Source organism: Amycolatopsis sp. CFH S0740, assembly GCF_004522315.1.
Lineage (GTDB): Bacteria > Actinomycetota > Actinomycetes > Mycobacteriales > Pseudonocardiaceae > Amycolatopsis > Amycolatopsis nivea.
Map to the genome: position 1 here is coordinate 1 of NZ_SDLS01000017.1, position 56,569 is coordinate 56,569.

The following is a 56,569-nucleotide window of genomic DNA, read 5'->3' on the forward strand; positions in this document are numbered from 1 at the left end:
CCCCTGATCTCGGATGTCCGTCAAAACGGGTCAGGCCCACCCGGTTACCGTGGCCAATCGGATCGAGAAGCAGGAAGCCGACCGCAGGCGTCTTCAACGCGAACTCGCCGGCGAACCGGGCTGGGTGACCGAGACCGACGAGCACGGCCAACCGCGGCACCGCTGGGGAATCCAGCACCCCGGAGAGGAGCGCGCGGTCTACCTGCGGCGCGAAATCGCCACCCTCACCGAGCAAATCGACTACTGGAAGGGCGTCTACGCCCAGCTCCAGGCTGAGGGCAAGGCGTCCACGCTGGGGCCGGACACCGTGAGCACGGGCGACTGGGTGCTGTACAACAACATGTGGATGCGCGTACGGCGAGTCAACAAGAAGTCGGTCACCGTGCCGAACCCAGTCTTCCCGCCACCCCGGCGCGGAGAGAAAGAAGCCACCTGGACCGTCGCCTGGCACAAGCTGCGCGGCTACCGCACCACTGAGCAGATGCCGCCGGAAGTCGTCGACGCGTATGAGGCACCGGGCACCGACCCAGTCATTGATAGCTGATGCAGGCGCTCCGCAACCCGCCTGTTACGCGTGTGCCAGCGAACGACAGCGTGACGCACTCAATCACGCAACCCGCTTCGCTGCCCCGGGTCTCCGGCGACAGTGTCACGCTTATGACCGGGTCAGGTGCGCATCTCGCCACCATCTACCCGGCCGAGCGACACCCGGCCAACGAGGCACCGCACCCATCGGTTGCCGCTCGACCGTTTGACCCAGCTCGCCACCTGCAGCGTCAGCAGATAGTTCGGCGTCAACGGTGGCCGGCGCTCGTGGACCTCCTCGTCGCACCTGGGTGTGTGCCCGTGAATCGAAGTCGGCGACGTCCGCACTACTGCCACCGTCGCGCAAACCCGCAGGCCAGCAGTACGCCCCACACCCCTACTGCAGCCTGCACGCCCGCACGGATTGCGATCTATACGCCTGGGTCTACTCGGCGGATTCACCGCGAGTCAACCCCGGAACTCCCACGGCAGGTCTTCATGCCTCGAGGCTTACCGCATTGTTGCCCCGATGACGAGTTCATTGCGGGCAAGGCGCAGAAAATCGCTCCGAAACCCGCTGATTCTATCCATCGCATCCTCGGCGCTGAGAGTCCCCGCGGGCTCACCAGTCCTGGGATCGTCGACGTCGACGCCGTACATCATCGCGGGAAGCAACCACATGTCAGACATTCCTTTAGAGAAGAACCGGTGCATGTCGGGTGAACAGATCAGTTGAACTTCGGCAGCCTTTGCGCGAATTTTGTGGACATTGTTCAGATATTCCGAAGTGATTCCTTTGAGGGCCTCTTTACCACTTGCTTCGCGAATTCTGTCGAGCAGCGAATGAGCCCGGTTCAGGGATTGAAGCAGTTCACCAAAGATCAAGATCTTCGTGTCGCGGTCGAGTTTGACCGACTCGCGTTTGCTCTCCCGCGCCCACCGTACGTCTTCGCGTTCCTGTTCGCGGCGCCAGCGCCGATCCTCGCGCCAGGCGTTGACGAGTTGACCTGCGACCACCCCGACGAGCCCGATCATCCCAACAACGATCGGCACCCACACCGATACCTGTCCGCTTTGCATGTCTCGCAACGTATCGCGCCGGCCCGGCGGCGGCGTTTCCCTATCGCGACCAAGCCGCGAAGAGGCATCTGATGCCAGCGTACGACCGGCCCTGTATGCGCCGGGGTCAACCGGGCTGAGCCCCCTCGGCCGGACGAGGGGGCGGGTCAGGCCGGCGAGCGCATGTGCCGCCGAGGTCACCGTCTGTGGGTGCCGACGCCCCGTTGGACCAGTTCAGCCTCGGGCTGTGACCACGACACCCTAGTCGTGGCACTCCCTCTGGTCGCGGATTGTCTCGGTAAGGTGTCTAGGGCGACATAGTGTCGAACAGATGGACAGCCAAGCCCGGAGACCGGTCAACCTGGCCACGCGAGAGAGGGCCGCAGATGGACAAGGACGAGCACATCGCGCAGTTGCGCGCTCGCCGACAACGCGTGGAGGCGATCGAGACCACGCTGGAGAGCATCCGGGACGTGGAAAGCTCGCTGCAGGAGATGAAAGAGATCCTGACCAAGCAGCTGAAAGCCGAACGCACCGAGCGGCTCGCCGACATCCGGGAAGCAGACAAGGCCGGTGTGCCGAAGACCAGAATCTCTAAGGAGGTCGGCCTCAGCCGGGCGAACCTCTACAACCATCTCAAAGGCACCCCGGCCGACGAGTAATCCGCCGGGCTATCCCGGCCCGCAGACAGAAATCGAGAGACAACGCCACTGTGCGCACCTATCCGCATAGCTGGCCTCCTCGCTGCCGGTAGAACTCCACAGGGTCGACGGCCTGCCCATTGGCCTCGATCTGCAAGTGCAGGTGCGCTCCAGTGGACGCTCCCCGGTTTCCGACCGCGGCGATGGGCTCGCCGGCCCGAACGGATTGTCCTTCGCGGACCAGATTGTGGTCGTTGTGACCGTAGATCGTCACGATCCCGTCTCCGTGCTGGATGCGCACCCACAGTCCGTAGCCGGACGCCGGGCCTGAGCTGATCACCGTGCCGGAGTTGGCTGCCAGGATCGGCGTGCCTATGGGCGCGGCGATGTCGAGTCCTTTGTGGAGCTCATTGCCGCGGTACCCGAATCTGGAGGTGCAGGTGCCGCTCGTGGGGGTCGTCCCGACGATCTGGCGCGCTGCTGGCTCGAATTTCGCGTAGCGGTCGGGAAAGCCCGATCGCTGCACGGTCTGGGCAGCAACGGTGACCGGCATGTTCTGCCAGTTCGGAAGCGCCAGCAGATGCCGGTAGAACTGCTCGCTGCTATAGGCGGGGTCCATGATCTGTGCGACCGTTCCCCAGCCTTGCGAGGGCCGCTGCTGGAACAGGCCGACACTGTCGCGATCGCCATCGTTCAGGTTCTTCAGCCGTGACTCGGTGAGCGCCGCGGCGACCGCGACGACCCAGCCCTGCTCGGGCACGTTCATCCGTTTGCCGACCGCGACGATCGTCGCCGCGTTGCCCATCTCCTGTGGTCCGTACCCCGCTGCCGAGGTCGCACTGGCCCCAACAGGGGCACAGTTCGAGCCGCTGGCGGAACTGCTGGAACTGCCGAAGACGGCTTGAACCACCGCGATGGCGCCGCCGCCGATGAAGAGCATGATCACGACGACGAACCCGGCACCGGCGGCGGCCATCTTGCCCATGACGCATCACCTCCACGGACACGCGGGATCGGGCGGGGGCATCGGGGAGGGCGGGGCCATCTCCGGACGTGCGGCGCCAGGCACCGCGGCAGTCGGACGCTGCCCACCACCGGGAGCCGAGGCACGCAGGTCCGGCCAGAGGGTGGGCAGGTCAGCCAGCGCCACTCGACCGGCGGTGCCGGGCTCGTCGAGCCGTAGCCAGCGCGGCGCGGCCATATCGAGCGGGTCAGCGGTGGCCTCGCCGCTGCTGGTCGCCACGGGGACGCGTGCAGGCCGGTCGAGACCGCGCAGCGCCTCGGCCATCGCCCTGCGTGCGTTGACCTCGCGCCTGGCACTGGGCAGCCACACCAGCACGGGTGTGGTGATGCCCGTGACCTCGGCCAGCCGTTCGTAGCGGGCGAGTTTGCTCGCCAGGCGTGACAGTTGCTCGGTGCCGAAGTCGAACTCGATGAACCACTCGACGTCCCGGCCGGCCTCGCGCCAGCGTCCGTAGCCGTCCGGGGTGACGATGTCGCCCCAGTGCCGGCCGCACCGGGCGGCCGACCACCACGCCGCGAGCACGCCAGCGGCACCGGGCTGGCGGGCTCGGCGGATCAGGGTGGTGAACAGCCCGTTGCTGCCCACGGTGTGCGCCAGCTGCAGTGAGAACGCACGTCCGATCTCGCGCTCACGGCTGTAGCCCAGTTCTTTGGGGTCAATGCCGTCCTCGCGGGCGAGGGCGACGGCTCCGGCAGTGTCGAGGACGTAGTGCATCGGGTGCGAGCCGCGGTCGCGGTGCGGCTGGAACCGGTGCAGCACACCCCACTGGTAGAGGTTGCGCAGGCGCAGGTTCGCCCCGCGGCGCCCGGTGAAGGCGATGTCGATGATCTGAGTGCTGGTGAGCACGTGGTGCTCGAACAGCATCCGGCACAGCCACCGGTCGCGGTCGGTGAGATGCCGGGCCAGCCACGCGTGGTGCTCGGCCGAGTTGAGCACGCGCGCAACAGGTCGTTTCGGCCGATGCGTGCGCAATTGCCTTTGCGGCGTGGGATTGCTCGCCATGGTTACAGGCACCTCCAGGTCTGCGGGACGCGGGAACGCCGTGCGCACCAACGGAAAAGGCTGAGCGGGGTCAGGCCGCGCGGCGTGGATCGAATGTCACCGGCTGGTCGTTCTCGGCCGGTTCGGGTGTGTGTCGAGGTTCGGTGTTCACGAGCGCGAGTCGACGGATCTGCTTGGCTCGCCCGGGAATCGCGGGCGGCAGCTTCTCGGTGACCGCAGTGAACGGAGGAGCTTCCTCGCTGTCGAGGACCAGTCGCGCGGCGATGTGGAAGCGGCCGAGGTTGGCGAGGTCGTGCTCGGAGAGCCGGGGCGCGGTGTGCCGGGCCAGGTGCCGGGCGTCTTCGGGCGACGCCGAGAAAATGATCTTCGAGCGGGCGTTGGTGCTGATGCCTTCCTCGAGTTCGCGCGGCAGCTGCCGCAGGTACTGGTGCGCGAGCGTCATCGACATCCGGTAGCCGCGGGCTTCGGCGAGCATGTCCTCCATCGGGTACGCCAAGTTGAGGAAGTTGTGGCACTCGTCGATGTAGAGCGCGGCGTCGTGGCGGTCGCGCTGCGGTATCCGGGCGCGTCGGGTGGCGGCCTGCCAGGTGCGGGCCACCACGATCGAGCCGACCAGCCGGGCGGTGTCCATCCCGAGCGCGTCCTTGCCCAAGCGCACCAGGCAGATTCCGCCGTCGAGCACGGCGTCCATGTCCACGGTGGACTCACCCCCGGCGAGGGATGCCCGCACGAACGGGCGCAGCAGCAGGCCGCGGAGCTTGTTCATCAGGGGCGCGACGACTTGTGCCCGGCTGGCGGCGGACAAATCGTCGTACCAGTGCCAGAAGCCGGTCAGGACGTCGTCGGAGATCTGTTCGAGCGCACGCTGCCGGAAGGCGGGCCCCGTCAGCAGTTTCGGCAGGTCGGTCAGCGTGGGTGTGCCGGGCAGCTCGCGCAATGTCAGCAGCCCCGAGCGCAGGATGTCCTCGGTGCGCGGCCCCCAGCTGGAGGCGTAAACGTGGGAGAAGATCGAGACCAGGTTGTCCACCGTGCGGGCGGTGTCGTCGCCTTCGAGTGGGTTGAGCACGGGCGGCTGGTAGCGGCTGTCGGCGTCGAAGAGCACGACGTTCTTTCCGAGCCGTGATGGCAGCCGCATGAGGGTGTCGGCGACCAGGTCTCCCTTGGGATCGATGACGACCAGTCCGCGGCCGGCGTCGGCGTCGGCGAGGATCATCCGCGCCATCAACTCGGACTTGCCCGAACCGGTCGCACCCAGGATGTGCAGATGATGGCGCGAGTCGGCGACGCGCAGCCCCACCGGCCGGGGGTGGCCGGAGTCGGTGATCCCGATCGGTTTCACCCCGGCTCCCTCGGTGGCGATACCCGGTGGCGGCGGAACCGCCTTCGCCCCGGCGCGCTGCAAACCGGGCACGGCCTCGTCGGTCGGGACGTGCGCGAGCGCGGCCAGCTCGGCGATCGAGAGCAGATCGCCGGAGGTGAGGCGTCGTTCGGACACGGACTTGACCGGATGCGTGAGCCGGACGCGACGGTAGTAGTTGTGTTCGCTGTAGGCCGCGAACGCGCTGGCGATGGCATGGCCGCGTCCGCGCAAGTGTTCACGCACCGGAACCCGCTCAGCGCTGGTCGCGTGCTCGTCGACCAGGGTGGCCACGGCATAACGGATGCGGGTCTCGTACTGGGAGCTGCGCTGTTTGGTCACGATGACCCGGTCCTGCGCCGAGGTTTCCAGGGAGGTTTGGTGATCGACGACCTGCTTCTTGGCGGTCGTGCTGGGCTTGCGTGATCCGGTGTGCGGGGTGATGAGGTCTAGCAGGCGTCCGGCCAGCTTGACCGAGCTGCCTGCGCGGGCCTGGCGGGCGGCTCGGCGAGCTTTGCGAACACGAGCGCCGGTGACCGGGCGCGCGAGGATCTGTACTACGGCACGTTCTTGGATGGCCATGCCGACCGGGGCGCCCAGCAAGGCGCGGACGGGATCAGCGGGGAAGTCCGACCGGATAGGAAGTGCTTCGCTCCGGGCCAGGCGCAGTTCACCGCCTACGGCCTCGACTGCTTTGCCCGGCGGATTGGACAAGGGGATCGGCGGCTTGGCGGGTGCGGTGCGGGTGTGCGCGCCGGGCCAGGCAGCCTCGATGGCGCGCTCGGCCATGCCGGGCGGCACGACGCCCGGCAGCCACAGCCGCAAGGCAACCCCGGTGTGGGAAAACACGTACTCCCACACGATGTGCGGCTGGCCGTGCATCCGCCGTTTCCAGCCGGATCGCAACAACCCGACCAGGTTGGAGTACAAGGCCGCTGCGCCGTCCGGATCGACCGTGGGCGGAGCCAGCACTGTGACCACCCGGGCGTCGGCGGCCATCCGGTCGTGGCACCGGCGCGCCCACCACCGGCGCCCGGCCACGACGCCAGTCACCGCGAGCGCAATGGCCGGCCCGGCGAGTGGCCCCCAGGACAGTGCGAATTCCCGCAGCGCGGCGAAGACAGCGCGCACTGCGGCACCGGGATCGCGGAGGTAGTCCTGCAACGGCGATGCGAGCAGCCTCGCCGAAGCGGCAAAAGACTGGGTAGAAGGCATCAGAAATCCCCTCTCGCAAGGAAGAGTCGTAAGGACGTGGATTCAGGCCGCGTGTCGCTCGGCATCGTTCACGCTCGCTCGGGCTTCCGGCGTCGGTGCAGGAGCGGACGGGTCGTTGGGTGCGAGCCGCAGATGACGCTGCCGTCTGTGTGCCCGTTCGGCGTCGATCTCGGCCTGCCACTCCGACAGCCGTCGTCCGCCCATGCGCTTGAGGAACTGCGGGATGCGGTTCGCGGGCACCCCGACCAATCGCGGGCCGAGCACGGCGAGCAGATCCGAGGCTTCCTGCGATGACCACTCGGGGGCCTCGGTGATGGCGTCCTCATCGGGAAACACATCGGCGACCCGGTCACGGTCGGGATCGATAAACGAATCTTCACGACCGCCGTAGCTGTAGACCCACAGGAAGTTCTCGGGCGGGCCCGGTTCGATCAGTCGCTTGAACCGCCGAACTTCCTTGGTATACGCATAGAACGTCACCTGCGGGCAGGCTCGCATCACGCGACACCACGCCAAAGTGTAGGCATCGCTGAAAAAATCCCCTGCGTCGTGCACCCTGATAAATTTCCCGGCGAGGCGCGGTGCCGACAGTTCACTGATCATGGCTGCTTCCCAACCGGGCAAGTCTTCGAGGACGTACGCGAGATTGGCGGTATGCTTGGCTTTGACCGCAGGGAAGAGATAGGTTCCATTGCGCGCGTAGCAGATCCGAGCGCATGCGCTTGCCGCCGGGCAGGTCACCTGCGTGCGTCCGTCGGGCAGCCGGGCGGCTAACGCGGGCAGAGTCCAGTTCCAGACACCGATTGCGCGCATCTCCCGGTTTTGCGTCAGCAACCGACCCGGTCGGGTCACGCTGGCGGAAGAAGACATACGACACCTCGCAAAAGAAGTCAGGCGAGCAAATAAATTGGGCAGAACGGTTGTGGTTCAGGAGGCCCGCATGTGGCGGGGCAGGCTATGCGGCGATGTCGAGGTCGACGTGACCGTCAGCGTCCGCATCAAGAGCCAGCTCAGTGTCATGGACGCCGAGGTCCACAAACGCGCCGTCGTCCGTGCTAGATTCGTGCTCCGCGTACCGCGCCAATTCGGCCGGATCTGTAGTGATGAGCGCGTTTTCCTGCGGAGACGCCAGCGACTGGAACGCGACTCTCTGTGTCCCGGTCGAGAGCAGACCTTGCCCCTTGTCCGCGGAAATCAGGAACTGCCTCTCGCCCTCGGACAGGTTGAAGGTTGCCACGATCTCCTCGATCGCTTGCGGCGCTTGACGGAGAAGAATCTGCGTAGCCGCGTTCGCGATGATCGCCTTGCCCAGGTTCGTCCCGAGGACGTCCCCGACATCTTGGGTCGCGATCGTCAAGCCCGCCCAGTGTTTCCGGGCTGCTTTGGCCATCCGGTGCAGAAACCGCGCCCCGGCAGGGTCTTGCATGAGCAGCCATGCCTCGTCGACCGTGATCAGCCTTGGCCGACGGATGGCCGGGTTGGACACCCGCCGCCACACCGTGTCCAGCGTGAGCAGCGTCCCGATCGGCCGGAGTTCGTCGGGCAGGTCCCGCAGGCTGAACACGGTCAGGTGTCCCTCGGGCCTTGTGGTGGTGGGCCCGGAGAACATTGGGGAGAACGCGCCCTCGACGAACGGGTGCAGCCGGGTGCCCAAGTCCGCCGCGACCGGGTCTGCGGTGCCGGTGAGGGCTGCGGCGAGGTCGGCCAGCAGCGGCGCCTGCCGGCCCCAGGTCCGCGGGTCGCTGGTGATCCCGGCCTGCTGATAGGTGGCCATGATCGCCCGGTCGAGCACGGCGCGTTGCTGTGCAGACAGGTCGGTGCCGAGCAGCACCCCGGTGACGGTGTGCAGGAACAACGCCCGCCGGGTCAGGGCGTCTTTAGGCGCGGTGCGACGCCCGTCCGGGCGGACGGCGATCGGCAGGTCGAACGGGTTGATGCGGACGTCAGCGTCGCCGAGGTGGATGTAGGTGCCGCCGATGGCCTCGCACAGCCGCCGGTACTCGTCCTCCGGGTCGATGATCGCGACCTCGACCCCGCGGTAGAGGCTGCGCAAGGTTTCCAGCTTCACCAGGTACGACTTGCCCGCGCCGGAGCGCCCGAGCACCACCGCGTTGTAGTTGTCTGCGGAAAAGCGATCCCAATGCACCAAACCCTGCGAGCCGACGTTGAACCCGTATAGCACACCGGCCGGTGCGGCGACACTGGTCGGGTCAGCGGGAGGCAGATCGGGGCTGGTGAAGGGAAACGCGGCGGCCAGCGCACTGGTGTCGAAAGTTCTGCGCATGCCGATCAAGTCCAGCGCCAGCGGCAGGGTGGACACCCAGCCTTGCATCGACCGGTAGGTGGTCGGCTGGGCGTTCATCAGCAGCGACGCCGCGAGCGCCCGCACTGCGGCGACCTGCTCGGCGAGATCGTCTTCGCTGGTGGCGTGCACGGTCAGATACAGCCCGAGCCGGTACAACTTCCCTTCGCCGCGGGCGACGCGCGCCGAGAGGTCGTAGGCGTCTTCGGTCGCGGCCTCGACCATCGGGTCCAGCAACCGTCCCTTCTCGCTGGTGTGCCGTCGCCCGGACTCCAATTTGGACAGCTGGCGCTTGAGCCGGTTGGCGGCGGTGACCGGGTCGATCGGCTCGATGTGCAGCGACACGTCCACGCGGCCGGGGTAGGACAGCAGGGGTTGCAGCCACCCCGCGTGCACCTCGCGCGGATAGCCGGTGATCGCGAAAGAGGAGACCCATTCGCCGCCGATCTCCAGATGCCGGGGCGCGACCGACAGCGAATCCGGTGTGAACGCACTGGCCCTTCCCAACGGTGCATTCGTATCCCGCGCGCCGCGGCCTCGATCACGGCCGAACTTCCTGCTCATAGGTCCCCGCCCTCCCACTCATCCAAGGCCGACGGCTCCGGCGGCGCGTTGTCACGCCCGGCCCGGGTGGCCGTGCTTCGGTGATGGACTGGCGGTTCGTCGTCGGGATCCGGGGCAGCGGTGGTGATCACCTCGTCTGCACCGGCCAGACCCGCCGAGGGCGGGATCAGGCTGTCGGGATTGCACGCGGTGGCCAGCACGGCAGTGGCCTGCCCAGCGTCCAGGGGCGTGATCGTGATCCCGGCCGGGGAGAGCAGTTCGGTGGCTTCGCCCAGCCTCCGCACGAGCCGGGCCTCCGCCGAGCGCCGCGCGGTCTCGGTGATCTCGCCGTCCCGTCCGCGGGCGCGTCGCGCCCGCAGCAGGGTGAGCGGGGACGCGCCGCCGAGCCCGTCGGTCGGCCCCGTTGCGCGGACCGGCTCGCGCAGCACCAGCAGCACCTGGCGGCGCAACAAATCGGTGGAGCGGCGCAACTGGTCCAAGTAGGTCGCGTGCTCCCGTGCGGCGGCTTCGAGCATCGGATGCGGCAGGCCGGGGGCGGCCTCGCGCAGGTCGCTGATCTGGCGGCTCAGGTCGAGACGTTCGGCCCGGATGAGCACCTGCACCGGCGCGGAGATCGAATGCAGATACCGGCCGAAGCTGGCGACCAGCGCCTCCTGCTCACCGGGCGTGCGGAGCGCGAAGTTGACGGTGCTGGCCACCGCGACCATCGCGACCCCGTCGGGGCCGAGGTCGACGACACCGGCCTCGGTGACCCCTTCCGCGGGCAGCCGCAGCGCCGCCGGAGACACCTCCGATGTGCCCGCCGCGCCGGTGGCGTCGGACGCGGTGATGCTGCTGGTCAGCCACTCCGGTGCGGGCCGGACACCTTCGGGGGCGGCGACCCGGCGGCGGGGTTGCAGCCGCTGGCGAAGTGCGGCGAGCACGAGCCGGTCCAGGCTCATGCCGTCGCGTCGCCCCAGCGCCAGGACCGCGGCGGTGACCCCGATAGGAATCGCGACGATCAGGAACGCCGGCAGCGGGACCACACCGCGGGCTAGCGTCCAGCCGCCGTAGAGCACGATCCCGGTCACCGCGAGGATCGCCAGCTGACGAACGGTGAGATTGGCTAGGACGCGGTCTTCGCGGTCGACGTCGGCAGGGATGCGCACGGGCTGAGTCATGACTTCTCACCTCCGCGAGGCGGGGATGTCGGCGCGGATTTCGGTGGGGTGGGCGCCCGGAACGTCACCGGCGGGACGGACGGCGTGCGCGGGCGGGCGTCTCCGAGGCGAGGCTCCGGGTGCGCGGTCCGGAACGCCGGTGCGGCGGGTGGCGCCGTCGCGGGCGTGACTGGCCGGGACACGTGGGACGGGTCCGGCGTCGGCGGTTGGAACCGCAAGTGCGGCGGAACTGCGGCCGCCGCGACCGGCCGGGCCGGGGGCGTGTTGCCGCTTGCGCGGCGCGGTGCACCGGGTGCTTGGAACCTGGGCGCCGCCGGAGCCTGCCTGCGGCGCCGTCCGGCCGGCGGTGGGACTGGAGTGTCGGGTTTGGATGCTGAACTGAATTCGGGCATGACGGGTCCTTGATTGGCCGGGGTGACGGCTGGGTCGTGGGTGGTCTCCTGGGGGCCGGGCTGCAGAAACTCCGGTCGCTGCGAGGGCGGGCGAGGGTGCTGGGCAGCACGGGTGCGCTCTTTGTCGTAGGCCGCCTGCATCCGCTGGTTGACCGCCTCCGGTGTCGGCGCGATCCGCGGCTGAGCGGGCCACGGCGGATCGGCAGCGGCACCGCCGCGCTTACTGCCTTTTCCGCCACCGGCGACCGCTCCGGCCTTGCCGAACCCTCCGGACTTCCCGGCGACCATCCCGAACGTTTTCGCCGCGATGTACGCCTTCGCGAGCCCGCCGAGGAAGGAACGGCCGCTGCCGAGCTTGGTGGCCGAGAGGAACCAGAACGGAATCTTGAACAAGATGTAGAACAAGGTGATCGCGGCGATGAGCATGCCGAGCGCGGACAGTGTCGAGCCGAACAGACGCACCCCGCCGGACAGGAAGGTCCGCACGGCGTTGATCAGCACGAGTGACTGGGCAACCTGGATCGCCAGCGTCGCGCCGAGCGCCTTCCACCACCACCGGGCGATGCCATCTGTATGGGGCAGGCAGTGGCACATCAGAAAAAGCGGCCCGGTGACAATGAGAATCAGCGTGATGACCACGCGGAAGACGTAGACGATCAGCAGGGCGATCCCGACGACCACGAGCACCAGCGCCAGCAGGATCATGAAGAACCCGCCGGAGACCGCACCCTCGACGGCGTCCTTGAGCGTGGACCCCACCGACGGCGGATTCACTCCGTCGCCGAGCACTGCGGCGGACAGCGCGTTGGTCAGCCGGATGAGCTTCTCGGCGAAGAACAGCGACAGCGCGGAGGCGAGGAACCCGATCGGGATCCGCGGGCCGATCTCCTTGATCGAATACCGTGCCTGCACCGTCTCGTGGGACATCACCACGATCCCGGCGACGAGGAGCAGCATCCCGTAGCAGGCCAGCACGATCTGCCACGAGTTGTCCCACAGCTCGCCGATGCCGGGAAGCTGGTCCAGCGTCGGCGTGGTCAGCGCGGTGTGGCCGAGCAAGTCCAGGATCGGCGACAGGGCGGCATTGACCAGATCCTTGAAGACACCGTTGATCGCCTTGGCGATACAGCCGGTGATGTTGGTCAGCCCGCACTCCGGATCGTCGTTTCCCGTACTGGGACCGCCCGGTTGCTGGCCAGTGCTCGGCGGCGGGGTGGGCTGCGGAATGCAGTCCTCGCCTGTGCACGGCGGGTTCGGTTGCGCGCTCGTGCTTGGTGCGGTGGTCGGGCCGCCGGGGGTGCATCCGATCTGGCCGGGAAAGCAACTTGTCGGCGGCGGCAGCTCGGTGATCGGCGGCAGCGGCGTCGCTGGGACCGACGGGCGCGGAGAGCCTGTCGGAAAGTGACACGACGGGTCCGGCGAGTTCGGGGCACACGAGTTGCTGGGGTTGGGTGGTAGCGGCAACGGAGGCGGTTGCTGCGCCAGCGCCGCCTGCTGCGCACCGGGCTGCGGGGGCGCGCCGGGCGAGGCCCATGCACCGACGGCCAGCACACTGCCGAGCACCACCGTCAGGCCGAGCGCCAGCAGCCAGACCAGCCGCCGCCGGGAACCACGGCCGACGCGCTGCGGTGCGAGCAGGACCCTCTCCCGGCGCGCCGGGTCCGCCGGGCGTGCGCCGGTGCCGGGCTCGCCGCGATCGGGTTCGGACGGGCCGGGGTGTCGGGGCGCGGCCATGGCGTCAGGCCCCGACAATCCCGCGCAGGATTTCCACCACGAGCGGTGCCAGCGCCGCCAGCCCGTAGCCCCACCCGGCGCTCTTGAACGACTGCTTGGCCTTCTCCACTTCGCCGGGGTCGCCCGCGGCCATCAGGTACCGGACGCCGCCGATGGTGAGGAACACCGTCGCCAGCCCGGCGAGGATGCCGACCAGCCAATTGCGGATGTTGTCGAAGACCTGGCCGACGCTGCTCGCGATCGCGAGAACCTGTGTGGAGGCCTGCGCCGCATCCGCGCTGAGCACACTGAGCAGGACCGTGCCGAGTAGCGCTAAGACCACGGAGTGGGTCACCGTGCTGCGCACCGGTCGCGACTGAGAGGTCCGATGACATGGACGTGCACCATCCGTGTGTGCAGTCGGCCGCGCGCGCCTGATGGTGCCCGTGCGGAGTCGGTTCTGTTCGGATGCGCTCGACGCGGGCGAGCGCGCCGGCGCGGTGGCGCGTCGGATCTGGGGATGGGGTGTCACGCGCATCGGCGCACCTCCGAAATCGGCTCGTGCTCGGCGGTACGCGGAGAGCTGGGTGGGATCTCCCCGCGCCCCAAGAGGCCGGATTTCGGGTCCTTTTTCGACACCGCTCGTGACGATTTCTTGGAATCGACTGGCCGGCCGTTGCGCAGACGACCGCTCACGGCACGTGACGAGTGCGGCTTCTCCTCGGCGGGAGCGGCCGGTGAGCCGGTGAGCAGAGCGGAGACAGCTACGTCCGCGACGGGGTCGTCGGAGTCGGTGTCGGCGAGCTGATCGCGCAGCCACGCGACGAGTCGGTCTTCAGCTCGATCGCGGGCCTTGAACGCGGTCTTGAGCGCGGCTCCGTGGGTTTGCGCCCAGCCGGTCACCGAGGTTTCGCCGAGCCGGGTCGACGAGATCAGTTCCGCTTCGGCGGGGGTGAGAATCTGCTCACCGACCGCCCGCGCGAGCACCAAGTCGGGGTGTCCGTACGGCGGGCGCGGCACCGCGGACCGATAGCCCGAGCCCGCAGGCATCGGAGCGTCGAGCGACTCCTCCAATGCTGCTTGCCCGGCGCGGCGCGCGGCGAAGTGCAGCCGGACCGCGATGGCCGGGTCAGCCAGATCGACCGTCGAGAGCGCGTGGACAAACCCGGCGAGCACGGCCGCGTGCGCGTCCGCGCGATCGCCGCGATACCGCGCCGCCAGCCATCGCGCGCTCGAGGCCAGCGACGGCAGGGCCATCCCGACGCACGCCACCGTCCAGGCACCCCCGTGCGCGCGGGAGCGCAGCACCAGGTGCGCCCACACATCGTCGCGCGTGCGGGGCGGGCACTGCTTGCTCATCACCCGGTCCCGCAGTTCGTCCAGCGGCACCGGACGCCGTGGCAATCCGGCGAACCGGGCCCCGTGCACAGCCATCGGCTTCGGCCCGGTGACCAGCCACCCGAAAGCGTCGCGCGCGGTGTCTAGCGGCAGCCAGTCGTGCCCTTCGTGATCGGGGCGGATAGGCGCGGACACGGTCTCGTCGTTCGTCATTGGCGTGCTCCTGACTGGAGTTCGTGGAATCGGCTCCGTCAGGACGCCAGGGCGGCGACAAGAAAAAGACAAGAAAAGAACAAAGATGATCTTCTTAGTAGGTGAAATTGGCTACTAAAAGCGAAGCTTCGAAGGATTCGGAAACCTCACGCAGGGCAACCTGTCCTGGCGGTGTCCGTGATCGTCTTAGTAGCTTGTGAGCTGGTCGTTTAAGTGATCCTTAGTGGGCAGTCGGCGGCCGGCTCAGGCGGGTCCGCGGCAGCTCCGGGGGCTTGCTTTGTTCTGGTCGGAAATTCTTCTTGACCCGAACCCGGGTGATTCGAAAGCGGGTCAACCCCGGCCGTCCTGGCTTGAATCCTTCCGGGAAGCTGGGAAAGTGTCGACCTATTCGGACTCGTTTCTCTCTGCGTACGGTGCAGGACTTCGGAGGTTATGAAAAAACTTGGGCGAGCGGTGTCGAAAAACGGCCCCAAAACCCGCCTCTTGGGGCGACTTGGCAGACCACGCCGATCACACCGCGAGGAAGGCCACCGATGACTTCACCACCGCACCCCGAGCCCGGACGCCGTCACCACCGCTTGCCGCATCGCGACACTGCCGGCCTCCGCCGCAGTCGGCATCGCGCGCCACAGACCAAGCTTGCAACCGCAGTTGCCCGCAGGCCACGTCCGGCGACCTTCTGGCCGTTCGCCGAGGCGGAAATGCTGCCCGGTACTGCACTGCTTCCCGGCTGGCTCGGACGCACGGTCGTCACCCTCGTGACGACCTACACCCGCCCCGGCGACCGCGTCCTTCTGCTTACTCCACCGCCGTCCCCGCGCGCTCTTCGGCGCGCGGTTGACGGCACCCGCAGCGCCACCCCGTACGCAGGTCTCGCCGAGGCGGTCTGGACCGTTTCCCGGCTCGGCCGCGGTGCCGACGCCGCGACTGCGGCACCCGCACCCGGCTACCCGGCCGAGCACCCCGACTCGGCCCCCTGCGCCGGATCCGAGTCGGGGTCGCGACTCCGACTCGGTCGGTTCGGGCTGCACCCGGTGGCCGAACCGCACCCCGACTCCGCACGCCCTCGGCGTCGCGACGGGGACCGACCGCATGGCGGGTTCGACCTGATCATCACCGCGCTCGATCCGCACGCCACCGACTGGCTCGCGCACACCGACTGGGACGCCCTGCTCACTCCGGGCGGCCTTATCGCCGTAGTCACACACAGCGATGTCCGTGATGGGCGACTACGCGACCCGCACGCGACTGCGCTGAGCACGCTGGGTAGTCGCGGGTTGCGATGTCTCGATCACATCGCCGTGCTCGCTACGCCCGTGTCGACCTTGCCGAACCGCCCCGTAGCCGCTGGCCGCGCAGGCATCGCGGCCTCGACGCTGGACTTCTCGCCGCGCGCGGTCGACGCCGCAGCGCCGCCGCTGCGCTCGGTGCATCACGACCTCGTTCTGCTCGGTCGATTGTCGCCGGACGCGACGGACGAGGGTGCTTTCGACGGGAAGGAGACCTCGGATGTCTAAGCGCACTGGGAGGCAGCACCCCCGCCCGGCGGGGGAGCGGTCCGAAGGCCCGGTTGTGGCGTCGGTGTGGCCGACCGGGACCGACAGTCTGACGGCCCAGCTGAACGAGGGCGGCTACCACGACGCCACCGGTGCCGACCACGCTCTGATGGCCCCGGCGATCGCCCGCCACGCCATCGCGGCGCTGACTCGGCCCGGCGATGTCGTGCTCGATCCCGACTGCGGGGCGGGCACTACGATCGTCGAAGCGCTACGGGGCGGGCGGCACGCGATCGGGTTGACCGGGCAGCGGCGCTGGTGGCGTCTGGCGCGCACCAACGTGACTGCCACAAAGGCGCGCGGGGTGTTCGCCGACGGCATGGTCCTCATCCTCGACCGACGCCCCGGCACCGCGGTCGCCGCGGCCACCGCCGGACTGACCGGGCGGATCGACCTCCTCCTGACGACCCTGCGGCCCAGTCCGGCTGGCGACATGGATGGTGCGCTGGAGCGATTGCACAGACTGCTGACGCAGTACCGGCCGCTGCTGCGTCCCGGCGGGCACGCGGTCATCACCAGTGCCCCGCGGCGCCACCCAGTGCGGCACGACCTGCTCGACGTTCCCAGCCGGATCACGGCGGTCGCCACCGCTGCCGGGCTGGCACCAGTCGCGCGGTGTGTGGCGCTGACCGCCACCGTGCGGCGAGGCCGCACCTACACCCGCGCGTCGCTGGCTCAGCGCCGCGCCGCCGCCCGTGCCGAACGCGCTCTCGGGCATCCGGTCGCGCTGCCCGCACATCACACCGCGCTGGTGCTCCGGGCCGATCCCGACGCGGCCTATCCGGCTCTGAACCAACCCCTCCCCGCGCTGCCCGCGCCGTCGCACCGCGCCTGGCACGGAACAAGGCCCGATTTGGTCGTCGCCTGAAGTGTGGACCGCTTCACGCAAGATGCGCGTCGGTGCCCGTCTGCGGCGCGGCGACGCGATCCGACCTACTGCGGCTCGCAACCTCTGCTCAACGTGCCGAAGGAGCAAACCTTATGGACACGGTCTACTACCGCGACGACGCGGTCACGCTCTACACTGGCGACGCCGCGACCACGTTGACCGGCCTGGCAGCCAATTCGGTGGACTGCGTGGTCACCAGCCCGCCGTACTGGGGGCTGCGCGACTACGGGACCGGAACTTGGGTCGGCGGCGATCCCGGGTGCGCGCACCTGGCCGCGGCCGGACGTGGCGGCAACGTTCCCCAGTCCAAACACCCTGGGCTTGCCTATCCCGCGTCCGCGGCGCATCGCGGTGGCGTGCCGCAGCGCTGCCGCCGGTGCGGCGCCCAGCGCGAGGACGACCAGCACGGCCTTGAACCGACCCCGCAGGACTACGTGGACCGGCTGCGGGAGGTCTTCGCGCAGCTGCATCGTGTCTTGGCCGACACCGGCACGGTGTGGCTGAACTTGGGCGACTCGTACTCTGCCGAACCGCCCGGCCGCACCGGGGACGCGATGCGGGCGAGCACCTTGTCCGGCCGTAGCGCAGCAGCGCCACTGCGGGAATCGGTGCGCCAGGCCGGGGTGGCGCGCACGCGGTCGTTGCCGCGGAAGAACCTGGTCGGGATGCCGTGGCGGGTCGCGTTCGCGTTGCAGGCCGACGGCTGGATTCTGCGCAACGCGATCGTGTGGCACAAACCCAACGCGATGCCCGAGTCCGTGCGCGACCGGCTCTCCAATCGCTACGAGATGCTGTTCCTGCTGACCAAACAGCAGAAGTACTTCTTCGACCTCGATCCGATCCGCGAGCCATTTGCCTGTCCCGAGGCGGTCGGGGAGGGCATCGTCTTCGGCGGTGCGAACAAGGGCCGCCACGGCGGGATCGGTGCGACCGCGCGTCGCCGCGGGCACAGCGTGTACGGCAAATACCGCGACACTGAACCGTTCGCAGGGAAAGCCCCGGGGGACGCGATGCGCCCGACCGGGGCTCGGCACACCGCCGCGCACGCTCGGGGTAAGAATCCTGGTGACGTTTGGTCGATCACCACCCGCCCGTTGCGGGAAGCGCACTTCGCCGCGTTCCCGGTCGACATCCCGCTGCGCTGTATCGCCGCGGGATGCCCGGACGGCGGTGTGGTGCTCGACCCGTTCAGCGGTGCGGCCACGACGGGACTGGCCGCGCGTCGGCTCGGCCGGTCCTATCTCGGCATCGACCTCAACCCGGCGTTCCACGACATCGGCTTGCGCCGTCTCGGCCTCCCCGCACAGGACACCGGGAGGGCCGCATGACTACTTGCGCAGCACACGCCCGTGCGGACGCCGCCATCACGCTGGTGACCGCCGACGCGGAAGCCGCGCTCCGCAATCTGCCAGAGGATTCGGTGGACTGTCTGGTCACCAGCCCGCCTTACTGGCGGCTGCGCGACTACGCCCCGGACGCCTGGACCGGCGGCCGACCCGGCTGCCGTCACCGCCCGGCCAGTCTCCGCGACGCGGGTGCCAGGCGGTGGCGGTGCCAAGACTGCGGGGACCGGCGCGAGCATCCGCAGACCGGGCTGGAAGCGACCGCGGATGACTACCTCGCAGCCCTTCGCGCGGTGTTCGCCGCGGCCCGGCGCGTGCTGGCTCCGCGGGCCACGGTGTGGGTCAACCTGGGTGACAGCTACTCCACCAACTCCGACGGCTACTGGTGCGCGACCCCCGGCCAGGCCGGTCAGCCGCACTACCGGTCACGAGCGGACGTGCCGCACAAGAATCTGCTCGGCATGCCGTGGCGGCTGGCCTTCGCACTGCAAAGCGACGGGTGGATCTTGCGGTCGGCGATCGTGTGGCACAAGCCCCACGCCACGCCCACCCCGGTCTCCGATCGGCTCGCGACCCGCCACGAGATGCTCTTCCTGTTCGTCACGCAACCGGATTACTACTTCGACCTCGACGCGATCCGGCAGCCGTATACCGGCGACCGTGCCCTGTCCCGTCGCGCCTACCGCGGCGGCACGAAGCCGAATACAGCACGCGGAACCTGGCTTCGCGCACCCGCCGACGGGCAGCGCGGTCGCAACCCCGGCAACGTGTGGACCGTTCCACCCGACCGCACCCGCGGCGGCCATCCGGCACCGTCGCCGGTGGAGATCCCGCGCCGGTGCATCGCGGCCGGATGCCCGCCGGGCGGTCACGTCCTGGACCCGTTCAGCGGCAGCGGCACCACCGGCGTGGCCGCTCGCGCGCTCGGCCGGCGTTTCACCGGCATCGACACCAACCCCGCCTACCACGACCTCGCACAGCGGCGACTGGACGCAGGCAGGCATGGGGGAGACCGATGACGGCCGGAACTGGGGCGGCGGTGCGGTTGTGCGTCGGCGATGCGCGTGAGGTGGTGGCAGGGATGGCAGCTGGGTCGGTGGATTGCGTCGTGACGTCGCCGCCGTATTGGGGTTTGCGGGACTACCGCGTCGTCGGGCAATACGGTGTCGAGTCCACCGTGGATGGATATGTCGCGCGACTGGCCGGGGTCTTCGGGGAGCTGTCGCGGGTGCTGGCGCTGGGCGGGACGGTGTGGCTGAATCTGGGTGATTGTTTCGGCGGGTCGTGGGGGAATTACGTGGCGCCGGGCTCGGTCGCGCGCACTGCTGCGGTGCGGGCGGCGACGGGGTACGGGGTGCATCGGCCGCCGCAGTCGTTGTTTCGGCGCAAGGATCTGGTGGGTGTGCCGTGGCGGGTGGCGTTGTCGTTGCAGGATCGTGGGTGGCTGGTGCGGAATGCGGTGGTGTGGGAGAAGCCGAACGCGCGGCCGGAGAGTGTGCGGGACCGGCTTGCCCAGCGGTACGAGTCGGTGTTCCTGCTGACCCGGTCGCCGGTGCACTGGTTCGCGGCGGAGGGGATGACGGATCTTTGGCGGGTCCCGGCGGGGCGTTCGGGTACGGGGCATCCGGCAGCGGGGACGCTGGAGATCGCGCGGCGTTGTGTCCGTCTGGGGTGCCCGCCCGGTGGTGTGGTGCTGGATCCCTTTTGCGGCAGCGGGACCACCGGGATCGCCGCGCTGGAACACGGGTGCTCGTTCGTCGGCGTCGATCTGGATCCGGATTGTCACGACCTGGCCTGCCGCCGCCTGACGGGTGCGGTGGTCTCGTGAACGCAGCGGCCGTGCTGACGTTGGGGGAGGTGGCCGCGTTGCCGGCGGTGGTGGATCTGATGACCGCGGCGCGGGCGTTGCGGATCGGCCGGACGACGGCGTACGCGCTGGCGCGCGACGGTGGTTTCCCGTGTCCGGTGCTGCGCGTCGGCGGGGAATACCGCGTCCCGACCGCCGGGTTGCGACGGGTCCTTGGCCTGGACGAGCCTGCTGGCTGAGCGCTGCTCGGGGATTCGCCGGATCGGGTGGTGTCGCTCGGGCTCGGGCTTCCCCGAGCGGGTTCTGCAGCGCGAGCATGACGGCAACCCGCTGATTCAACGCAACCGAGGGGAAGGCGGCAGGCGATGGCCGAGGGATCGGTGTACAAACGCTGTTCCTGCAAGGACAGCAACGGTCGCAGTCTGGGTGCGGCGTGCCCGAGACTGGAACAGAGCCGGCACGGGCAGTGGTGCTACCGCATCGAGCTGCCCGCGGACCGCGGCGGGAATCGTCGGCCGCGGCGTCGCAGCGGGTTCGAGACCGCGACGAAGGCGCAGAAGGAACTCAGTCACGTCGGCGACCTGCTCGCGCTCGCCGGGGACGACGAGGACACCCTGGGCAAGATCGCGGACGTGATCGCCGCCGCGATCACCGCACGCCAGAAACTCCCGGAACTGGAAGACATGCGCCGGCTGGTGCGGGCCGGGGCAGAGGTGCTGGAGCACCCTTTGATGGACGAGGTGTTCACCGCGTTTCTCGCGACGAAAAAGAAAACCCGCTCCCGCAACACCTACCGTTCCTACGAGTCGCATGTGCGGCTGTATCTGCGGCCGCATCTGGGACATATTCGCCGGGACAAACTGCGTGTGGCGCATCTGGAGGGCATGTTCGACGCGATCGTGGAGCACAACGACGTGATCGCCGAGTACCGGGCCAGCAAGGATCCCCGCAAGGTCGCGGCCGTGAAGTGGCAGCGGCCGGTCGGACCGACCTCGATCCGGCGGATCCGGGAAACGCTGCGGGCGGCGCTGAGCCCGGCGGTGAAGGAAGGCCTGCTCACGGTCAATGTCGCGTCGTTGGTGGAGTTGCCCCCGGCCAAACGCCCGACCGCGAAGGTGTGGACCGACGAGCGGGTCGCGCGGTGGCGGGAGACGGGAGAGGTTCCGTCGCCGGTGATGGTGTGGACCCCGCAGCAGACCGGCCGGTTCCTCGACCACGCGGTCCACGATCCGCTGTACGCGTTGTTCCATCTGATCGCTCATGTCGGGCTTCGGCGCGGGGAAGCATGCGGTCAGCGGCGCGTCGACACCTATCTGGATTCCGCTGCGCTGGATGTGACGAATCAGATCGTGCAGTACGGCTGGGAGACCGGGCAGTCCGCGCCCAAGACGACGTCGTCGGAGAGCCTGGTCGCGTTGGACGGCGGCACGGTGCTCGTGCTGCGTCAGCACCTGGCAGACCAGGATGAGGCGATCGCGCGGCTTGGTGCCGGCTGGGTCGGCAGCGGACTGTTGTTCACCCAGCCCGATGGCAGCGCGTTGCACCCGGCCGATGTCACCGCGCGTTTTCAGGAGCTGGCACGCCAGGCCGGGTTGCCGCCGATCCGGCTGCACGACCTGCGCCACGGAGCGGCCACTCTCGCTCTCGCGGCCGGGGCGGACATGAAGGTGGTGCAGCACATGCTCCGGCATTCCTCGATCACCGTCACCATGGACACCTACACCACCGTGCTGCCCGAAGTCGCGCTCGCGGCGGCCGAGGCCACCGCCAAGATCATCCCGCGGTCAGCACCGCGACAGCTCGGGCGCGACTCGGGCTCGCCACCGACCATTGTGGACAGTCCGGAACCGGAAGAAAAGCTTCCAGAAAACCAAAATCCCCAGGTCGAAAACTTCTCGAACCTGGGGATTAAGGGTGCGCCATCAGGGACTCGAACCCCGAACCCGCTGGTTAAGAGCCAGCTGCTCTGCCAATTGAGCTAATGGCGCTTGGTGCTTCCCGCCGCTGTGGTTTCCCTCGGCGACGTGGAAAAGATTAGCAGGGCGTTCAGGCCCCGTTTCAGGGGGGTCCCCTTTTCGGCTCGCCGGGACAACAGCCCAGGTCAGCGGCGGTGACCCACCGTGTACCCAGGCAGCATCGGCTGGCGCGGCAGCGGGCAGGCCGGACGGGGGACCCCAGTGACCTGCGCGACACCGGCACTCGCCACAGTACCCCGGAAATGACAAAACCCCGGCTTCTCCGAAAAAGATCTCGGTGAAGCCGGGGTGTACGGGTGGCTAACGGGGCTCGAACCCGCGACCTCCTGGACCACAACCAGGTGCTCTACCAGCTGAGCTATAGCCACCATCTGGCAAAAGATCTCGCGATCACCTTGCTGGAAGCAATCCTAGCGGGTGCCCGCGAGCGCTTTTCAGGGGGTCACCCTCGGTGGCGTTCCAGCACTTCGGCGGCGGCGGCTTTGGCCTCGTCGCTCGTCGGGCCGGGCTGGGGGACGAAGGCGATCGCGCGGTAGTACTCGAGTTCGCCGACGGACTCCTTGATGTCCGCGAGCGCGCGGTGGGCCAGGCCTTTCTCCGGCTTGGCGTAGTAGATCCGCGGGTACCAGCGGCGCACGAGCTCCTTCACCGACGACACGTCGACCATCCGGTAGTGCAGATGGTTGTCGAGTTCCGGCATGTCGCGGGCGATGAAGCCGCGGTCGGTGGCGATCGAGTTGCCGGCCAGCGGCGCGCTGGCCGGGTCCGGCACCCATTCGCGGATGTACTCCAGCACGCGCTGCTCGGCCTCGGCGAGCGTGGTCGTCGAGGCGCGGACTTCTTCGGTGAGGCCGGACTTGGCGTGCATGTCGTGGACGACCTGCGGCATGCCGTCGAGCTTGGCGTCGTCGGCGTGGATGACGATGTCGACGCCCTCGCCCAGCACGTTCAGGTCGGCGTCGGTCACCAGCGCGGCTATTTCGATCAACGCGTCCTTGCCGAGGTCGAGCCCCGTCATCTCGCAGTCGATCCAGACAAGATGGTCGTTCACCCGCACCACCCTAACCCGACACGGGGATATCAGCGGCGTCACCTGGGCTTCCGGCGCGTTACGCTCGGTCAGCCAGTGCAGCGAGGTGTGATTTCGGACTCGGAACGGGGTGCGGCCAGTGGCCGAGCAAGCGTCGGGACCAGCGGCGGAGATCGCGCAGGGATACGTGAGCGACGGGGCGGCCGTCGAGCTGGGCGCGGTGGTGATCGACGGGAAGACGGAGGCGTCGGCCGCGGTCCGGCTGCCGCTGGCGACGCTGAACCGGCACGGGCTGGTCGCGGGCGCGACCGGCACCGGCAAGACCAAGACGCTCCAGCTGATCTCCGAACAGCTGTCGGCGGCCGGGGTTCCGGTCGTGCTGGCCGACGTCAAGGGCGACCTGTCCGGCCTGTCCGCGCCCGGCGAGGCGAACGATCGCACCGCGAAACGGTCCGCGGAACTGGGCGACGAATGGGCGCCCGAGGCGGGTCCGGTGCAGTTCTTGTCGCTCGGCACCAGCGGCACCGGCATCCCGGTCCGCGCGACGATCACCAGCTTCGGTCCGGTGCTGCTGTCGAAGGTGCTCGGGCTCAACGAGACGCAGGAATCGACGCTCGGCCTGATTTTCCACTGGGCTGACCAGCGCGGGCTCGCCCTGCTGGACACCAAGGACCTGCGGTCGGTCATCACGCACCTGACCAGCGACGAGGGCAAGGAAGACCTCAAGGGCATCGGCGGGGTGTCCGCGGCGACGGCCGGCGTCATCCTGCGCGCACTGTCCAATCTGGAGGCTCAGGGCGGCGAAGAATTCTTCGGCGAGCCCGAGCTGGACGTCCACGACCTGATGCGCCAGCAGGACGGCAAGGGCGTCATCACGCTGCTGGAACTGGACAATCTGCAGTCCAAACCGGCGCTGTTCTCGACGTTCCTGATGTGGCTGCTGGCCGAGCTGTTCGAAGAACTGCCCGAGGAAGGCGACCTCGATCAGCCGAAGCTGGTGTTCTTCTTCGACGAGGCGCACCTGCTGTTCTCCGACGCATCGAAGGCGTTCCTCGAGCGGATCGAGCAGACGGTGAAGCTCATCCGGTCGAAGGGTGTCGGCGTGTTCTTCTGCACGCAGCTGCCGACCGACATCCCGAACAACGTGCTGTCCCAGCTCGGTGCGCGGGTGCAGCACGCGTTGCGCGCGTTCACACCGGACGACCAGAAAGCGTTGGCGCGCACGGTAAAGACGTATCCGAAGTCGCCGCACTACGACCTCGAGACGGCGTTGACGTCGCTGGGGATCGGCGAGGCGATCGTCACCGTGCTGTCCGAACGCGGCGCGCCGACGCCGGTCGCGTGGACGCGGCTGCGCGCCCCGCGGTCGAAGATGGGGTCGATCGGGGCGGACGCGATCCGCGCGGCGGTCGCGTCGTCGGAGCTGAACGCGAAGTACGGGGAGACGATCGACCGCGAGTCGGCGTACGAGAAGTTGGCGGCGAAAGCCACGCCAGCCCCGGAATCGGTGCCGGCCGCGGAGCCCGAGGCGCCGGTCGCGCCCAAGCCGGAGAAGGAGGAGCCGGGGATGATCTCGCAGGTGCTGAGCAACCCGGCGGTGAAGTCGTTCATGCGGTCGGCGGCGAGTTCGCTCGGACGGGAGTTCTCGCGCGGGCTGTTCGGCAACCGGCGGCGTTGAGATACCTGACAGGAGATGGCAGGTATCGGCGGTTGACTGTGCGGGATCGAGTTTCCGGCAGAGGAGCAACAGCATGACCAGGACCGCCGTCGCCGCGTTCGAGCTGGACAAATGGGAGCCGCAGGCGCAGGACGAGGCCGGCGGCACGGCGTTCGCGCAGGTGCTGATCGAGAAGACGTTCACCGGGGCGATCGAGGGGACCAGCCGGGTCGAAATGCTGACGGCGTCGAACGAGACGTCGCGCGCGTATGTCGCCTTCGAGCGGTTCACCGGCTCTGTCGACGGCCGGAAGGGAAGCTTCGTTCTCCGGCACACGGCCGGCGACGAGGGGCTGTCGCTGGTCTTGCTGCCCGGTTCGGGCACGGACGAGCTGGTGGGCATCTCCGGATCGGCCGACATCGCCGTCGACGAGGGGAAGCACACGTTCACGCTGGTCTACGAACTGCCGGGCGCGTGAAGAAGCCGCTCTCTCCAGGCCCCGAATTTCCCGGAGAGAGCGGCCAGGTTTCCTCACCGTCCCGAGAGTGAGGAGCGGAGGCGGGCCGCCCCGACCACGGTCCGCCTCCGGAGTTCCGGTCAGCCGTTGACGATCTGGTCGACGATCTTCTTGGCGTCGTTGATCGGGATGGCGAACCCGATTCCGACGCTGCCCGCCGAGGAGTTCGGGCTGTAGAGCGCGGAGTTGATGCCGATCACCTGGCCCTGGCTGTCGACGAGCGCGCCGCCCGAGTTGCCCTGGTTGATCGAGGCGTCGGTCTGGATCGCGGTGTAGCTGGGGCCGGACGTGACGTTCGAGGTCTGCCTCCCGAAGGGCGAGTTCTGCTGATCGCCGTCGCCGCCCCCGACGTCGGACAGCGGCCGGTTGAGCGCGCTGACGATGCCGGTGGTGACGGTGTTCTGCAGCCCGCCCGGCGACCCGATCGCGATGACCTGCTGCCCGACGGCGAGCTTGCTCGAATCGCCGAGCGTCGCCGCGGTGAGCCCGCTCGCGCCCTGGGCCTGCAACACCGCGATGTCGCTCTTGGTGTCCGAACCGACGACCCTGGCCTGGTACTTCTTGCCGTCCGACGTGGTGACCGTGACGGTCTGCGCGCCCTCCACGACGTGCGCGTTGGTGAGGATCCGGCCGTCCGCGGTGAGGATGACGCCCGATCCGATCGCCGTGCCCCGCCCGGTCGTGACGTTCACCTGAACCACACTGGGCACCACCTTCGCGGCGACGGTGCTGACATCCCCGGAAGCCGTGGTGTTGCTGATGGTCTGCCCAGTGGCGGCGGTCGACGCGGTGCTTGAGGACGCGCTGGTGCCGCCCGTCAGCCCGACGATCGCCGCACCGGCACCGCCGCCGAGCAGGGCCGCGGCCAGCGCCGTGGCTCCGACGAGCGCCGCCATCCGGCCGGGTCGCTTCCGCGGACCAGCCAGGGCTGCGGGCGGTTGCGCGGGTTGTGGCATTGGGCCGTAGTGCGGGATGCCTGACTGCTGCTGTGGGGTGTCAGGTTGGTTTTGCGGAATGCCTGGCTGTTGCGGGGCGGCGGGTTGGCTGTGCGGAGCTCCGAACTGCTGCTGCGCGGTGCCGGGTTGGTTGTGCGGCGTGCCTGGCGGGTGCGGCGCGGTGCCGGATTGGTTGTGCGGCGCGCCGAGCTCGTGCTGCGAGGTGCCGGGTTGGCTGCGCAGCGCGCCGAACTGCTCCTGCGGTGCGTTGGCTTCGTTGGGCACGCTGCCTTGCTGCTGCGGCGCGCCGGCCTCATTGCTCGGGGTGCCGGGTTGAAGCTGTGCGGCGTGCGGACTCGGCAGAGGCGCGGTGTTCGGCCCAGACTGCGCGACAGCACCCGGCTGGGACACCCGGACCGCTCCGGGTCCGGCTGCTTGGGCACCGCCGGGCAGCTTCGCGTTGCCCGGCCCGGCTTGCTGAGCGCTGGCGGCCGTCTCCTGCTCGCCACGCCCTCCGGCTTGCCCGACAGGACCGCCTCCGACCTCCCACGGACGTCCCTGTCCCGCAACGAACGGACTCGACCCGGCCCGGTACTGGCCATACTGCTCACTGCTCTGGTGAGGCTGGTGCCCACCGGGTGTAGCGGGGCCGGGCCGGCTCTCGTTCTCGGTCATGAACCCAGACTCGCGCCTGTGCTTATGAGCAGCCTGTGGAAAACCCTCAGGCTTTCCTGAGAAGAATCAGCTGAGAATTCTCAGCCGTTCTCAGGCAGTGCATCCTCGTCCGTGCCGTGCCGTGCCGTGCCGTGCCGTGCCGTGCCGTGCCGTGCCGTGCCGTGCCGTGCCGTGCCGTGCCGTGCCGTGCCGTGCCGTGCCGTGCCGTGCCGTGCCGTGCCGTGCCGTGCCGTGCCGTGCCGTGCCGTGCCGTGCCGTGCCGTGCCGTGCCGTGCCGTGCCGTGCCGTGCCGTGCCGTGCCGTGCCGTGCCGTGCCGTGCCGTGCCGTGCCGTGCCGTGCCGTGCCGTGCCGTGCCGTGCCGTGCCGTGCCGTGCCGTGCCGTGCCGTGCCGTGCCGTGCCGTGCCGTGCCGTGCCGTGCCGTGCCGTGCCGTGCCGTGCCGTGCCGTGCCGTGCCGTGCCGTGCCGTGCCGTGCCGTGCCGTGCCGTGCCGTGCCGTGCCGTGCCGTGCCGTGCCGTGCCGTGCCGTGCCGTGCCGTGCCGTGCCGTGCCGTGCCGTGCCGTGCCGTGCCGTGCCGTGCCGTGCCGTGCCGTGCCGTGCCGTGCCGTGCCGTGCCGTGCCGTGCCGTGCCGTGCCGTGCCGTGCCGTGCCGTGCCGTGCCGTGCCGTGCCGTGCCGTGCCGTGCCGTGCCGTGCCGTGCCGTGCCGTGCCGTGCCGTGCCGTGCCGTGCCGTGCCGTGCCGTGCCGTGCCGTGCCGTGCCGTGCCGTGCCGTGCCGTGCCGTGCCGTGCCGTGCCGTGCCGTGCCGTGCCGTGCCGTGCCGTGCCGTGCCGTGCCGTGCCGTGCCGTGCCGTGCCGTGCCGTGCCGTCCAGAGCGATGAGCCCGCGGAGCTCACCACCGCCGATCAGCAATGCGTCAGTCCAAACCGTCCAAAGCTTCCGCGCAACCCGGCAAGCTGGACGCGGCGCACCTCCTTTCCAGCCTTCCGGCCATCGTCATCCACCAACTCCCACACTTGTCAGTCAAAGAAACTCGGCACGTCCAACGCCCCTCCCGATGCCTCGAACTCGTCGTGCACGGCTTTGCGCAGCGCCGCGTCGGCGAGATAGTCGGCGGCTGTCAGAGCCAGCCCCAGCGCGCCGTCGATGACCGCCTGATCACCCGCCGGCGACCCAGCAGCCTCAGCGAATTCCTTGGTGTGCAAGGCGACCGTCGGCCCGGACACCGCGATCATCGGGTGCAGCGCGGGCATCCGGAAAGACAAATTCCCGAGGTCCGTGCTCCCCGTCAGGAACTCCGGCACGATGCCCGGCGGCAGCGGTTTCCGCCCCGTGCCCTGTTGATTGACCGACCACCGTCCGGCCAGTGTCGTGTTGAACCGGATCGGCAGATACGCCGGCTGCGCGTCCCAGCGCAATTCCACTCCGCAGCCCGTCATTTCGGCCGCGCCGTGGGCGATCGCGGTCATCCGGCTGGCCAAGTCGCGCAGCGTGTCGGGATTTGCCGACCGGAGGTAGAACAGGAGAGCCGCCCGGGCCGGGATCACGTTCGGCCGCGCGCCGCCGTCGGTGAAGATGCCGTGCACCCGGTCGCTCGACGGCAGCTGTTGTCGCAGCGCCGACACTCCTTGATAGGCCGCCACCGCCGCGTCGAGCGCGTTGCGCCCCATGAACGGCTGGGCCGAAGCATGCGCGCCGACGCCGTGGAACACCATCTCGAGCTGCCGCCTGCCGAGGAACGGGTGCAATGCGATGTCGTGGCTGAACGGGTGCAGCATGATCACCGCGTCGACATCGTCGAAGACCTCGGCTCGCGCGAGCGTCTCCTTGCCGCCACCGCCTTCCTCGGCAGGGGTGCCCACCAGGGACACACGTCCGCCGAGTCGTTCGGCCACTGCTGCCGCACCGAGGAATCCGCCTGCTCCGGCAGTGCAAATAACGTTGTGCCCGCAGCCGTGTCCCAATCCGGGCAGTGCGTCGTACTCGGACAGAACCGCGATGTGCGGCCCCTTGTTGTCCGGAGTTCCGGTGCGCAACGCGGTGTCCAGCCCGCCGAGGCCTACGGTGACTTCGTGCCCATGGGCGCGCAGCAAGTCGGCGAGCGCGCCGACTGACCGGTGTTCGGCGAACCCTTCTTCCGGATGCGCGTGCAGATCCTGGCTGAGCGCGACGAGTTCGCTCGCGCGGGAACGCACTTCTTCTTCAACCGCAGCACGGGTTTCCGCGTCGGCCCCGGCGTAGTCGGAGCTGAGCGGTTCGGCGGCGGCCACGGCATCGGCGGTGGCTTCGACTAGGGAACGGAGGTGGCTGTCGTCCGGCGGGACAGGTGCGGCGTGGGTCATGCGGGGAATGCTAACTCCGAACCCCGACAGAAATGGATCACCGCACGTCGGACAGCCGACCGGAGACGAGTTGGGCGACGCCGAAGTACTGCTCGCGCACCTCGTCGAAGCCACGCGCGCGCAAGCCGGCCGCGATCTCCCCTCGGTCGAACATGCGTTGCCCGCTGACGATTCCTCCTGCGGTGTCGGCGATCCGGGCCAGCCGGCAGTCTCGGCGGGCGCTCGTGAGCAGGACGATCCGGCCGCCGGGACGCAGAATCCGGGTGAACGAATCGAGCGCGCGTTCCGGCTCGGCGAACATGTGCAGGGCGGCGAAACAGCAGACAGCGTCCACAGTGGACGAAAGCAACGGCGGTTCGACCGCGTCGGCGCGGAGGTAAGCCACGTTCGGCGAGTCAGTTTCTTCGACCGCGCGCGAAAGCATGCTGCGTGCGCCGTCCAGGCCGATCGCGAGTCCGTCCGGTCCCACCGCGTCCCCGAACGCGCGCGTGAACCGGCCGGTTCCGCATGCGACGTCGAGCACGACTTGGCCCGGCTGTAGCCCGAGACGTTCAGAGGCCAGCGCGACCTCGTCGGCCATGCTCGGGCCGCTGGGGCCTTTGAGGACGCGGCCGAGCACGGGCCGCCAGTAGTGTTCGTATACCTGCGGCAGCAGCGTGGTGCGCATGAGCCGCTGGGTGAGCCCGGTGGGCGGGCCGGCCTGGGCCGCGTCGCCGAGGGTGTCGAAGAAACCGTCGGCTGTCGTGGCCGGTTCGCTGAGCAGATCGGTGAGCCGTTGCTGGGTGCTGTGGTGCGGCACGGAGGTCCTCTCGGTGGGATACCGGCAGTATGCGGCATCAGCTGCTCACTCGTTCGAGTGAAGATCTGCCCGATCAAGCGTTCGAGGCCCGGCATTGTCGGTGGCTGTTCCTAACGTCGTCCGCACGGTCTCCGACTCGCGGAGACCAGCGAGGAGGACTGACTGATGACCGCACCGATCCTGCGTCCGATCGACCTGCCCACCGGTGAAATCGCCGTGCATGGGGCCTTCGACCTGAGCGCCGCCTCGCGGTGGCTCGCCGGGGCGGGCCCGGCGGGGTCCTTCGCCGCCGAACCGGGCGTGCTGCGGATGGCGTTCCCGGTGGAGGGGGCCTGGACCCATGCCGGGGCCGCGATCCGGCAGAGATCCCCGGGCACGGTCGAAGTCGGGGTGGCGGCGCCGGTGGAGGTCGCCGCGCGGGTGGTCGCGCAGGTGAGCCGGATGCTTTCGCTTGATGTCGACGAATCGGGGTTCGCCGAGGCCGCAAGCCGGGACTCGGTGGTCCGGCGGCTGCACGCCCGTCACAGCGGAGCGCGCCCAGTGCTGTTTTCGTCGCCGTACGAAGCGGCTTGCTGGGCCGTGCTCACGCAAGGAATGCGGGTCCCGCAGGCGAGACGATTTCGCGAGCAGTTGACTGTGCGCCATGGCCGTCAGGTCGGCGAAGACGGGCTGTTTTCCTTTCCCTCGCCGCAGATTCTGGCCGAGCTGGGCGACGAACCGTCGGTGGGGCCATTCCGGCTCGCGCGCCTCCGAGCTGTCGCCCGGGCAGCTGTAGACGGTCGCCTGGACACCGAGGAGTTGCTGGCGCTGCCGATCCCCGAAGCGATGAGCCGCCTGTGTGCGATCCCGGGCATCGGAGCGTTCTCCGCCGAGCAGATCTTGCTGCACGGCGCGGGACATCCCGATCTCTTCCCCCGCCTGGACACCCAGCTCCACCAGATTCTGTGCGCGGAGTACGCGTTGCCTCCCGACACGCCGCCGGACGAGCTTGAGCCGTTGGCTGAGGATTGGCGTCCGTATCGGTCATGGGTTGCCCATCTATTCCGGTTTGATCGGCTGAAGGTGTCCGTGGAGGTCGCGGACTGAGCGGTACTTGAAGTCGCGGATCGGCAGGAGGGAGATGCCATGGAGTGAGGCCGCGGCCCATACCGAATCGCGGTCGACGGATGTTGCCTGGGCACTCACAGCAGCCAAATAGGGCCTGTGGTGAGGTGTCCGCGTGACTACGCCTGTACTCGCCGTCTCGACTGTGCTCAGTGCTCGACCGGGCACCGGAGAAGTCTCCGGTGCGGCCATGGCCGCGAGCACTGGGACAGTCAGCGCGGCGCTGGAACAGGCGAACACGCCGAGCGTCATCACGTTGGTCACCGGCGCGATCGCTTTGCTGGTCGTGCTGGCCGGCGGGACGCCGTGGCGGTTCGCCCGCAACGTCATCACGATCGTGCACGAGGCAGGCCATGCGCTGGCCGCGGTGACAGTCGGACGGCGGCTGCGGTCGATCCGGCTGCACTCGGACACCTCCGGGGTCACCGTGTCGCGCGGCAAGCCTGAGGGGCCCGGCATGGCGTTCACCGCTTTGGCCGGATACATCGCCCCGTCGGTCCTGGGACTGCTGTTCGCGAGCCTGGTCGGAGCCGACCTGATCACCGCGGTGCTCGTGCTGGTCGCGTTGCTGCTGCTGGGCGTGCTGATCATGGTGCGCAATGCCTACGGCGTGTTCACGGTGGTGGCAAGCGCTGTCGTGCTCGGGCTGGTGGCCTTGGTCGCGCCGAAGGTGGTGCAGGCGCCCTTCGTGTACCTGCTGACCTGGTTCCTGCTGTTCGGCGGGGTTCGGCCGGTGGTGGAGCTTCAGCTCAAGCGGCGGCGTGGCCAGGCGCGGGACTCCGACGCCGATCAGCTGAGCCGGCTGACCGCTGTGCCCGCGGTGTTGTGGGTGCTGGTGTTCGGCGTGCTCACGGCGAGTTGCGTGATCGCGGGCGGGTTGTGGCTGCTGCAACCGTTGGCGTTGTGATGCGGTCGCTGCGGTTGTCGGTTGCGGTGAGGTGACGCGGACTGGCGGCTCGGTGGCGTCGTGCGACGGCGCGCGGTCGCTGGGATGCGGCGGAAGCCCGTGGCGGTGCGGCGGCGACGTTCATGCACGCTCCGCGTGCGAGCGGACGGCGGCCGCGGCGGATTGGTCGAGCGCTGGCTGGGCGGCCGCGGCGGATTGGTCGAGCGCTGGCTGGGCGGCCGCGGCGGATTGGTCGAGCGCTGGCTGGGCGGCTCACGGATCGGTTGAGCGCTGGCAGGGCGGCCCATGGATCGGTTGAGCATTGGCTGGGTTGCCGACGGATTGGTTGAGCGGCAAGCAGTTGAGTGGCAAGCAGTTGAGTGGCAAGCGGTAGGGTGGAACGGCCGGTTATGGGCGCACGCTGTCGTCGGCAATGCCGTGGCAAGCTGTCGCCGCGCTTGGCAGGGCGTGCGCGACACTGCACGTCCGAGTGCTTGGTGGCGTTCGCGCCTGACCCAGCTCTCCTGGGTGGTTGCGATCTCCAACCGCTGCGGGTGATCAGTCACGACGCCGCGGTGAGGGGTGCGGGAGCTGTTCGGCGTTGGTCACGCGTCGGATGTCATTTGCACGCCTTCGTTTGGTGCGCGCCGAACTTGGCCTGGGCGCTGGTGAACTGCGCACCGTACTTCGAGGACAGCTGTCGGATCAGGCCGGTGCACGAGAACGAGGTGTAGTCCAGGTACGACTGCGCCGCCTTGGCTGCCTGTTCGTTCCAGTCGACGTCCAGGCTGTCCACCGCCTGGGTGGCGACGTTCTTCGGGTAGCTGTCGCCGTACTTGGAGGACAGCTGATCGATCAGGCCGTTTCGTGAGAAAGCGGTGTAGTTGAGATAGGACAGCGCGGAGTCGCGGGCCTGCTCGACCTGGGGCGGGTACTGCGGTGCCTCGCTCGCTGGGCTGGACTCGACCGGAGGAGGGGATTGCGGAGTCTCGGCGGGTGAACTCGTCAGGGCCTGGGGAGTCTCGCTGGTGGGGCTGGACTCGACCAGTTGCCCGTTGATGCATGACTGTCCGGCTTTGAGCGGAGGGCAGGACTCTTGCGGCGGGTAGCTGGGCGTCGAAGTTGAGGCGGGAGTCAAACCACTCGTGCCGAGACCGCTGGCGTCGCCGTCGGAGCAGGCGGTGAGGGTGACGGCCGCTGCGGCCGCTGCGGCGAAGATGGCGAGGCCCTTGATCATGCGGTGCTCCTTGGCCTGAGGTGGTTTGTAGTCGTGTGTGCTGCTCCGTTCGTTACGGCGGTGATGTCCACTTACCTCAGGTGCTTTGATCGCCGAACGGTGCCTGTTCCGGCGGTCTGATCAGGAGGTCGTGCACCGTTGCTTTCGGGCGACTTTGGGGTCTGGAAGCCCTGTCGGTTTCCAGCACCGTCGTGCTTAGGAACTGTGCGCGGGTGCTCCGGCCTTGGTGACCACGACCTCGTCGCCCAACGGTCGCGGACGCTTTTCGTGCTGCCCGGGCCCAGGGGCGCGAGCAGCGCCACGCCTACGACCACGGCGGCAATCCCGGCTCCACGCCGGCAGAAGGCTGCTCGTTGGCTGAGCGTGCCGCTGCCTTTGGTAGGTTTCCGGGACTCATGGGAAGCCTCTCGTGGTCGGTCGGTGCGTCCCGGCGTCTGGCCCGCGATGAGGGTCCCGATGCAGGTCAGAGGCGGGTGTCCGGCAGACTGGACGTCTGCTGAGCCGCCGGAGGGAGACAGGCGATGGACGAGGTCGCGAAGGCCGTCGAGGAGTGTGCGCGGGCGGCGAAGGCGGCTGCGCCGTCGTTGGCTGCCGCCGGGGACGAGGCGGTGGACGCGGCGCTCGTCGGGATGGCGGAGCGGCTCGTCGCGCACCGGGACGAGGTGCTTGAGGCCAACCGGGCCGATGTTGCCAAGGCTACGGCCGACGGGATGAGCGCTGGTCTGCTCGACCGGCTCACCATCACGCCCGAGCGGCTCGACGGGATGGCCGATCAGCTGCGTCTGCTGGCCGACGCGCCGCACCAGGAGCGGGCCGTCGACGTGTCCACCTTGGACGGCGGGCTGCGGCTCGTCGAACGGCGGCGTCCGGTGGGTGTCATCGGCGCGAACTACGAGGCGCGGCCGAACGTGACGGTCGACGTGGCGTCGCAGCTGGTCAAGTCGCGCAACGGCGGCGTGCTGCGGACCGGGTCGGCGGCGCTTGGCTCGGCGCAGCGGTTGCGGGACGTCGTGATCGCGCCTGCGCTCGAGGCTGCCGGGATCAATCCGGACGTCGTGCAGTTGGTGCCGCGCGTGGAGCGGGAAGCCGCGTCGGCGCTGGTTCGGCTGCCTGGGCTGGTGCCGCTGGTCATCCTGCGCGGCAGTGGCGACAGCACGCGCGCGCTGGCGACCGAGGCCGCAGTGCACGGGGTGCGCACGTTGGCGCACGCTGACGGCGGCGGTGTGCTGTACGTCGACGCCGCGGCGGATGCGGGCAAGGTTCGTGACCTCGTGTTCTCGAGCCTCGACCGGCTCGGCGTCTGCAACCGGCTGAACCTGCTGCTGATCCACGAGGACGTGCACGACACGGTGTGGCCGCAGATCGAGTCGGCGCTGGCCGAGCGCGGCGTCACGCCCTCGCTCGCGCCGCACGAGCATCCGATCGGCTACGAGTGGGCGCTGGACTCCGAGCGGGAGGCGACGGTCACCGTGGAGCGGGTCGGCGGGCTCGTCGACGCGGTCGAGATCGCGAACGAGCGCACGTCCGGGCTCGCCGCGGGGATCGCGACCGAGGACCCGGCGGCCGCGGAGCGGTTCTTCGACGGCTACACCGGCACGGGCGTGTTCTGGAACGCGCCGACCCGACTGCTGGACGGCTTCAAGCTGCTCGCGGTGCCCGAGACCGGCATCAACCTCGACCGGGTGCCGGGGCCGCGCGGGCCGGTGACCTACACCGACCTGTACGTCCGCCAGTACGCCGTAGTGCCCGCCTGACCTGGCCGGAGCACGATGAGCGGATGGGCACGATGACCGGGCGGCCGCACGTCCTGCTGTCCGCGGCGCAATCGCTGGACGGCTACCTCGACGACGCCGGCGCCACCCGTCTGCTCCTGTCCAACGAGGACGACTTCGCGGAGGTCGACCGGCTCCGCGCCGAGGCCGACGCGATCCTCGTCGGCGCGGGCACGGTGCGGGCCGACAACCCGCGGCTCCTCGTGCGCTCCGCCGAACTCCGCCGTGAGCGGGTCGCGGCGGGGCGTCCGGAGCAACCGGTCAAGGTGACGGTCACCAGCAGCGGCAAGCTCGATCCGGCGGCGCGGTTCTTCACCGTCGGCGACACCGAGAAGCTCGTCTACGCGCCGCGAGGCAGTGCGGACAGCTTGAGTGCGGTCGCGACCGTCGTGGAGGTCAGCAGCCCGCCGCGGCTCGAGCACATCCTGGACGACCTCGGCGCGCGCGGGATCCGGACGCTGCTCGTCGAGGGCGGCGGGGCGGTGCACACGCAGTTCCTTGACGCCGGGCTCGCCGACGAACTCCGGCTCGCGATCGCGCCGATCATGGTCGGCGACCCGCGAGCGCCGCGGTTTCTCGGGCCGGGCGCGTTTCCGCGACCGCTGGAACTGACGGAAGTGCGACGGTTCGGAGAAGTCGCGGTGCTGCGGTACCGCGCGGCGGTCGAACCGTCGTCGCTCGATCTGCTGCGGTTGCGGCAGGCCATCGAGCTCGCCGACGAATGCCCGCCGAGTTCGACGTTTCGGGTCGGCGCGGTCGTCGGGCTGCCGGACGGGACGGTGCTCGCCACCGGGCATTCCGGCGAAGGCGATCCGCGCAATCATGCGGAAGAAGCCGCGCTGGCGAAGCTCGATCCGCACGACCCGCGACTCGCCGACGCGACCATGTACAGCTCGCTCGAACCGTGCAGCGATCGCGCGTCCCACCCCAAAAGCTGCACGCAGCTGATCCTCGAAACCGCGATTCCCCGAGTGGTGATGGCCTGGCGGGAACCGTCGTTGTTCGTCGAGGCCGAAGGGGTCGAGCGGCTTGTCGCGGCCGGACGACGGGTGATCGAGGTCCCGGCGCTGGCTTCGGAAGTCCGGCGGGCGAACACGCATCTGCCCGGCGTTCGGCCCTGAGCACCGGACGATCGGGCGCTGCGGCACGGAATCCGCGTCGCAGCGCCCGATCGGGGAAAAAACTAGCCGGTCAGCAGCCGCCGTTGTCGGTCCAGACGCCCCATTGGCCGGTCGTGCCGGGTTCCTCGCCCTGGGTCCACCATTTGGCGGTCCATTTGTGGCTGTTGTGCGAAACCACGGTGCCGCCGGTGTAAACCTGCGTTTTCTGCCATTCCGGTGCCGAGCAGGTTCCCGGAGGATTGCTGGTCGGACTGGTCGGACTCGTCGGCGGAGTGGTCTGCGGTGGGGTCGCGCCGGCGAACCGGGTGGTGAACTTCGTGAAGTCCCAGTCGTTTTGCTGGACGTTCGAGCACACGCTGTTGTCGGTCGTCGTCGTGCATTGCCGGTCGCGGTTCACCGCCCAGAACGTGAACCGGCCGAGGTGGTGGCTCGTCGCGTAGTCGTACACGGTCTGGAAATCGGAAACGTTGAAGTATTCCGAACTGTCGGATTTCCCGTTCATTCCCGAGAAACCCTCGTGCGCGTACGCCGTGGCGCTGTCCCAGCCCAGGTGGCTTTGGAGCAAGCCGTGGAACGCCTCGAGCGCCGACACCTGCGACGCACCGCCGCCGCTGAAACCGCCGTCGAACGGCATGATCGAGAAGTTGTTGGGAGAGAAGCCGATCGACTTCGCCTGGTCCAGCAGTTGGGTGCCGAACCAGCCGGTGCCCGCGGCGGTTCCCGGCATGGTCACCGAGACGAAGAGACCGGGGTTGTCCGCCTGCAGTTTCTTCGCGGCGCCGAGTTCGTTCGCGATGGCCGCGGTGTCTTCGTACTCGGGTTCTTCGAGGTCGAAGTCGATGGCTTTCAGGTTGTATTTCGCGACGACCTGCTGGTAGGCCGCGGCGGTCGCGTCGACAGTGCCGCAGGTCTGGCCCAGTTTCGTGCCGCCGTAGCCGCCGACCGACACCGACACGTCGCCGCCGTTGCCGCGGATGCGGTTGATCGCGTCGCCGACGGTCGTGTCCGAGGAAACCGGCGAGGTGCCGTCCCAGGTGGGGCTGCATCCGCCGCCCTTCGGCGCGAGGATGAAGGCCAGCTGGAACGCTTTCTGCCCGGTCGCGTTCATGACGGTCACCGGGTCCGGCGGGTTGTTGCTCTGCGGCATGAGGTACGGCGCGGCGGCGTACCAGTTGTTGTCGAGGCCGGTCGACGCCCCGGTCTGCGCGTGGGCGGTCGCGGCCACGACGGCAGCCGCCCCGGCCACGGTAGCGGCGGCGACGAGTGTGGCGGCCAGTCTGCTTCGCTGCATCTGTCCTCCGGCGAGCATTCGGAAAATGAATGCGGTAAGCATTGGACTAGACCATTATGAAGTCAAGGTGCGGTCGGCTGCTCTTGTCCGGCGGGGGGCTGGTTCGGGAGGTATGCCGGAATTCGCTGCGGCGGGTTAGCCCTTGTGGCGCAACGGTTCCGCGCAAAAGGACGCGGACCGCCGGGGCGAGTGGTCCGCTGGGGAGAGGGGGAGACGGTGACGGTGCGGTTGGACTGGGCAGGCGCGAGCCGGGGGTACCGGTCGGGGGTCGCGGTGGCTGCTCGGCGGGGGAGGTTCGGTGACTGGTGGCGTGAGCTGTGGTGGTGGCGTGGCTGGGCGGGGCGGGCTTGGCGGTAGAGCGAGGGGCAGGGGGCGGTTCGGCGACTGGTGGCGCGAGCTGTGGTGGTGGCGTGGTTGGGCGGGGCGGGCTTGGCGGTAGGGCGAGGGGCAGGGGCGGTTCGGCGAGTGGTGGCGTGAGCAGTGGCGGGGCGGGCTTGGCGAAAGAGCGAGCGTCGGCGGGACTGTTCGGCGGACCTTCGCGGGGGCGGGCGGCTGGGGCCGCAGTTGGCCTAGCGGGTGCGGCCGAAAGGGCGTGTGCTGGCGACGGAAGAGGCGTGGGTCGGGGCGTCGAACGGCTGGCCAGTGGCATGGCGAAAGTGCTGAGCGACGGCTGGGGCGGGGGAAAATGCCGTGGAGCTCATAGGAGAGCGCTGGTGGGCTCGCGTCGCGGCTGGAGAAGCGTTGGCGCCGGGTTGCGGATCGGCCCGCAACCCGGCACAGCGAAGGCTCAGTCGCTTTCCAGATCGCCTTCCAGCGTCAGGTAAACCTCGCGCATCTGGGCCATCAACTCCGGATCCGGCTCTTCCCACAGACCCCGGTCCGCGGCTTCCGTCAGGCGTTCGATGATTCCCCGCAACGCCCACGGGTTCGCGTCCCGCAGGAACTGCTGGTTCTCCTCGTCCAAAACGTACGACTGGGACAGCTTCTCGTACATCCAGTCGCCCACCACGCCCGCGGTGGCGTCGAAGCCGAAGAGGTAATCGACGGTTGCCGCGAGTTCGAAAGCGCCCTTGTAACCGTGGCGGCGCATCGCGGACAGCCAGCGCGGGTTGACGACCCGGGCGCGGAAGACGCGGGCTGTTTCTTCGCCCAAAGTACGGGTGCGGACGGCGTCGGGGGTGGTGGAGTCGCCGACGTAGGACGCGGGGGCGGAGCCGGTCAGGGCGCGGACGGTGGCGATCATTCCGCCGTGGTACTGGAAATAGTCGTCCGAGTCGGCGATGTCGTGTTCGCGGGTGTCCGTGTTCTTCGCGGCTACCACAATGCGTTTGTACGACGATTCCATGTCCTCGCGGGCGGGGCGGCCGTCCAGATCCCGGCCGTACGCGAAGCCGCCCCAGACCGCATAGACTTCCGCTAAATCCTTGTCGTCGCGCCAGTTTCCGGAGTCCATCAACGGGAGCAGGCCGGCTCCGTAGGCGCCTGGTTTGGAGCCGAAGATGCGGGTCGTGGCGCGGCGGTTGTCGCCGTGGGCGGCCAGGTCTGCGTTGACGTGGGCGCGGACGTAGTTGTCGGCTTCGGGTTCGTCCAGGGAGGCGGCCAGGCGGACGGCGTCGTCCAGCAGGGTGATGACGTGCGGGAAGGCGTCGCGGAAGAAGCCGCTGATGCGGACTGTCACGTCGATCCGGGGGCGGCCCAGTTCGGACAGCGGGATGGGCTCGATGCCGGTCACGCGGCGGGAAGCCTCGTCCCAGACCGGCTGGATGCCCAGCAGTGCCAGGACTTCCGCGGCGTCGTCGCCGGAGGTGCGCATCGCCGAGGTGCCCCACGCCGAGAGGCCGACGGACCGCGGCCAGTCGCCGGTGTCTTCGCGGTAGCGGCGGAGCAGGGAGTCCGCCAGTGCCTGGCCGGTTTCCCACGCCAGGCGGCTGGGGATCGCCTTCGGGTCCACGGTGTAGAAGTTTCGGCCGGTCGGCAGGACGTTGACCAAGCCGCGCAACGGGGAACCGCTCGGGCCGGCCGGGATGTAGCCGCCGTCGAGGGCGTGCAGGACGGCGTCCACTTCGGACGAGGTGCCTGCCAAGCGGGGGACGATCTCGGTGGCGGCGAAGGTCAGGACGCGGGCGACTTCGGCGTCAAAAGCACCCAGCACTTCGGTGACCACGGGAGAAACCGAAGCGGGGGACCACGAGTGGGTCTCCATCTGGGAAACCAGCGTGTGCGCGGTCGCCTCGATGGCGTCTACTTCGGACAGCGGGGCGTCCGAGTTTTCCTTCAGCCCCAGTGCGGAGCGCAGGCCGGGGACGGCGCCTTGCTTGCCGCCCCACATTTGCTGGGCTCGGAGCATCGCCAGCACCAGGTTTACCCGAGCCTCGCCGACCGGGGCCTCGCCCAGGATGTGCAGGCCGTCGCGGATCTGGGCGTCCTTGACCTCGCACAGCCAGCCGTCGATGTGCAGCAGGAAGTCGTCGAACTCGGCGTCGTGCGGGCGTTCCTCGACGCCGAGGTCGTGGTCGAGTTTCGCGGCCTGGATGAGGGTCCAGATCTGGGCGCGGATCGCCGGGAGCTTCGCCGGGTCCATCGCGGCGATGTTGGCGTGCTCGTCCAGCAACTGCTCGAGCCGGGCCAGGTCGCCGTAGGACTCGGCACGGGCCATCGGCGGGACCAGGTGGTCCACGATCGTCGCGTGCGCGCGGCGTTTCGCTTGCGCGCCTTCGCCGGGGTCGTTGATCAGGAACGGGTACACCAACGGCAGATTGCCCAGTACGGCGTCGGGGGCGCAGGCGGCGGAGAGGCCCGCAGTCTTGCCGGGCAGCCATTCCAGCGAACCGTGTTTGCCGAGGTGGACGACGGCGTGCGCGCCGAATTCCTCTTCCAGCCAGCGGTAGGCGGCGAGATAGTGGTGGCTCGGCGGCAGGTCCGGGTTGTGGTAGATCGCGACCGGGTTCTCGCCGAATCCGCGCGGCGGCTGGATCATCAAGATGACGTTGCCGGACTGCAGCGACGCCAGGACGATGTCGCCCTCGGGGTTTGCCGACGTGTCGACATACAGCGAACCCGGTGCGGGGCCCCAGTGTTCTTCCATCGCCTCTTGCAACTCGACCGGCAAGGCAGCGAACCATGCGCGGTAGCGGGCGGCGGGGACGCGGATCGGGTTGCCGGAGAGCTGTTCTTCGGTGAGCCATTCGGGGTCCTGGCCGCCCGCGGCGATCAGGGCGTGGATCAACGCGTCGCCGTCCGGCTGGTCGGTGCCGGTCGGGTCGACGCCGGGGAAAGCCTCGGCTCCGAGGTCGTAGCCGCGTTCGCGCATGAGGCGCAGGAGTTTGATCGCCGACGCGGGGGTGTCGAGGCCGACGGCGTTGCCGACGCGCGAATGCTTCGTCGGGTACGCGGACAGCATCAGGGCGATCCGCCGGGAAGCGGGCGGGGTGTGGCGGAGCCGGGCGTGCGCGAGGGCGATGCGCGCGACGCGGGAGGCGCGTTCGGCGTCGGCGATGTAGCGGGGGAGGCCGTCGTCGTCGAATTCCTTGAAGGAGAACGGGACGGTGATGATCCGGCCGTCGAACTCGGGTACCGCCATCTGGTTGCCCGCGTCGAGCGGGGACAGGCCGTCGTCGCTGGCGGACCAGGTTTCGCGGTCGCTGGTCAGGCACAACGCTTGCAGCACGGGCACATCCAGCGCGGCCATTTCCGCGACGTCCCAGGATTCGTCGTCCCCGCCGGCCCCGGCTTCCGACGGACGGGTGCCGCCCGCTGCCAGCACGGTGACCAGCAGGGCGTCGACCTTGCCCAGCTCAGCCATCATCTCCGGCGCGCGCGTGCGCAGGGACGCGGTGTGGATCGGCAACGCGCGGCCGCCCGCGGATTCGACCGCGTCGGCCAGCGCGTGCACGAAACCGGTGTTCCCGGACAGGTGGTGCGCTCGGTAGTAGAGGATCCCGATGACCGGGCCGTCGTTCGAGGAGGCGGGCCGCGAAAGCACGCCCCACGACGGCAGTCCGGCGGGCGGTTCGAAGCCTTCGCCGGTGAGCAGCAGCGTGTCGGACAGGAAGCGGTGCAGCTGCGTGAGGTTCTCCGGACCGCCCTGCGCGAGGTACAGATGCGCTTGCGCGGCGATCCCGGCGGGCGTGGTGGAGAGCTTCATCAGCTCCGCGTCCGGCGTCTGCTCGCCGCCGAGCACGACCACGTGCGCACCCGACGCGCGCAGCGTGTCCAAGCCTTCTTGCCAGGTCCGCGGCGTGCCCAGGATCCGGACGACGACGATCGACACGCCGTCCAGCAGCCCGGGCAGATCGTGCAGCGGAAGCCGGGACGGGTTGCCGAGGCGGTAGTCCGCGCCGCTGGCCCGGGCGCTGAGCAGGTCGGTGTCCGAAGTGGACAGCAGCAGGATCACGGCGTTCCTCACTCGGGGTGTCCGCGCCCCGGGTCGTCGGGCACGCCGGCGGGAGTTCCTGGCTGACGGCGGCCGCGGGGCCGCCGGTCACAGTGGCGGGACCGCCCCGGATTTCCACCGGGTTCCTCCGCGTGCCGACGCGTGTGCGCTCTTACTCTCGCCGGGCGCACCGGCGCCGTCAAGGTGAGCAGACCCTCACGCGGGCTTGCTTTCGTCCCCGATCCGCGGGAAGGGCGCGGTGGAGAAGAGCACCTCCACCGCGACCTCGAAGAACTCCGCGATCCGCAACGCCAGGTACAGGCTCGGGCTGTACTCGCCGCGCTCCAGGTACCCGATGGTCTGGTAGTGCACGCCGAGCGCGTCCGCGAGCTGCCGCCGCGAGATGCCGCGTTCGGCGCGCAGCACCGCGATGCGGTTGTAGACGTTCTCGCTCACCGCGCCTCACACACGCTGAAGTGCCCTTTCCCGTCGAGCCGCCACCGACGACCCCGATTCGCGCCGCGCCATCCGCTTCAGCAGGATCGGGGCCAGCGCCAATCCGATCACGGCCCACGCGAGCAGCACCCCCAGGGTCGCCCACGGCCGCCACGACTGCCCGATTTCGACGACGACCGCCTGGTCGGGCAGCAGCGCCGAACGCATGCCGAGGCCGAGCCAGTACATCGGGAACACCTGCCCGACGCCCTGCAGCCAGACTGGCAGCGCGGTGATCGGGTAGAAGATCCCGGAGATCGCGCCGAGCCCGAGCACCGGCAGCATGACCAGGGCCAGCATCCGCGAATCCTGGATCAGCGAGCCGATCGCCGCGCCGATCGGCACGGTCGCGACCAGCCCGGCGACGAGCACCCACAGCAGGCTCAGGATCGAGACGAACCCGTCCGGGGCCAGCCCGTCGAACAGGAACAGCGACGGCACCAGCATCACGAGGACGCTCGCGGCCTGCACCATCGAGAACGTCGTGACCTTGCCGACGAGGTAGCCGAGCATCCCGTTCGGCGTCGCCTTGGCGCGTAGCAGCGTGCCGTCCTCGCGATCGATGACGAGCGAACCCGCGACGCTGGTCATGCCGTTGAACACGACGCCCGCGCCGATCACGCCCGGCACCGTCGCGGCGCCCAGCGAGAACGAGGTGCCCGGCAACTGCGCGCCGCGCATGAAGAAGAGCGTGCCGAAGATCATCGCGAGCCAGACGACCTGGCCGATCAGGTCGTCCCGGTTCGTCCATTGCTGGCGGAATTCGATGAACCCGCGGCGGAGCCCCACGCGCGCCGCGGTTCGCTGCGCCGACGCGGTCATCGCGCACCTGCCTGAGCCAGCCCGGACTCCGCGCGCTGCACGAGCGTCAGGTACGTGTCCTCCAGCGACGCGCGCCGGACCTCCAAATCGGCGACCGCTTCGCCGTGCTGCTTGAACAACTCGTACACGTACTTCGTCGCCTCCGTGGTCGAGTGCACGAACCGCTGTCCGTCGAGCGTCCAGCGCACCTCGGCCTCGCCGGCGATCTGCCTGCTCAGCTGGTCCGGCGACCCGTCGGCGACGATGCGGCCGCCGGACAGGATCAGGATCCGGTCGGCGAGCTTCTCGGCCTCGTCGAGGTCGTGCGTGGTGAGCAGGATCGTCGTGTCGTCGTCGGCGAGCCGGTGCACGAGCTCGTGGAAATCGCGGCGCGCCATGGGGTCGAACCCGGCGGTCGGCTCGTCCAGGAACAGCAGCTCGGGGCGGCCGACGATGCCGATCGCCACGTCCAGCCTGCGCCGCTGCCCGCCGGACAGCATCCGGATCTTCTTGCCCGCGTGCTCGGAAAGCCCGACCGCCTCGATCAGCTCGTCGGTGTCCCACGGCCGCCGGATCCGGTCGGTGGAGTACGGCGAGTAGAACGACCCGAGCAGGTCGAGCAGCTCGCGCACGCGCCATTTCCCGTGGTCGCGCCAGGACTGCAGGACGACCCCCAGCCGCGCCCGCCAGTCCTCGCCGCCGCGCGCCGGGTCGGTGCCCAGCACGGACACCTCGCCTGCGGACCGCATGCGGAACCCCTCGAGGATTTCGATCGTCGTGGTCTTGCCCGCCCCGTTCGGGCCGAGCAGGCACAGCACCTCGCCGCGGTGCGCGGTGAACGACGTGCCGTGCAGCACGTCGTTCGCGCCGTACCGCATGCGTAGACCTTCGATGCGGAGCACAGTGTCCGCTTGATCTCTCATTAGATGACCCCCATCCTGCCTGTGCGATGGAATGTAGCAGATGTACTACATCTGATCGCAAGCCTGTTAAAACAGCCGCGGGTTACAGTGAGCGCCATGCCCAGCCCTGCCCGCGTGCGCGCCGACGCCTGCCCTGGAGTCTTCGCGACGCACGACGCGGCGGACGGGCCGCTCGCCAGGGTCCGGCTCCCTGGCGGCGTGGTGACCGCGGATCGGTTGCGCGCGTTGGCAACCTGTGCGGAAGACCTCGGCGACGGCGACGTCCACCTGACCTCGCGAGCCAACGTCCAGTTGCGCGGCGTGCACCGGCCGGGCTTGGCCGGACGGCTGACCGAAGCCGGGCTGCTGCCGTCGCCCAGTCACGAGCGCGTGCGGAACGTGCTGGCCTCGCCGTTGAGCGGGGTGCGGGGCGGGCTCGCGGACGTCCGGGGCCTTTCCGCGACGCTGGATCGTGCGCTGTGCGCGCGGCCGGAACTCGCCGAGCTGCCCGGGCGGTTCCTGTTCGGTTTTGACGACGGGCGCGGCGACGTCGTGGGCACTGACGTGTGTTGGCGTGCGGTGAGTTCGTCGACCGGGGTGGTGCTGCTGGCGGGGGCTGATTCCGGCTGGCTGGTGCCGCGGGACGAGGCGGTGTCCGCGCTGCTCACGGTGGCGGAAACGTTTGCGCGCACGCGCGGTTCGGCATGGCGGATCGGGGAACTGACTGATCCCTCGGCGCTACTGCCGGACGGTCCGCGGGAAGCGCCTCAAGCACGTCCGACGCGGATCGATCCGACGGTCGGGAGGATCCGGCGCGACGACGGCGGCGAGGCGGTGGGCGTCGCGCCGAGGTTCGGGCAGTTGACCGCCGCTCAGTTGCGCACGCTCGCGGACTTCGGCGACGCGGTGGTCACGCCGTGGCGTTCGGTGCTGCTGCCCGGCGGCGCGGACGTCGAACGCCTGCACGCGGCCGGGCTCTCGACGGATCCGGGGACGGCGGAGCTTAGCGCCTGCGTCGGCGCGCCGGGGTGTGCGAAGTCTCTCGCCGACGTCCGCGCGGACGCGGCGACACTGGTCGCGGACGGGGAGCGGGTGCACGTCTCGGGCTGTGCACGGCGGTGCGGACGACCGTCCGGCGCCCACCGCGACGTTGTCGCCGAACCCGGCGGCTACCGTGTCGACGGACGCTGGACCCCGGCGTCCGAGTTGGCGGATGCGTTGGCGAGAAAGGGACCTTCGTGATCGACTACCTGCGGGACGGGGCCGAGATCTACCGGCACTCGTTCGCCACGATCCGCGAAGAGGCGGACCTGGCGATCCTGCCCGACGACGTCGCGGGCGTCGCGGTCCGGATGATCCACTCCTGCGGCATGGTCGACCTGGTCGACGACCTGCGGTACTCGCTCGACGTGGTCGAGGCGGGCCGCGCCGCGCTGGAGGCGGGCGCGCCGATCCTGTGCGACGCGAAGATGATCGCCAGCGGCATCACGCGCAAACGGCTTCCCGCGGCGAACGACGTCGTGTGCACTTTGGACGACCCCAGCGTGCCCGGGCTGGCCGAGCGGCTCGGCACCACGCGGTCGGCCGCCGCGCTGGAACTGTGGCGGGACCGGCTTCCCGGTTCGGTGGTGGCGATCGGCAACGCGCCGACCGCGTTGTTCCGGTTGCTGGAACTGCTGGACGAGGGCGTCGGCGCACCGGCCGCGATCATCGGGGTCCCGGTGGGGTTCGTCGGCGCGGCGGAGTCCAAAGTGGAACTGGCGAAGCGCGCGCCCGCGCCGTACCTGGTCGTGCACGGCCGTCGCGGCGGCAGTGCGATGGCGGTCGGTGCTGTGAACGCGATTGCGAGCGCGGTCGAATGACGGGGCGGCTGTACGGCGTCGGGCTGGGACCCGGCGATCCGGAACTGATGACGGTCAAAGCGGCGCGGCTGATCGGCGAGGCGGACGTGATCGCCTACCACAGCGCGCGGCACGGGCGCAGCATCGCGCGGTCGGTGGCTGAGCCGTATCTGCGCGAGGGGCAGCTGGAAGAGCGGCTCGTCTATCCGGTCACCACCGAGACCACCGACCATCCCGGCGGTTACGAGGGCGCGATCGCCGATTTCTACGAGCTGAGCGCGAAAAAACTCGCCGAGCACCTCGATGCGGGACGCGACGTGGTGCTGTTGTGCGAAGGCGACCCGTTCTTTTACGGCTCCTACATGTACATGCACGAGCGGCTCGCCGGACGGTTCGAGGCCGAGGTGGTGCCCGGCGTGACGTCAGTGAGCGCCGCGGCGTCCGTGCTCGGCCGTCCGTTGGTGCAGCGGGACGAAGTGCTCACGGTGCTGCCGGGAACGTTGCCAGCGCCCGAATTGGCGCGGCGGTTGGCGGACACCGAAGCGGCGGCGGTGCTGAAACTGGGCCGTACCTTCGGTTCTGTGCGGGAAGCGCTCGCGGAGTCGGGCAAGCTCGACGACGCCTGGTACATCGAGCGGGCGACCTGGGGACAGCAGCGGGTGGAGCCGTTCGCGGACGTCGATCCGGAGTCGGTGCCGTACTTTTCCTTGGCGCTCTTGCCGAGTCCGGCCTACAAGTCGCGAGTGGAGGGTGAGCCCGCGGCTGCTTCTTCGGCTCCGGTTCCGGCGGAAGGCGGCGAGGTCGTGGTCGTCGGGCTCGGTCCGGCCGGGCCGGAGTGGCTGACGCCGGAAGCGTCGGCGGAACTGGCGGCGGCGGACCACATCGTCGGCTACGGGCCGTATGTCGCGCGGGTTCCGCAACGGGCGGGACAGCAGCGGCACGCGTCGGGGAACCGGGTCGAGGCGGACCGGGCGGTCGAGGCGCTGCAACTGGCTTCGACCGGTGCGCGGGTGGCCGTGGTGTCGTCCGGGGACCCGGGCGTGTTCGCGATGGCTTCGGCGGTGCTGGAACAGGTATCGGCCGGAAACGGCGCCGGCGCGCGGGTGCGGATCGTGCCAGGGGTGACGGCGGCACAGGCGGCCGCGTCCCGGGTCGGTGCGCCGCTGGGGCACGACTATTGCGTGCTGTCCCTTTCGGACCGGCTGAAGCCGTGGGAGATCATCGAACGCCGTCTCGACGCGGCCGGCGCGGCGGATTTGGTGCTGGCGCTGTACAACCCCGCTTCGCGGACCCGGGTGACGCAGCTGGCGAACGCGCGGGAAGTCCTGTTGCGGCACCGGGATCCGGAGACGCCGGTGGTGGTGGCCCGGGACGTCGGCGGGCCGGAGGAGGACATTCGCGTGACCACGTTGGGCGGGCTCGATCCGTCTACTGTGGACATGCGGTGCCTGCTGATCGTGGGCTCGTCGCGCACGGTGGCGGAGGAAGGCCCGGACGGGCGGTCGATCGTGTGGACGCCGCGGAGTTATTCCTGACCTTCACGCAGCAGCCGTTCCGCCTCCGCGAGGTGGTGGGTGAGTTCTTTCCGTTGCGCGGCACTGAGTTTCGGTGCATGCGCGGCGAGGGCTGAGGCGATCGAACCGTCCGCGCGGGTGCGGAACATCTCGCGCGCGGACGGTTCGATCTCCAGCCGCGACTTGCGCCGGTCGGTTTCGTCGGGCCGCACGCGCAGGACGCCCGCGTCCGCCATCCGGTGCGTGATCCGGGAAACGAGGCTCTGCGCCAGCCCGGTCCGGCGCGTCACGTCGCTGATCGTCGCGCCGGGGTTGCGGGAGACATCCTCGACCACCGCCAGTTCTCCCGCGTTGACCTGGTCCGTGCCGGTGTTCCCGGTGCTGGTCAGGGCGATCTCGCGCAGGGTGCGGGCGAGGAGATGCAGGTCGGCGGCGCGCATGGCCCTATTCAATCACTAGTGATACATTCGAGGAAGCATCACTAGTGATGGAGTTGGCGATGGTCGACGACGTGCTGATCGCGCTCGCGGTCGGGATCCTGATCGTGCGGCAGTTCCAGTGGCGGTCCGCCGAACCGCGGCGGATGCTGGTGATGCCGCTGGCGGTGATCGCGGCAGGGCTGGTTTGCCTCGGTTTCGAGCTGGACGGCGGATTCCGCTCGGCGGACTGGCTGCTGGCCGGCGAACTCGTGCTGGTCGCGGGCACCGGGACCGCGATGGGGTACGTGACGCGTTTCCGGCGGGCCGGCGGGCTGCAATACCGGCTCACCGGCCCGGGAATCGCGCTGTGGGCGGTGTTTCTCGCGATCCGCATCGGCTCGTTCGCGCTGGCCAGCGTCCTCGGCGCGCAGCTGCTCGACGCGACTGGGCTCATTCTCGTCTCGTTCGGCGTCAACCGGCTCGCGGCGAGTCTCGTGGTGCGTCACCGGATTGTCCACTGTGGAGGTAAAACCCCGGCGTATGACCCAGGGAACGCCGGAACACGTCGATGAACGCGCTGGTGGTGGCGAATCCGCACAACTGCGCCACGGCGGTGACTGACCGCCCCTCCACCAGCAGCCGCAGGGCGTGGTAGAGCCGTAATTGGGTGCGCCACTGCGGAAACGTCATGCCGGTGTCCGCGCGGAACAGCCGGGTCAGCGTCCGGCCGCTGGCGCCGACCGTGCGGCCCAGCGCTTCCAGGCTGCGTGAGTCGGACGGATCCTCCTCCAGCAACCGGCACACGGCGGCCAGCCGCGGATCGCGCGCGGCGGGCACCTGCACCGGACGTTCCGGCGCGAGGGTGAGCTGGTCGAACAGCACCGCCCGCATCCGCTGGCCTGCCGGGATCGAGCGGTCCTCGCCGAGCTCGGTGTACGCGATCAGCAGTTCGCGCAGCAGCGGGGTGACCGCGAGGACGGTCGGCTCGGTCACCGGCAACGGGCTCAGTTCCTGCGGAAAGCCGAACAGATGCAGCCGCGTGACGCCGTATGCACGGTGGGAATGCACGGTGCCCGCCGGAATCCACAGCGCTCGGTGTGCGGGCGCGATCCAGCGCGACCGGTCCGTGTGCACGGCCAGCACGCCGCTGCTGGCGTAGACGATCTGGTGCTCGTCGTGCCAGTGCTCGGCGATGCCCGTGGCGGCCGCCAGGTCGCGGGTGTTCGTGGGCGCGGTCGGCAGGTGGCTGGAAATCGACACAACTCGGCACAATAACGGAATCGCGAAGGCAGGTCCGGGTCCGACGATGATCGAGTGACGACGACCCTTCCCGCTCCGACGCGTCCCGCGCGCTGGCCGATGCCGCTGATGGTGCTCGGTCACGCGGTCGACGACCTCTACCAGGGCGCGGTGCCCGCGCTCGTCCCGTTTCTCGTCGCCGAGCGGCATTACGGCTACCTCGCCGCGGCCGGGATCACGGTGGCCGCGACGCTGCTTTCCTCAGTGGTCCAGCCGCTGTTCGGCGTGCTGACCGACCGGCGGCCGATGCCGTGGCTCGTGCCGGTCGGGATGACGGTCGCGGGGGCCGGGATCGGACTGTCCGGGCTCGCCGATTCCTATGCGCTGACCTGGCTGGCGATCGCGCTGTCCGGTCTCGGCGTCGCCGCCTACCACCCGGAGTCGGCGCGGATCGCGCGCCGGATCGCCGGGCGCGGGCACGTCGGGATGAGCTGGTTTTCCTTGGGCGGCAACGTCGGTTTCGCGCTCGGGCCGATCGTCGTCACCCCGGTGCTGCAGGCGGGCGGGCTGGGCGCGACGCCGTATCTGGTGCTGCCCGCGCTCGTCGCCGGGGTGGTGATCGCCGCGTTGTTCCGGCGGATGAGCGATGTCCATTCCGCGGCGGGGCACAAGGCACACGCCGGGCGCGACGATTGGCGGCAGTTCGGCTGGCTGACCGTGGTGGTCGTCGGACGTTCCATCGCCGCCTTCTCACTCAACACCTTCCTCGCCATCTGGGTCGCGCAGCGAACCGGCAGCGTGCTCGCCGGGGAAGTGGCGTTGGTGGTGCTGTTCGGCGTCGGCGCGCTGGGCACGCTGCTCGGCGGGGTGCTGGCGGGACGGTGGGGGCGGATCCGGACGGTTTACCTCGCGTATGTCCTGTCAGTGCCCGCGGTCGCCGGGATCGCACTCGTGCCGGGGTACGGCGTGTTCCCGCTGATCGCGTTGGCCGCGCTGGCGTTGTACGTGCCGTTCTCGCTGCATGTCACGCTCGGCCAGGACTATCTGCCGAACCGGCTCGGGACCGCCAGCGGGGTGACGCTCGGGCTGGCGGTGAGCGTCGGCGGGGTGGCCGCTCCTGCCGTGGGGGCTCTCGCCAACGCGGTCGGGTTGCAGTGGGCGTTGCTGGCGCTGGCGGTGCTGCCCGCGGTGTCGGTGTTCGCGGCACGGCGGCTGCGGGAGCCGCAGTGAGCGGTCAACCGTGGCGGTGACGCGAGGCCTCGCCGTGTCAGAGATGGCGGTGGAAGCGTCGGCAGCGGTAGACGCGGGTGAAGGTGTCCCGCAACTGCTGCTCGCTGGCCGCGTCGGCGTGCAGGAAGGCCCCGGCGACGGTGAAACCCGGGCCGGGGCGAACGGCGCGAGCGGTTTCCTCGCCCCGGGTGTGGACGTGGACGTAGTGCTCGGTCTCGGTGAAGCCGTGGGCGGCGTACCAGCGCAGCGCGGGCGGATCGTCGCGGGTCCAGGCGTCCACTTCGGTGGCGCCCAGGTCGCGCAGCCGAGGCAGGACGGTCTCCAGCAGGCCGGTCGCGATGCCCTGGGACTGGTGGTCGGGATGCACGGCGATCGTCTCGACGGTCGCGAGCCGGTCCCGCACTGCCGCGTCGAGCACTCCCGTCACCAGCCCGCCGGTGACCGCCACGAGTTCGACGGCGACGGCGTCGTAGCCGGGCTTGGCCGTCTGCACGTCGTCGTAGTAGGAGGTGTGCAGGAAACTGAGCACCCGGCACCGCAGCCAGGACTCCTCGTCAGCGGGCTCGTAGTCCCGCACGTGCCAGGTGCGCATCTGCGGAAGCATCGCAGCCCGGCTAGCGCGTCGGGTCCTTGCCGTTCGGCTGCGAAGGCCCGGGTCCAGGCGACCACCAGCCCCACACGGTCTTCTCGCCGCGCCGCACCGTCGGCGCCACCCCGGTCGTGTACGGCTCGATCTGCAGCAGCTGTCCCCACGACTGGTACGGCTGCCCGTTCAGATAGCTCGGCACCTCGGGCTCGTCCGCGATCTCCTCGAGCCAGCCGTTCGGGCCGCCGTTGGTGCTGGACGCCCATTTCGCCTCGTCGGCGAGCTGGCCGGGGGTGATGCGGTAGTCCGGCATCGCGGAGATGCCGTCGTGCGAGGTGACCGGGTTCGCGCACGGGTACACGAACGACGCGGGCCAGTCGATGTACACCGATTTGCCCGCGAGCTTGTCGGTGAGCGTGGTGAAGGTCGGCACGCGCGGCGCGGACGCGGCGATCCAGCCGTCCTCGGTGAGGTCGTTGTCCACCATGACGATCCGCACCGACGTGGTCTCCGGCGGCAGGTCGCGCAGGTTGATCCGGGTGTCGTTCCAGCCGCCGGTGCCCGCGCCCGGCGGGAGCGCGAACTGGCCGCGCAGCACGCGCACGCCCTCGGGAGTGTTCACGCCGTACTCCAGGCTCACCGACGTGGGACGGCGCGGCTGGCTCGCGGTGGCGACCACGATCTGGCCGTTCTCGGTCCGGTCGGTGAGTGCGTACCAGTCGCTGCGCAGCCGTCCGGCGCGGGTCTGCGTGTCGAGGTAGCTGCTCCACATCGGCACCTGGTCCTGCTTGAACCCGTGCGGCGGCTCGGCCAGCGGGTCCTTGTCGTCGACCGGGCTGGTGTGGAAACCGGTCCGGATCCGGCCGTTGTCCTGGTCCGGGCTCGGCAGCGGGTTCGGCGGGTTCTGCGTCACCGGTTTCTCCGGCACCGTCCGCTGTTCGGGCTGCGGGTGCAGGATGCTCTTCGCCGCGTCGCGCTCGACCATCACGTGGTCGGACAGGTTGCAGCTCTTGCCGAACAGGTGCCCGATGTTGGCCGCGCCGAGGCTGTAGCTGTCGCGCTGGAAGTAGATCGCCGCGCCCATCGTGTAGATCTCGCCCGCCGCGACCAGACCGCACACCACGACCAGCGACAGCGAACCGAGCCGCAGCGACCGGCTCCGGCCTTCCTGCTGGGTCAGCGCCGGGCCCGGCCGGTGCGCGCGGATGTTCTCCACGAACGCGTAGATCCCGGCGATCGCGGCGGCCGCGAGCAGGATCGTCGACAGCGGGATGCCGCCGATCGAGGGTGCGACGTTCGTCCACGGCACGCCGATCCGCGAGACGAACCAGTACGTGTTCGGCCCGGTCGCGGCGAGCGCGCCGACCACCAGCAGCACGGCGAGGAACGCGGCGCGGTTGCGGTTGGAGCGCAGCACGGTGGAACTGGTCGCGAGCGCGGTGAGCGCCGCCATCGACGCGCCGACCGCGGCGAACGCGCCGAAGTGGTGCGTCCATTTCGTCGGGGTCAGCGCGAGCAGCAGGAAGAACAGCGCGGTGGTGCCGATCAGCCGGCGGCTCGGCCCGAGCGCCGCGCCGGGGATGCGGCCGCGACGCAGCAGCACCACCAGGCAGGTGACCGTGCAGAGCAGCACGAGCAGCACCGGGAACCGGCGCGGCGCGGAGCCGTCCGGCAGGTTCTCGAACAGCAATTGGTACCGCGCGAGTTCCTGGAACCACGACAGGTTCGGGCCGACCGCGGTGCGGATGCGGGTGGCCTCCTCGACCGTCGCGAACGTCTGGTCGGCGAACATCACCACGAGCACCAGGAAGCCGGACGCGAGGATCGGCGCGAGCATCGGCAGCCAGCCGCTCGCCGACCGCTGCCGGACCAGCTTGAACAGCGGTTTCCCGGCGACCAGGAAGGGCGCTACGGCGATCAGCCCGGTCGGCGTCGCGGCGAGGGTGAACGCGGCCGCGGTCAGCCCGAGGCACAGCGGCAGCAGGCGGCGGGTGACCAGCGCGCGTTCGACCGCGCAGATCGCCAGCAGCGACCCGAGCGCGGCGACCGGTTCCGGCCGGACGCCGTTGTTGTAGGGCATCCACCAGACCAGGAACACCGCGGCGGCGGCCCAGCCCGCGGCGCGGCTGCGGCGGACCTGGGTGCCCAGCCGCGGCATCACCTCGCGGCTGATCAGCAGCCAGCTGATCACGCCCAGCAGGTACGAGGGCAGCCGGATCCACGGAGGCACCGTGCTGACGTGCGTCATCAGCTCGTACAGGTGGTAGAACCAGCCGAACGGGGCCTCCGCGACGCCGAACCAGCGGTGGTAGTTCGTGAGGTACCCGGTGGCCTCGGTGACCCGGGCCATGGTGAGGATGTAGCCGTCGTCCGAGGTCACCGGCCCGATGAAGACCCACGCGCCGAGCACGCCGAACACCGTCGCGTCGCGGCCGGTCAGCCGCCACCAGCCGACCGGGGCCCAGCGCGGCGCGCGGCGGGCGAACCCGGAGTCCATCCGCCACACCGCGATCAGGCAGCCGAGGAACGACAGCGCGGCGAGGATGCCGACGACGATCTTGAGCGTGGTCGGCGAGGTCTGGTAGCGGGTGTCCGGGACGACCGACACGTGCAGCCCGGCGATCGGGTCGCGCGCGGAGGTGATCGAGGAGTAGATGCCGAGCACGCGCGGCCGGACGTCGCCGGTCGTGTGGAAGATCGGGGTCTTGCCGACCGACAGCGTCATCTGGGTCGCGTCCGAGTCGAGCGTGACCGTGCAGCCGTCCTGCGGCAGCGGCTGCTGCGCGATCTGCTGGCCCTGGCTGGACGCGAGCAGCACTCCGTTGTCGACGCGCAGCTGCATGCCGACGCCGTTGGCCGCGTGCTTGCCGGTGCGCCCGTCCGGAACGGTCGAGAACAGCAGCGCGGGGCCGTTCGTGCGCGCGTCGAGCGAGCGGATCGTCTCGCAGGGCAGTTCGGCCTTCAGGTCCTGTGCCCAGTACCCGGTCAAGGGCGCGTTGACGGAACGCGTGTCGGAGGCGACGGGCCAGACGACTTCCGCGGTGTCCTGCACGACCGGCAGGAAGGGATAGGCCAGGGCGCACAGCGCCGAAAGCAACCCCAGCACTACGGCAATCGGACGCATTAGAAGGAATCTATTGGGTCACCTTGGCCGGTTTACGCTGACCCCTCGTCACGCGGGGTGAAGCGCTCGTGGTGTAACGCGCTGGCCAGCGGCGCGCGGCTGCGCCAGCCGTGCCGCTCCAGGTCGGGAACCTCGGCCAGATTCGTTACCGGTCCTATACAAAGCCAGGCCACCGGCCGGATCCCGGCGGGAATGCCGAGCAGGTCCGCGAGCGCGGGTTCGCGGTAAAAACTCACCCACCCGACGCCGAGTCCTTCCGCGGTCGCGGCGAGCCACAGGTTCTGGATCGCCAGGCAGACCGAGTACAGCCCGGCGTCGGCGATCGCGTGCCGTCCGAGCACCGCCGGGGCGCCGCGCTGCTCGTCGTAGGTGACGACGATGCCGAGGCTCGATTCGCGGATGCCCTCGACCTTGATCCTGGCGAACGTCTCCGCGCGCTCGCCGTCGAGGGACGCGGCGAACACGTCGCGTTCCTCGTGCACGTGGCGGGCGAATTCCTCGCGCGTGGCGGGGTCGCGGACGAGCACGAAGTCCCACGGCTGGCTCATCCCGACGCTCGGCGCGGCGTGCGCGGCCTCGAGCACCCGGGTGAGGACGGCGTCGTCGACCGGTTCGCCGGTGAACTCGGCGCGGACGTCGCGGCGGCGGTGCAGGACTTCGTAAAACATGGCGTTCATTGATTCAGCGTTCATCGGCTGAGCACCCATTCGACGGCGGCGGCTGCGTCTGTGGTTTCCGCGGTTTCCGGAGCGGACGGTCGGGGCGGCCGGCGCACGACGACCACCGGCAGGCCGAGTTCCCGCGCGGCGGTCAGCTTCGCGGCCGTCATCGCGCCGCCGCTGTCCTTGGTGACCAGCACGTCGATGTCGTGTTCGGTCATCAGCGCGCGTTCGCCGTCGATGCGGTACGGGCCGCGGTCGAGCACCACCTCGTGCCGGCGCGGCAGCGGCTGGCCGGGCGGGTCGACGCAGCGGATCAGGAACCACAGCGGGTCGAGGTCGGCGAACGCGGCCAGGCCCTGGCGGCCGCTGGTGAGGAACACGCGGGTGCCGAGGCCGGGCAGGAGCGCGGCGGCTTCTTCGAGGTCGTCTGCCCAATGCCAGCGATCGTCTTCGCTCGGCTGCCAGCCGGGGCGGGCGAGCCGCAGGAGCGGAATGCCCGCGGCTTGCGTGGCGTGGAAAGCGTTGGCACCGATGCGTTCCGCGAACGGATGCGTGGCGTCGACCACTGCCCGGACACCGTTTTCGCGCAGCCAGGCCGTAAGGCCGTCGACGCCGCCGAACCCGCCGATCCGCACTTCTCCGACCGGCAGGCGCGGCCGCGTGACGCGTCCGGCCAGCGAGGAGACCACCGGGACGCCGCGTTCGTGCAGCTGTGCGGCGAGGTCGCGGGCTTCCGCGGTGCCGCCCAGGATCAGGACGGTCATCGCCCGTACCCGACGGCCGCGCGCCACCGGTCGAGCGTGCGCATGTTGGCGAGCGTTTCGGCCCAGGTCAGTTCCGGGCCTTGCCGGTCCGCGACATGCGCGGCGACGTAGTCCGCTTCCCGGGCGTAAATCCCTTGGGTGGCTTCGATTTCGATGACCTCCGGCTCACCGTCCGACGGAGTCAGCACGATCGTCGAAACGCCCGGCGCGCGCAGTTCGTGGATCCACGCGGGTTTCGGCACGTACAGCTGGCCGGCGGTGCCGTAGATCCGGATGTGGTCGTCCTGGGTGAGCAGGTAACCGCAGGACATCTGCGCGATGATGTCGCCGGGCAGCCGCAGCAGGCCCATCGCGAACTCGTCGACGCCGCTTTCGGTGAGCCGCGCCATGCCGGTGACGAGGGTCGGCTCGACCGCCGGAATTCCGGTCGCGGCCTGGGAAACCAGCCGGGCCAGCGAGGTGCAGTAGCAGCCGACGTCAAGGATTCCGCCGCCGCCGAGCGCGGGGTCGCCGAGGCGGGCCGCGTCGTTCGCGTCGGAGTCGAAGCTGAACGTGACGTCCACGGCGCGGACCTCGCCGATCGCCCCGGATTCGATCAGCTCGACCAGCCGCCGCGTCTGCGGGTGCATGCGGTACATGAACGCTTCCATGAGGAAAACGTCGTTGCGCCGCGCGGCATCGATGACCTTCTCCGCGTCGGGCGCGGTGAGCGTGAGCGGTTTCTCGCACAGCACGTGCTTGCCCGCTTCGGCGGCCCGGATCGCCCATTCCTCGTGCTGCGCGTGCGGGGTGGCGACGTAGACCGCGTCGACGTCCGGGTCGGCGAGGAGTTCCTCGTAGCTGCCGTACGCCTTCGGGATTTCGTACCTGGTCGCGAAATGCTGCGCCCGCTCGGCCGTGCGCGAAGCAACCGCGGTGAGCACGCCGTGGCGGCTTTGCTCGACGCCGGCGGCGAATTCGGCGGCGATGGTCCCGGTGGCCAGCAGGCCCCAGCGCAGTTCGGTCACAACGACTCCGGTTGGCTCGCCCGGTCCCGGGTGCTCGAATACAGGAAACTGTCCGGGAATCCGCCCGCGGCGAGGACCCGGCCGACGAAAATCGTGGCCGCGCGGGTCATTCCGGCGGCCCGTGCTTGACCGGCGATGTCCTTGAGCGTGCCGCGGACCACCGTTTCGCCGG

General features: G+C 69.6%; 49 protein-coding genes, 2 tRNA genes, 1 pseudogene and 1 riboswitch (1 of these 53 cut by a window edge). Of the genes and pseudogenes, 21 read left to right on the forward strand and 31 right to left on the reverse strand.

The genetic code is table 11. The features are described 5' to 3' along the window. Positions 1 to 49: 49 nt before the first annotated feature. On the forward strand, positions 50 to 544 hold the full coding sequence (locus EIZ45_RS26310) for a hypothetical protein (RefSeq protein WP_134662597.1): 495 nt from the start codon (positions 50 to 52) through the stop codon (positions 542 to 544). A gap of 491 nt (positions 545 to 1,035) precedes the next feature. On the opposite strand, the gene EIZ45_RS26315 is transcribed toward EIZ45_RS26310, so the two are convergent. Further along, a complete protein-coding gene (locus tag EIZ45_RS26315) occupies positions 1,036 to 1,605 on the reverse strand; it encodes a hypothetical protein (protein ID WP_134662596.1) in 570 nt (189 codons plus the stop codon). 365 nt (positions 1,606 to 1,970) lie between these two features. On the opposite strand from EIZ45_RS26315, the gene EIZ45_RS26320 reads away from it, so the two are divergent. Then, positions 1,971 to 2,246, forward strand: a complete 276-nt coding sequence (locus EIZ45_RS26320) for a hypothetical protein (protein ID WP_037817372.1) — start codon at positions 1,971 to 1,973, stop codon at positions 2,244 to 2,246. Between the two features lie 58 nt (positions 2,247 to 2,304). On the opposite strand, the gene EIZ45_RS26325 is transcribed toward EIZ45_RS26320, so the two are convergent. The 9 genes from EIZ45_RS26325 to EIZ45_RS26365 all read right to left on the reverse strand — a co-directional run bounded on the left by EIZ45_RS26325 (position 2,305) and on the right by EIZ45_RS26365 (position 14,505). After that, positions 2,305 to 3,210, reverse strand: a complete 906-nt coding sequence (locus tag EIZ45_RS26325) for a M23 family metallopeptidase (RefSeq protein WP_134662595.1) — start codon at positions 3,208 to 3,210, stop codon at positions 2,305 to 2,307. 6 nt (positions 3,211 to 3,216) lie between these two features. Then, positions 3,217 to 4,251, reverse strand: coding sequence for a replication-relaxation family protein (locus EIZ45_RS26330; protein WP_037817374.1), 1,035 nt, complete (start codon positions 4,249 to 4,251; stop codon positions 3,217 to 3,219). A 70-nt stretch (positions 4,252 to 4,321) separates the two neighbouring features. Then, positions 4,322 to 6,823 (reverse strand): type IV secretory system conjugative DNA transfer family protein, encoded by a 2,502-nt coding sequence (locus EIZ45_RS26335; RefSeq protein ID WP_051173148.1) that lies wholly within the window; start codon positions 6,821 to 6,823, stop codon positions 4,322 to 4,324. Positions 6,824 to 6,865: 42 nt separating this feature from the next. Next, positions 6,866 to 7,693 (reverse strand): hypothetical protein, encoded by an 828-nt coding sequence (locus EIZ45_RS26340; RefSeq protein ID WP_043839068.1) that lies wholly within the window; start codon positions 7,691 to 7,693, stop codon positions 6,866 to 6,868. An 85-nt stretch (positions 7,694 to 7,778) separates the two neighbouring features. Then, positions 7,779 to 9,689, reverse strand: coding sequence for a VirB4 family type IV secretion system protein (locus tag EIZ45_RS26345; protein WP_043839066.1), 1,911 nt, complete (start codon positions 9,687 to 9,689; stop codon positions 7,779 to 7,781). After that, positions 9,686 to 10,849, reverse strand: a complete 1,164-nt coding sequence (locus EIZ45_RS26350; protein ID WP_037817383.1) for a PrgI family protein — start codon at positions 10,847 to 10,849, stop codon at positions 9,686 to 9,688. Before EIZ45_RS26350 ends, EIZ45_RS26345 begins: the two co-directional genes overlap by 4 nt. Continuing rightward, complete coding sequence (locus EIZ45_RS26355) at positions 10,846 to 12,975, reverse strand: hypothetical protein (protein WP_043839064.1); 2,130 nt, start codon at positions 12,973 to 12,975, stop codon at positions 10,846 to 10,848. The genes EIZ45_RS26350 and EIZ45_RS26355 overlap by 4 nt, the downstream gene beginning before the upstream one ends. A gap of 4 nt (positions 12,976 to 12,979) precedes the next feature. After that, complete coding sequence (locus EIZ45_RS46510) at positions 12,980 to 13,297, reverse strand: pilin (protein ID WP_200864550.1); 318 nt, start codon at positions 13,295 to 13,297, stop codon at positions 12,980 to 12,982. A gap of 185 nt (positions 13,298 to 13,482) precedes the next feature. Beyond that, on the reverse strand, positions 13,483 to 14,505 hold the full coding sequence (locus EIZ45_RS26365; RefSeq protein WP_051173144.1) for a hypothetical protein: 1,023 nt from the start codon (positions 14,503 to 14,505) through the stop codon (positions 13,483 to 13,485). 1,034 nt (positions 14,506 to 15,539) lie between these two features. On the opposite strand from EIZ45_RS26365, the gene EIZ45_RS26370 reads away from it, so the two are divergent. The 7 genes and pseudogenes from EIZ45_RS26370 to xerC all read left to right on the forward strand — a co-directional run. After that, positions 15,540 to 16,022 (forward strand): hypothetical protein, encoded by a 483-nt coding sequence (locus tag EIZ45_RS26370; RefSeq protein ID WP_134730390.1) that lies wholly within the window; start codon positions 15,540 to 15,542, stop codon positions 16,020 to 16,022. After that, entirely contained in the window at positions 16,015 to 16,929 is a 915-nt protein-coding gene (locus EIZ45_RS26375) for a DNA methyltransferase (protein ID WP_043839062.1), read from the forward strand. The genes EIZ45_RS26370 and EIZ45_RS26375 overlap by 8 nt, the downstream gene beginning before the upstream one ends. Before the next feature lie 113 nt (positions 16,930 to 17,042). Beyond that, positions 17,043 to 18,278, forward strand: a complete 1,236-nt coding sequence (locus EIZ45_RS26380; RefSeq protein WP_051173141.1) for a site-specific DNA-methyltransferase — start codon at positions 17,043 to 17,045, stop codon at positions 18,276 to 18,278. Further along, the gene (locus tag EIZ45_RS26385) at positions 18,275 to 19,312 is read left to right on the forward strand and encodes a site-specific DNA-methyltransferase (protein ID WP_043839060.1); all 1,038 of its coding nucleotides are present in this window, start codon (positions 18,275 to 18,277) and stop codon (positions 19,310 to 19,312) included. The genes EIZ45_RS26380 and EIZ45_RS26385 overlap by 4 nt, the downstream gene beginning before the upstream one ends. Beyond that, a complete protein-coding gene (locus EIZ45_RS26390; protein WP_051173139.1) occupies positions 19,309 to 20,121 on the forward strand; it encodes a site-specific DNA-methyltransferase in 813 nt (270 codons plus the stop codon). The genes EIZ45_RS26385 and EIZ45_RS26390 overlap by 4 nt, the downstream gene beginning before the upstream one ends. Then, positions 20,118 to 20,339: a helix-turn-helix domain-containing protein gene (locus EIZ45_RS26395; protein ID WP_043839057.1), complete on the forward strand. Its 222-nt coding sequence runs from the start codon at positions 20,118 to 20,120 to the stop codon at positions 20,337 to 20,339. The genes EIZ45_RS26390 and EIZ45_RS26395 overlap by 4 nt, the downstream gene beginning before the upstream one ends. Positions 20,340 to 21,275: 936 nt before the next feature. Continuing rightward, positions 21,276 to 21,773: pseudogene (gene xerC, locus EIZ45_RS47675) on the forward strand (tyrosine recombinase XerC); the annotation flags it as partial. A gap of 242 nt (positions 21,774 to 22,015) precedes the next feature. On the opposite strand, the gene EIZ45_RS26405 reads toward xerC, so the two are convergent. The 3 genes from EIZ45_RS26405 to orn form a co-directional block, all read right to left on the reverse strand. Beyond that, positions 22,016 to 22,088, reverse strand: a tRNA-Lys gene (locus EIZ45_RS26405). A gap of 283 nt (positions 22,089 to 22,371) precedes the next feature. Then, a tRNA-His gene (locus EIZ45_RS26410) sits at positions 22,372 to 22,444 on the reverse strand. Between the two features lie 74 nt (positions 22,445 to 22,518). Next, the gene (orn, locus tag EIZ45_RS26415; RefSeq protein WP_037817745.1) at positions 22,519 to 23,127 is read right to left on the reverse strand and encodes an oligoribonuclease; all 609 of its coding nucleotides are present in this window, start codon (positions 23,125 to 23,127) and stop codon (positions 22,519 to 22,521) included. A gap of 118 nt (positions 23,128 to 23,245) precedes the next feature. Between orn and EIZ45_RS26420 the strand changes: the two genes are divergently transcribed. Continuing rightward, positions 23,246 to 24,784 (forward strand): helicase HerA-like domain-containing protein, encoded by a 1,539-nt coding sequence (locus EIZ45_RS26420; protein ID WP_134662594.1) that lies wholly within the window; start codon positions 23,246 to 23,248, stop codon positions 24,782 to 24,784. Between the two features lie 73 nt (positions 24,785 to 24,857). Beyond that, positions 24,858 to 25,241 (forward strand): DUF3224 domain-containing protein, encoded by a 384-nt coding sequence (locus EIZ45_RS26425; RefSeq protein ID WP_134662593.1) that lies wholly within the window; start codon positions 24,858 to 24,860, stop codon positions 25,239 to 25,241. Between the two features lie 119 nt (positions 25,242 to 25,360). Here EIZ45_RS26425 and EIZ45_RS26430 read toward each other — a convergent pair whose 3' ends face one another. The 4 genes from EIZ45_RS26430 to EIZ45_RS26445 form a co-directional block, all read right to left on the reverse strand. Continuing rightward, positions 25,361 to 26,296, reverse strand: coding sequence for a S1C family serine protease (locus tag EIZ45_RS26430; protein ID WP_370318186.1), 936 nt, complete (start codon positions 26,294 to 26,296; stop codon positions 25,361 to 25,363). Positions 26,297 to 26,970: 674 nt separating this feature from the next. Beyond that, positions 26,971 to 27,801 carry a histone H1-like repetitive region-containing protein gene (locus tag EIZ45_RS26435; protein WP_240692037.1) on the reverse strand — a complete coding sequence of 277 codons (831 nt, stop codon included), beginning with the start codon at positions 27,799 to 27,801 and terminating at the stop codon, positions 26,971 to 26,973. Between the two features lie 107 nt (positions 27,802 to 27,908). Continuing rightward, positions 27,909 to 29,231, reverse strand: coding sequence for a M20 family metallopeptidase (locus tag EIZ45_RS26440; RefSeq protein WP_134662592.1), 1,323 nt, complete (start codon positions 29,229 to 29,231; stop codon positions 27,909 to 27,911). A gap of 37 nt (positions 29,232 to 29,268) precedes the next feature. Then, entirely contained in the window at positions 29,269 to 30,030 is a 762-nt protein-coding gene (locus EIZ45_RS26445; protein ID WP_037817629.1) for a class I SAM-dependent methyltransferase, read from the reverse strand. A 165-nt stretch (positions 30,031 to 30,195) separates the two neighbouring features. Between EIZ45_RS26445 and EIZ45_RS26450 the strand changes: the two genes are divergently transcribed. The 3 genes from EIZ45_RS26450 (at position 30,196) to EIZ45_RS47410 (ending at position 32,308) form a co-directional block, all read left to right on the forward strand. Further along, entirely contained in the window at positions 30,196 to 31,116 is a 921-nt protein-coding gene (locus EIZ45_RS26450; protein WP_051729374.1) for a DNA-3-methyladenine glycosylase, read from the forward strand. 208 nt (positions 31,117 to 31,324) lie between these two features. After that, positions 31,325 to 32,041, forward strand: coding sequence for a M50 family metallopeptidase (locus tag EIZ45_RS26455; RefSeq protein WP_037817627.1), 717 nt, complete (start codon positions 31,325 to 31,327; stop codon positions 32,039 to 32,041). Between the two features lie 135 nt (positions 32,042 to 32,176). Further along, entirely contained in the window at positions 32,177 to 32,308 is a 132-nt protein-coding gene (locus EIZ45_RS47410; RefSeq protein ID WP_255443402.1) for a hypothetical protein, read from the forward strand. Positions 32,309 to 32,639: 331 nt separating this feature from the next. Here EIZ45_RS47410 and EIZ45_RS26460 read toward each other — a convergent pair whose 3' ends face one another. Next, entirely contained in the window at positions 32,640 to 33,257 is a 618-nt protein-coding gene (locus EIZ45_RS26460) for an Ltp family lipoprotein (protein ID WP_134662591.1), read from the reverse strand. A 521-nt stretch (positions 33,258 to 33,778) separates the two neighbouring features. Here EIZ45_RS26460 and EIZ45_RS26465 point away from each other — a divergent pair. Together EIZ45_RS26465 and EIZ45_RS26470 are read left to right on the forward strand one after the other, a co-directional pair. Continuing rightward, positions 33,779 to 35,011, forward strand: coding sequence for an aldehyde dehydrogenase family protein (locus EIZ45_RS26465; protein ID WP_134662590.1), 1,233 nt, complete (start codon positions 33,779 to 33,781; stop codon positions 35,009 to 35,011). Between the two features lie 32 nt (positions 35,012 to 35,043). Next, on the forward strand, positions 35,044 to 36,150 hold the full coding sequence (locus EIZ45_RS26470; RefSeq protein ID WP_167756575.1) for a dihydrofolate reductase family protein: 1,107 nt from the start codon (positions 35,044 to 35,046) through the stop codon (positions 36,148 to 36,150). Between the two features lie 70 nt (positions 36,151 to 36,220). Here EIZ45_RS26470 and EIZ45_RS26475 read toward each other — a convergent pair whose 3' ends face one another. The 5 genes from EIZ45_RS26475 to EIZ45_RS26495 all read right to left on the reverse strand — a co-directional run bounded on the left by EIZ45_RS26475 (position 36,221) and on the right by EIZ45_RS26495 (position 44,032). Continuing rightward, entirely contained in the window at positions 36,221 to 37,441 is a 1,221-nt protein-coding gene (locus EIZ45_RS26475; protein WP_134662588.1) for a chitinase, read from the reverse strand. Between the two features lie 787 nt (positions 37,442 to 38,228). Further along, on the reverse strand, positions 38,229 to 41,834 hold the full coding sequence (gene cobN, locus EIZ45_RS26480; RefSeq protein WP_134662689.1) for a cobaltochelatase subunit CobN: 3,606 nt from the start codon (positions 41,832 to 41,834) through the stop codon (positions 38,229 to 38,231). Positions 41,835 to 41,886: 52 nt separating this feature from the next. Then, positions 41,887 to 41,962, reverse strand: a riboswitch (cobalamin riboswitch). A gap of 67 nt (positions 41,963 to 42,029) precedes the next feature. Next, positions 42,030 to 42,269 carry a helix-turn-helix transcriptional regulator gene (locus EIZ45_RS26485; RefSeq protein WP_037354504.1) on the reverse strand — a complete coding sequence of 80 codons (240 nt, stop codon included), beginning with the start codon at positions 42,267 to 42,269 and terminating at the stop codon, positions 42,030 to 42,032. A gap of 6 nt (positions 42,270 to 42,275) precedes the next feature. Further along, entirely contained in the window at positions 42,276 to 43,130 is an 855-nt protein-coding gene (locus tag EIZ45_RS26490) for an ABC transporter permease (RefSeq protein WP_134662587.1), read from the reverse strand. Continuing rightward, entirely contained in the window at positions 43,127 to 44,032 is a 906-nt protein-coding gene (locus tag EIZ45_RS26495; RefSeq protein ID WP_134662586.1) for an ABC transporter ATP-binding protein, read from the reverse strand. Before EIZ45_RS26495 ends, EIZ45_RS26490 begins: the two co-directional genes overlap by 4 nt. Positions 44,033 to 44,128: 96 nt before the next feature. Here EIZ45_RS26495 and EIZ45_RS26500 point away from each other — a divergent pair, with 96 nt between their 5' ends. The 3 genes from EIZ45_RS26500 to EIZ45_RS26510 are packed head-to-tail and all read left to right on the forward strand — an operon-like array spanning position 44,129 to position 47,387. Beyond that, positions 44,129 to 45,253 carry a nitrite/sulfite reductase gene (locus EIZ45_RS26500; RefSeq protein ID WP_134662585.1) on the forward strand — a complete coding sequence of 375 codons (1,125 nt, stop codon included), beginning with the start codon at positions 44,129 to 44,131 and terminating at the stop codon, positions 45,251 to 45,253. Next, positions 45,250 to 45,873 (forward strand): precorrin-8X methylmutase, encoded by a 624-nt coding sequence (locus EIZ45_RS26505; RefSeq protein ID WP_037354494.1) that lies wholly within the window; start codon positions 45,250 to 45,252, stop codon positions 45,871 to 45,873. Before EIZ45_RS26500 ends, EIZ45_RS26505 begins: the two co-directional genes overlap by 4 nt. Continuing rightward, positions 45,870 to 47,387, forward strand: a complete 1,518-nt coding sequence (locus tag EIZ45_RS26510) for a precorrin-2 C(20)-methyltransferase (RefSeq protein WP_134662584.1) — start codon at positions 45,870 to 45,872, stop codon at positions 47,385 to 47,387. Before EIZ45_RS26505 ends, EIZ45_RS26510 begins: the two co-directional genes overlap by 4 nt. Here the strand turns inward: EIZ45_RS26510 and EIZ45_RS26515 are convergent. Continuing rightward, complete coding sequence (locus EIZ45_RS26515) at positions 47,378 to 47,806, reverse strand: MarR family winged helix-turn-helix transcriptional regulator (RefSeq protein ID WP_051729372.1); 429 nt, start codon at positions 47,804 to 47,806, stop codon at positions 47,378 to 47,380. The two genes, EIZ45_RS26510 and EIZ45_RS26515, sit on opposite strands and share 10 nt — an antisense overlap. A gap of 47 nt (positions 47,807 to 47,853) precedes the next feature. On the opposite strand from EIZ45_RS26515, the gene EIZ45_RS26520 reads away from it, so the two are divergent. After that, positions 47,854 to 48,357 (forward strand): hypothetical protein, encoded by a 504-nt coding sequence (locus EIZ45_RS26520; RefSeq protein WP_134662583.1) that lies wholly within the window; start codon positions 47,854 to 47,856, stop codon positions 48,355 to 48,357. Here EIZ45_RS26520 and EIZ45_RS26525 read toward each other — a convergent pair. Continuing rightward, positions 48,257 to 49,045, reverse strand: coding sequence for a helix-turn-helix transcriptional regulator (locus EIZ45_RS26525; RefSeq protein WP_134662582.1), 789 nt, complete (start codon positions 49,043 to 49,045; stop codon positions 48,257 to 48,259). The genes EIZ45_RS26520 and EIZ45_RS26525 overlap by 101 nt on opposite strands. A 54-nt stretch (positions 49,046 to 49,099) precedes the next feature. Between EIZ45_RS26525 and EIZ45_RS26530 the strand changes: the two genes are divergently transcribed. Beyond that, positions 49,100 to 50,254, forward strand: coding sequence for an MFS transporter (locus tag EIZ45_RS26530; protein ID WP_134662581.1), 1,155 nt, complete (start codon positions 49,100 to 49,102; stop codon positions 50,252 to 50,254). 37 nt (positions 50,255 to 50,291) lie between these two features. Here the strand turns inward: EIZ45_RS26530 and EIZ45_RS26535 are convergent, their stop codons facing one another. The 6 genes in view from EIZ45_RS26535 to cobM are tightly spaced (at most 32 nt apart) and all read right to left on the reverse strand, a layout consistent with a single transcriptional unit that may run on beyond the window. Then, complete coding sequence (locus EIZ45_RS26535; protein WP_134662580.1) at positions 50,292 to 50,846, reverse strand: GNAT family N-acetyltransferase; 555 nt, start codon at positions 50,844 to 50,846, stop codon at positions 50,292 to 50,294. Between the two features lie 22 nt (positions 50,847 to 50,868). Continuing rightward, on the reverse strand, positions 50,869 to 53,964 hold the full coding sequence (locus EIZ45_RS26540; RefSeq protein WP_134662579.1) for an arabinosyltransferase domain-containing protein: 3,096 nt from the start codon (positions 53,962 to 53,964) through the stop codon (positions 50,869 to 50,871). Positions 53,965 to 53,996: 32 nt separating this feature from the next. After that, complete coding sequence (gene bluB / locus EIZ45_RS26545) at positions 53,997 to 54,641, reverse strand: 5,6-dimethylbenzimidazole synthase (RefSeq protein WP_134662578.1); 645 nt, start codon at positions 54,639 to 54,641, stop codon at positions 53,997 to 53,999. 11 nt (positions 54,642 to 54,652) lie between these two features. Then, a complete protein-coding gene (locus EIZ45_RS26550; RefSeq protein WP_134662577.1) occupies positions 54,653 to 55,390 on the reverse strand; it encodes a cobalt-precorrin-6A reductase in 738 nt (245 codons plus the stop codon). Continuing rightward, positions 55,387 to 56,397, reverse strand: coding sequence for a Gfo/Idh/MocA family protein (locus tag EIZ45_RS26555; RefSeq protein WP_134662576.1), 1,011 nt, complete (start codon positions 56,395 to 56,397; stop codon positions 55,387 to 55,389). Before EIZ45_RS26555 ends, EIZ45_RS26550 begins: the two co-directional genes overlap by 4 nt. Continuing rightward, positions 56,394 to 56,569 carry the end of a precorrin-4 C(11)-methyltransferase gene (cobM, locus tag EIZ45_RS26560; RefSeq protein ID WP_043839025.1) on the reverse strand. The gene runs 586 nt beyond the window's last position, so 176 of the gene's 762 nt are visible here — the last part of the coding sequence; its start codon lies beyond the right edge, outside the window — the gene reads right to left on this strand; the stop codon is at positions 56,394 to 56,396. The genes EIZ45_RS26555 and cobM overlap by 4 nt, the downstream gene beginning before the upstream one ends.

What these genes read in the sequence shown, in the direction of transcription:
- EIZ45_RS26540 (WP_134662579.1), bottom strand. Translation starts at nt 53,964, where the DNA reads ATGCGTCCGATTGCCGTAGTGCTGGGGTTGCTTTCGGCGCTGTGCGCC.
- EIZ45_RS26350 (WP_037817383.1), bottom strand. Translation starts at nt 10,849, where the DNA reads ATGACTCAGCCCGTGCGCATCCCTGCCGACGTCGACCGCGAAGACCGC.
- EIZ45_RS26475 (WP_134662588.1), bottom strand. Translation starts at nt 37,441, where the DNA reads ATGCAGCGAAGCAGACTGGCCGCCACACTCGTCGCCGCCGCTACCGTG.
- EIZ45_RS26535 (WP_134662580.1), bottom strand. Translation starts at nt 50,846, where the DNA reads ATGCGCACCTGGCACGTGCGGGACTACGAGCCCGCTGACGAGGAGTCC.
- EIZ45_RS26460 (WP_134662591.1), bottom strand. Translation starts at nt 33,257, where the DNA reads ATGATCAAGGGCCTCGCCATCTTCGCCGCAGCGGCCGCAGCGGCCGTC.
- EIZ45_RS26320 (WP_037817372.1), top strand. Translation starts at nt 1,971, where the DNA reads ATGGACAAGGACGAGCACATCGCGCAGTTGCGCGCTCGCCGACAACGC.
- EIZ45_RS26455 (WP_037817627.1), top strand. Translation starts at nt 31,325, where the DNA reads ATGGCCGCGAGCACTGGGACAGTCAGCGCGGCGCTGGAACAGGCGAAC.
- EIZ45_RS26550 (WP_134662577.1), bottom strand. Translation starts at nt 55,390, where the DNA reads ATGACCGTCCTGATCCTGGGCGGCACCGCGGAAGCCCGCGACCTCGCC.
- EIZ45_RS26325 (WP_134662595.1), bottom strand. Translation starts at nt 3,210, where the DNA reads ATGGGCAAGATGGCCGCCGCCGGTGCCGGGTTCGTCGTCGTGATCATG.
- EIZ45_RS26330 (WP_037817374.1), bottom strand. Translation starts at nt 4,251, where the DNA reads ATGGCGAGCAATCCCACGCCGCAAAGGCAATTGCGCACGCATCGGCCG.
- EIZ45_RS26465 (WP_134662590.1), top strand. Translation starts at nt 33,779, where the DNA reads ATGGACGAGGTCGCGAAGGCCGTCGAGGAGTGTGCGCGGGCGGCGAAG.
- EIZ45_RS26365 (WP_051173144.1), bottom strand. Translation starts at nt 14,505, where the DNA reads ATGACGAACGACGAGACCGTGTCCGCGCCTATCCGCCCCGATCACGAA.
- EIZ45_RS26500 (WP_134662585.1), top strand. Translation starts at nt 44,129, where the DNA reads ATGCCCAGCCCTGCCCGCGTGCGCGCCGACGCCTGCCCTGGAGTCTTC.
- EIZ45_RS26380 (WP_051173141.1), top strand. Translation starts at nt 17,043, where the DNA reads ATGGACACGGTCTACTACCGCGACGACGCGGTCACGCTCTACACTGGC.
- EIZ45_RS26520 (WP_134662583.1), top strand. Translation starts at nt 47,854, where the DNA reads ATGGAGTTGGCGATGGTCGACGACGTGCTGATCGCGCTCGCGGTCGGG.
- EIZ45_RS26450 (WP_051729374.1), top strand. Translation starts at nt 30,196, where the DNA reads ATGACCGCACCGATCCTGCGTCCGATCGACCTGCCCACCGGTGAAATC.
- bluB (WP_134662578.1), bottom strand. Translation starts at nt 54,641, where the DNA reads ATGAACGCCATGTTTTACGAAGTCCTGCACCGCCGCCGCGACGTCCGC.
- EIZ45_RS26390 (WP_051173139.1), top strand. Translation starts at nt 19,309, where the DNA reads ATGACGGCCGGAACTGGGGCGGCGGTGCGGTTGTGCGTCGGCGATGCG.
- EIZ45_RS26315 (WP_134662596.1), bottom strand. Translation starts at nt 1,605, where the DNA reads ATGCAAAGCGGACAGGTATCGGTGTGGGTGCCGATCGTTGTTGGGATG.
- EIZ45_RS26385 (WP_043839060.1), top strand. Translation starts at nt 18,275, where the DNA reads ATGACTACTTGCGCAGCACACGCCCGTGCGGACGCCGCCATCACGCTG.
- EIZ45_RS26340 (WP_043839068.1), bottom strand. Translation starts at nt 7,693, where the DNA reads ATGTCTTCTTCCGCCAGCGTGACCCGACCGGGTCGGTTGCTGACGCAA.
- EIZ45_RS26490 (WP_134662587.1), bottom strand. Translation starts at nt 43,130, where the DNA reads ATGACCGCGTCGGCGCAGCGAACCGCGGCGCGCGTGGGGCTCCGCCGC.
- EIZ45_RS26425 (WP_134662593.1), top strand. Translation starts at nt 24,858, where the DNA reads ATGACCAGGACCGCCGTCGCCGCGTTCGAGCTGGACAAATGGGAGCCG.
- EIZ45_RS26470 (WP_167756575.1), top strand. Translation starts at nt 35,044, where the DNA reads ATGACCGGGCGGCCGCACGTCCTGCTGTCCGCGGCGCAATCGCTGGAC.
- EIZ45_RS26355 (WP_043839064.1), bottom strand. Translation starts at nt 12,975, where the DNA reads ATGGCCGCGCCCCGACACCCCGGCCCGTCCGAACCCGATCGCGGCGAG.
- EIZ45_RS26495 (WP_134662586.1), bottom strand. Translation starts at nt 44,032, where the DNA reads ATGAGAGATCAAGCGGACACTGTGCTCCGCATCGAAGGTCTACGCATG.
- EIZ45_RS26375 (WP_043839062.1), top strand. Translation starts at nt 16,015, where the DNA reads ATGTCTAAGCGCACTGGGAGGCAGCACCCCCGCCCGGCGGGGGAGCGG.
- EIZ45_RS26440 (WP_134662592.1), bottom strand. Translation starts at nt 29,231, where the DNA reads ATGACCCACGCCGCACCTGTCCCGCCGGACGACAGCCACCTCCGTTCC.
- EIZ45_RS26510 (WP_134662584.1), top strand. Translation starts at nt 45,870, where the DNA reads ATGACGGGGCGGCTGTACGGCGTCGGGCTGGGACCCGGCGATCCGGAA.
- EIZ45_RS26345 (WP_043839066.1), bottom strand. Translation starts at nt 9,689, where the DNA reads ATGAGCAGGAAGTTCGGCCGTGATCGAGGCCGCGGCGCGCGGGATACG.
- EIZ45_RS26515 (WP_051729372.1), bottom strand. Translation starts at nt 47,806, where the DNA reads ATGCGCGCCGCCGACCTGCATCTCCTCGCCCGCACCCTGCGCGAGATC.
- EIZ45_RS26335 (WP_051173148.1), bottom strand. Translation starts at nt 6,823, where the DNA reads ATGCCTTCTACCCAGTCTTTTGCCGCTTCGGCGAGGCTGCTCGCATCG.